Here is a 57,671-nt window from a genome sequence, read left to right on the forward strand (position 1 = left end):
TCACCAACGACCCAGAACCCAAACCGTTTCGGATCAATATGGAACTTGATCAAGCCCTGATCAGTTCGTACTCATCAATATCGCGCACACTGAACATCGACCGGGTAGGAGCGGAATGACACGTGTGGGTGTGGACCATGAAGGTTCGCATCTGCGCTCAGTGTGAGGCAGGGCCCTGGTGCCGGCGTTGCGGATCGACTCGGGTGCCGCGGGAATAGACTGCCGCAATCCGGTGCAGGGCGGAGGGGTCGCCGATCGGATCGGCCCGTACGACAACGACATCGGCGTCGTACCCCGGCTTCAGCCTGCCCTTGCGGTGGCCGAGACCGCAGACACCGGCGGCGACCGACGTCATACTCCGCAGGATGGCCATCCGGTCCATTCCGTATGCGGCCAGCCGATCCTGCGCGTACGGGAGCACATCGTGCGGTTTGTACGGGCCGATCCCCGCGTCCGTGCCCGCGACGATCACCGCTCCCGCCGCGTGCAGGGCCGCGAAGTTGGCTATGATTTCAGGCATTCTCCGGGATACGGCCGCGGGCACCACCGAGCCAGTTCCGGGTAGCGCTCCGGCGGTGGCGCCGAGCGCGACGCGCTGGGAGACGATCCGCTCGACGAGTTCAGGCCCCGGCGCGACGACTCCTTCGGCCGACCAGAAACCGGCGTGTTCCACACCATCCACCCCGGCCTCGATCGCGTCGAGTGCAGCGTCGTAACCGTGCGCGTGCGCGGTCACGGGGATCCCGTGCCGGTGCGCCTCCATGACAGCAGCACGCAGGGCTTCCCGGGCGAACTGTGATTGCTCCGGGAAGCTGGCCGACGTCATTGTGCCGCCGCTGGCCATGATCTTGACGATGTCGACACCACGTTCCACATGGGTACGCACCGCGACCCGGAGTTCGGCGGGGCTGGGCCCCACCTCACCGCCGAGGAAATGGCAGTGCCCGGCCACGGTGGTCAGCGGCGGCCCGGCCGCCACGATGGTCGGCAGGTCCGTCGCGCCTCGCAGGGCCAGTGACAGGAAGTTTCGGTCGCCGAGGTCACGCACGGTCGTGATGCCAGCGCGCAGTGCTGTCGTGGCCGCGACGCGCATCGCGGCCACGACAGCGTCGTCGTCGCGATCGGCGAGTGACTTCACCGGGTCGGGGCTCGCGTCGAAGGCGAGGTGCACGTGGGGATCGATCAGACCGGGAATGAGGGTGGCGCCCGGAAAGTCCACGACGGTCTCTCCAAGCCGCAGATCCGCCGTACGGCCGATTCCGACTATCGTCGTTCCTTCGAGGATCACGACGGGGTCGTCCCACGGCATGACCGTTTCGCCGTCGAACAGCCGTGACGCCCGCAGCACCGTGGTGCCGTGATGTGCGGTTTCGTTCACCATAGACATGCACTTGACCTTAAGTAACTGTTTCAGAATGCCGCCCGAGGCCGTCGAAGACAGATGATGCTGCGGGCACATTGGGGGAGACCTTGCTGGAGGTCGGCGCGTCGCTCGTAGCGGATGCGAAGTTGTTTGAACTTGTGCAGCCAGGCGAACGCGCGCCGAGCAGGACGACGGGCAGCTGAACACCCCGCGGAACGGCGACCGCCACGGTCAGTCCTGACGGAGTCTCGGCGCGGAGAGCACGGCCCAGTTCGTCGGACCACGCCTCAAGCTGTGCACACGTGAGCCGCTCGGTGCCGCACTCGACGGCGGACGGCCGTCGGCCTCATCCTGGACACTTCCCTGATCGGCCCGGGCACTCGGCAGGGAAGGAAAGGGACGTCCGTCGACCTGCTACCTCGGCTATGGCAGGGTCCAGTTGGCGCCGCACATGTGCTCCGCTTGCTCGTAGCTGATTTCAGGGCGAAACCTATAGAGGGTGCGAAGCACAACACAAGAGCCGCTAATGGCATGCTAACTCGTCTGTCGCGTTCGGAACGGGATGTGCAGGCCGTCACACGTCTCGGCCACGGCCTCGTGCTCGGTGATGGTCTCGCTCATCAGGCATCTCCTTGATCATCGGATCCGCCGCCTATTGGACACTCTCGTAGTCCGGGCCTGCTGGGTCATCGCGAGCGGGGTGGGGTCCGACCCGCGGGCCTGGTCACGTAGTCCCAGATCCCCTGCCCGCCTGCGCTGGTGATCCTGACCGGTGCGTGATCCGGTTGCCGCAACTCGGCGCCCGTTAGTTCTTCGTATGAATGCCGAAGCCGGGCTATCCCGTCGCGCACAGGTACTGCTGAACTTGGTGCCGGGACGGTCCACGCCGAGAAGAAACCGCGTCAGGTCGGCCTCCGACGCCACCGGGTCAGGCCGGTGAACCGGACCATCCCTCCCCCGATTCTCCAAGAGAACGCAATGACGACTGTCTATGATCTTGTGGCCGCTCAGGCCGAACGTGTTCCCACCGCCACAGCGGTCATCGCAGGCGAACGCCGGACCAGCTACCAGGAGCTGACGGCCATGGCCGCCCGATTCGCGCAGGGCCTGGCCGAGCCCGCGGCGAACCTGATCGGTGTCTGTCTCCCCCGCGATGAGCGGATGGTCGCGGGGATCCTCGCGGTGTGGCGGGCAGGGTGCGGTTACGTCCCGCTCGACCCGCTCATGCCGTTGTCCCGCCTGAAGGAAATGGTCCAGCTGGCGGCGATCCGGTACGTGCTGACCACCCGCGAGCTGGCCCCCACCTGCGCGGCGACTGGTGCCCAGCCCGTCATCGTCGAGGACCTGAACGACAGCGGCGGCGCCCCTGTCAAAGCGGACGGTCTCGCGTACGTCCTGTTCACGTCCGGCTCCACCGGCGCACCCAAGGGCGTGGCGGTCGAGCACTCCTCAGTGGTCGCCTTCCTGCGGTGGGTGGAACGCACGAGCGATCCCGCGCATCTGCGCGCGGGACTGGCCACTGCATCGCTCAGCTTCGACGCATCGGTCCACCAGATCTTCGGGCCGTTGAGCACCGGAGGCTCCGTAGTCCTGGCCGACGACATCCTCGCCCTGCCGACGCTACCGGCCCGCGACGAGGTCACGATGATCGGCGCGCCGCCTTCCGCGATCGCCGCCCTGCTGGAACAGCCACTGCCCAGCGGGGTGCGCCGGGTGAACCTCGGCGGCGAGGTGGCCACTCGCTCGCTGGTCGATCGCCTGTACGCACAGCCGGGAGTGGAGACCGTCGTCAACGTGTACGGGCCGACCGAGTGCACCGTCTTCTGCGCCACACACGTCATCGGCCGGGCGGAGAAGGGGAACCCGCCCATCGGACAGCCCGTCGCCGGCAGCGAGCTGACCGTCCGCGACGCCGATCAGCGGGTGGTCGACGACGGGACACCTGGCGAGCTGTGGGTGGCGGGACCACTCGTCGCCCGCGGCTATCTCGGCGCGCCGGAGCTGACCGCCGAGCGATTCGTCGAGGACCCCGCCTCCCTGGGTGCGCGGCGCTACCGCACCGGCGACCTCGTCCGCCGCGTCGATGGTGTCCTGCACTACCTCGGCCGCCTGGACGACCAGGTCAAGGTGCGCGGTTTCCGGGTAGAGTTCGGCGAGGTCGAGTCCGCACTGGCCGCGCACCCGGGCGTGCGCAACGCCGTGGCCACCGCCCCGGCGGACCCCCAGGGCGTCCGCACGCTGCACGCCTATGTGGAGGCGCCGGCGGGGACCGCGCCGGTCACCGAGGCCGAGCTTCACGATCACCTGCGCGACAGGCTGCCCGACTACATGGTCCCCGCTCGCATCATGGTGCTGGAGAACCTGCCCCTGAACTCGAGCGGCAAGGCGGACCGGGCAGCGCTGCCTCCCATCCCCGCCACCGGCACCGGTGGCGGCGACGGTGAGCAGCCGCACGGCGCGGTCGAGGAGCAGGTGGCCGCCATCATCGCGGACGTGCTGGGCCTGCTCCGGGTGGGCCGGTCGGACCGGTTCGACGTTCTGGGTGGCCATTCGCTGGCCGCCGCCCGGGTGGTCGCCCGCGTCCGTGCGGAACTGGGCACCGCGGTCCAGCCCGGAGCGTTCCTGGCCGAGCCGACCGTGGCGGGCCTGGCGCGCCGGCTGGCTGATGCCGGGACGGCTCTACCACCACCGATGCGGCATTTCGGCGCCACGAGTGTGCCGTTGACCGACATGCAGCGCCAGCTGTGGATGACTCGGCAGGTCAGCGGCTTCCCCGGCGCCACTGCAGAAGCGTTCGCGATCGGCATCACCGGCCGGGTCGACTCGGCCGCCCTGACCGCCGCCCTGAACGCTCTCGTCGTTCGACACGAGGCGCTGCGCACGGTGGTGCGGGTGAACGGGACGGAGGTGACGGGCGAGGTCCGCCCGCCGGCCGAGGTCCCGTTCACCGAGTACGACGCGCAGGCCATGGGCGACGAGGAGATCCACTCCGTCCTCGACGAGACAGCCCGGCAGCCTTTCGCGCTCGACGTCGACGTGCCGCATCTGCGCGCCACCTTGGTCCGGACCGCGGAGGACACGGCCACCCTGGTCATCGGGGTGGACCATGTGGCCTTCGACGGCTGGTCCGGCGGCATCCTTCTGCAGGAACTGGCCACGCACCTGGCCGAGGCCGAGCAGTCGATGGCGGAACCAGCCGTGCAGTTGAGTGACGTGGCCCGCTGGGAACAAACGTTGTTCGCCGCGAACGCCACCGCCGATCGGGAGTTCTGGACGAAGGAACTGGCCGGCGCGCGGCCACCGTACGACGTGTCCCGCCGCGCCCGCAACGGTGCCCTGAGCTGCCGGGGAAAGCGCCTGAGCCGTCCACTCGCACCGGAGACGGTCGACGCGGTGCGCAAGCTGGGTTCGCTCAGTGGGCTGAGCCCCTTCGCGGTGTACTTGGCGGCGTTGGACGTGCTGCTCGCCAGGTGGACCGGTACCCGTGACATTCTCGTCGGGGTGCCGGCGGCGCGACGCGATGTGGTGGAACTCGATCACGTGGTCGGTCCGTTGATCGCGACCCTTCCCGTCCGGGTACGGTGGGAACCCGAGCAGAGCTTCCGGACGGTGGTGGCAGAGGCGGCGCTGGCGCGCAACCGCTCACTGACGCACCGCGATCTGCCGTCCGCGACACTCTTGGAGGCAGCCGACGCCGCGGGCGTGGTGCGGCCACCGGGAGTACCGCTGACCCCGGTGGTCCTGTCGGTACGCCCGTCCGGGATGCCGGTACGCCTGCGGTCAGGTGCCGCGGAGCTCCATGTGCTCGGCGAGCGGGACTCCGGCGCGGCTCCCAACGAAGCCACCTTCCTCGTCAACGACACGGCCGCCGGGACCGAGGTGCAGCTCTGCTACGACGTGGAGCGCTTCGATCAGGCGACCGCCTCGGCGTTGCTCGATGGATTCTGCCAGGTCCTCACCGAGGGCAGCGCCCATCCCGACCGCGTCTGCTCGGCACTCGCGATGCCCGTTCCGCCGTCGCATGAGCCTGATGCGCTCCCCGGGGCGCAGCGCGAGCCGGCGGGGCGCAAGCGGGTGGAGCCCGCGACCGTGGTGGAGGAGTTTCTGGCGACAACGTGGGAACAGGTGCTCGGAGTGCAGGGGGTGGCCGCTTCCGACTCCTTCTTCGACTGCGGGGGCAACTCGCTGACCGCGATCCGGGTGGCCCGGGAGATCTTCGACGCGTTGGGCGTCGACGTCTCCGTCCGCACCGTGTTCGAGCTTCCTGTGCTGGCCGATCTGGCCACGCTGGTCGAGCAGCGGGCACTCGCCGCGCTGGCGACCGAGGAGGGCGTCGCGCCCTGAGCGCGGCCCCCGGCACATCCTCCGGCAACGACCAGCAGCGGCCGACAACACTCGGCAGTTGTCCGGTGGTCAACCGATGCGGCATCGCATGGCCGAGGACGCAGGCAACCCGGGCTTGCTGCGACCCGTCCTGAATGCCGTTCCACTGGTGTGGGCCGGTCGAATTCGCCGGACCGGAACCCGATCCAGATGCGCCCTGCTGCGCCTCGCGGCGGGCGCCGCCGTCATAGAATCAAGCTTTGGAGATACGTTGAATCACTCACGACTTCGGAACCGTGTGCGGGGGCTGCGGTCCGAGCTGGTCCCGGGCACTGCCGGTGTGGCCGACGCGTCGGGCGGCAGTGTGCTGGGGCGGATCATCTTCGCCGACAGACCGGCCGAACCCACCTTGGTCGATGGGATCCCCTGCCTGACCACCCACATGGCGAACGGGAGTGGCGCTCCGTTCGAGGAGGTCTGGCAGACCGACCGGCCCGGGCGCTCCGGCACGTCGGGGGACGCTGTCTATGCCGAGGACGGCGAGTACCTGTTCTACGCCGTACGTCTCGGACCGCAGCCGGTGTACCGGGAGCGTGTACGCGAATTGTACGAGGACGCCCTGCGGTTCGTGTGGGAAAGCGGCTATACCCGGCTGGTACGCATGTGGAACCTGATCGGCGACATCACCGGCCCGAACGCGGAAGGCGTTGAGATCTACCGCGACTTCTGCGTCGGCCGGGCCGAAGCATTCGCTGCTTGGGCCGAACAGTTCCCGCAGCTGCCGGCCGCCACCGGAATCGGCACGCTCAGTCCCGGCATCGACCTCTGTGTCCTTGCCGCGAAACAGGGCCGGACCGTCCACCTGGAAAATCCGCGGCAGACCCCGGCCTACCGGTACCCGGCACGGTATGGACCGAAGTCTCCGAGCTTCGCCCGCGCGACGTTCCTGCAGGGGCAGCAGACGGCGAGCGTGTTCGTGTCGGGCACGGCCAGCATCCTGGGTGAGGACACCGTGCACGCGGACGACGTCACACGGCAGACCCTCGAGACCCTCTGCAACATCGACGCACTCGTCGGTGGCGAGAATCTGCGCCGGCACGGCGTGGAAGGCCACGGTTACGCCGTGCGGGATCTCGACCAAGTCAAGGTCTACGTCCGCGATCCCGAGCACCTTGCCACCGTTCGCGACATCTGCGCGCAGGTGTTCCGCGCTGACTCCGAGATCGCCTACTTCAACGTCGACGTGTGCCGGCCCGACCTGCTCGTGGAGATCGAGGGGGTGTGCCGGCAACGCCCGGCCAGTTCGGACCCGGATGTGCGAGTCGCCGCTGAGCTGATGTCGGATGTCGATGGTGCCGGGGTATCGGGTCGGGAGCCGGGCAGCTCCGAATCGGGCGGGAATGCCGGCGAGTAGGCCGTGGCCGGAGCAGGGTGAGGCGGGCGGCGCGGTGACCGCGGCGGGCTCGACCACTGCGTCCGAGCTGAGCGGCTCGGACGCGTTCGACCCACGGTCACACCGCCGCGCTACTGGTGGGTTCTTCGATCACGGGAAGGTGTCGGCATGCCACAGATAACGGTCCAGTACCCGAAAGCGCTGGCGGCGGGTTTCGATAGGAGAGGGTTCGCCTTGGCCGCGCACGCTGCGGCCTCCGACCTGATCAGTAGCGCGCTGGGGGGATTCAAGACCCGGTTCCTCGCCCTCGACGAGACTGTTGTCGGCGACGGAAGCCCTAACCACCACATGGTTCACGCAATTGTCGACATCCTGCCAGGCCGTCCTGAGGAGCTGAAGGAACGCTTGGGAAAGCTGATACTGGGCCTGCTCAAGGAGCACCTCGCGATCCCCAGCGCATGCTCCATCCAAGTAACCACTGAGATTCGGGAACTGCAGGGGTATTATCAGCTCGTTCTCCCCTGATCTCGGCCATGGGCGGGAATGTGTGCGCCAGGGTCCCGAGGTCATCAGGCTTCAACGGCGGATAAGCGAGACAATCGTTTCCCCTCACTCCGAGGGGCGGGATTAGATATTATGGATACGATGCTGCACTGTACGGAATGTGATTACGAGTACGATCTGGCGTTGGCCGAGAAAGTGTCGGTGCTGACCCACCACTATGTCTCCGAATGCGTGGAACTGTTGCGCGCCGACCCTGTCGTACTCCGACGACGCGCCGCGCCCCAGGTCTGGAGTCCCCTCGAGTACGCCTGTCACATGCGCGATGTACTGCTCGTCCAGCGAGAACGGCTACTCGCCGCGCGACGCAGCGACTCGCCGGTCACCGAGCCGATGGGGCGGGACGAGCGGGTCGAACACGACGGATACATTCAGCAGGAACCAGCCGATGTCGCTCGTCAACTGCACGACGCCGCCCTGCTGTTCACCCACGGACTCGACCAGCTCGGACCCGCGGACTGGGAACGCACTCTGAGCGTCCCCTACCCCGAGACGGCCGTGCGATCCCTGCGTTGGTTCGCAGTGCACACGCTGCACGAGTTGCGGCATCACCGACTCGATATTCGCCGCCAGCTGGAACACGCGTAGGCGGCTCCATCCTGTCATCGCCGGAATCCGAGACGAACGAACTCGCCGATGAGGCGATCCACAAGTGGTTCCGGCGACCGAGTGAGGTTTTCTCAACGGAGATCGTTTCCAGAATGCCGGCCCGGGCCGTCCGTTGAGGACGAGTGCGGCCAGGGCGATTTCAAAGTCTGAGTGATCTTGTGAGTGTGCAGGTCACGGCGATGTGACGATGTCTGCCGAGTGCGCAACGCAACGAAGCTCCGTTGTGGAGGTGACCTTCCCAAGTCGCCTTCGTCCAAAGGAGCTTCGATGTGCCGCCAGTCTGCCACCGTCTGCCTGACCAAGTCGCCCAGCCGTCAGCATCGGTCGATCGGTCCGCTGGCGCTGCGGCTGCAGACGCTGGCTGATCCGCGCTCGCGACGCGGGAAGTGTCACCCGTTCGTGGCGGTGCTGCTGGTGGCCTGCTCGTCGGTGCCCAAAGCCCCGAGCATGGCCACCCGGCTGATCGACGACATCTCCACCGCCCTGGACGAGCAGACCATCGTGGTCCCAGGGAACCGGCACCCTCGACACAGTCGTGCGCGTCATCCACCTGCCCGGCGACGGACACGCGGTGATCGGCGAACCCCCCGGCATCCTCCGCGACGCCGGCATCGCGCCCCCGATCGCGGAACTCGGACGCGCTGCGGGCTGGGACCCGCTGCCGCTGTCCGTGCACGACGCCCGGCGCCGTGCGGCGCCGCTATGCACCAGCCTGGCCGGGTACGACCCGGGCCCCGTCCGCCCTGCTCCTGCCGCCGCCCCGCCGAAACTGCTCGCCGCCAGGGGATCTCGACGAGCCCGGTGACCAGCACCACGAGCACGAGGGCGACTGTCGCGCTGTGCTGGTGGGCGCGGGGTTGCAACGGCGGGGCCTTGACGCCGGGCCGGGCGAGCTTGACGAATTCCTGATGCCCCGTGGCGTGCGTCACCGATGTCGTCACCATGCCGTCAGCAGCGCGGCCCGCGGTACCAGGGTTGCGGAACGACACGGGAGAGCCGTGCGGTTCCGCCTTCGCGCGCGTGACGAAGACCACCGACTCCGCACCGTCGACGACCACCTACACCGACGACACCGCCATGGACCCCGCGGCCCGGAACCTCCCGCACCGACTCCGTCGCAGGCGCCTCCTTCGCGACCTACGACGCGGACAGCGACCTCGCCACCCAGAGCCTCAGCCATGGTGCTCCTCCTCCGCGCGGGCCGCCGTGTCGCGGGCCAGGCGCGGTACGGCGGACGAACCCCGCCCGCATGCCGACGCCGGGAAGCGGTGGCCGCCCGGACCTGTCGTCAGGGCGCCATCAAGAATGGGAGCGGCCTCAGATGACGGCCGCGGCGGCTCGCCGGCACCGGCCCGCGGGGTGCCCGGGCTCGGTCCTCCGGATTGGGCCCACCCGATTCCCCCTTCTTTCGAGGGGCACAGCCCAGGGCGGCCGGGGCGTGCGGCCCCGATCGCCCAGTCGGCCCTCATGGATCGATTGCCCCCCGTCGTTGCAACGGCTGTCTTCCTGACTCGCCACAGCTGCCGTCACGCCCGTCGCACTTCCCGGAACATTCAGGTGAAAACGGGCAAGAGGTCTGAAAGGCGCGATTGTTAAGGTCTCATCAGCACCTCTGTGGCGTTCGACCGGCTGTTCCTAGTGTGACTCGCGGCCCTGTCCGGGCGAGAGGAGCAGAGGACGTGCAACACAATTCGGGTGCCGGATCCGTGGAACTTGCGGGACCCAAGGTCATGAGGGGCTGTCCGACCGGCTTGCCAGGTCTGATCAGGGACGTGGCGGAGCGGCACCCTGACCGCCCGGCCGTCCGGTCCGGGGTGGACGTCCTCACCTATCGGCAGCTCGACGCGTGGTCGGACGCCATCGGCCGGACCCTGCGGGACCGGGCTCCGGAGGGTGTGCCGGTGGTGGTGGCCGTGCCCCGCAGCAACGGGCTTCTCGCGGCGCTGCTGGGCGTCCTGAAGGCCGGGTTGCCCTACCTGCCCGTCGACCCGAACGATCCGCCGGCCCGGCTGGCCGCCGTCCTGGAGACCGCGGGCAGCCGGGTGGCGCTCGTCGGCGGTCAGGCAGGACCGGTCCTGGCCCAGCACGGACTGCGCACGGTCGAGGTCGACGCATCACGTGTCGCGGTGGCATCCGGCGGCCCCGGGTTCGTGGCGGATCCGCTGCCGCAGGTGGCCGACGACCAGCCTGTGTACGTTCTGTTCACCTCCGGCTCCACGGGCGCGCCCAAGGGCGTCGTGCTGCCGAGCCTGGCGCTGTGCAACCGGCTGCTGTGGATGCGCGACACCTACGGCATCGTGCCGGAGGACCGGATCCTGCAGAAGACCCCGGTCACCTTCGACGTCTCCGGCTGGGAGCTGTGGCTCCCGCTGATTTCCGGGGCCACCTGCGTCTTCCTGCCGCCGGAGGAGCACCGCGACCCGGCTCTGGTGGCGCGCGCCGTCCAGGACCACCGGATCACCGTGTGCCACTTCGTGCCGTCGATGCTCCGCGAGTTCCTGCGCAGTCCCGGGGCGCAGGACTGCACCTCGCTGCGACATGTCTTCTGCAGCGGCGAGGCCCTGCCCGTCGCCGTGGCACGCGACTTCACCGCGAGCCTGCCCGCCCGGTTGCACAACCTGTACGGCCCCACTGAGGCGGCAATCGACGTCACGCACTGGACCTGTCCGCAAGAGGCCGCCGACGTCGACCGGGTCCTCATCGGGCTGCCTGTCGACAACTGTGTCCTCGGCATCTTCGGCGGCGACGGCAAGCCGGTGCCCACCGGGGAGGAAGGCGAACTGCGCATCGGCGGCATGCCATTGGCCCTGGGCTACCTCAACCGGCCGGACCTGACGGAGCGGGCCTTCGTCCCCGCGGACGCCAACGCGTCGGTGCCCGTCTGGTACCGCACCGGCGACCGGGTCCGGTGGGTGGACGGCGGCCTGGAGTACCTGGGCCGTGTCGACGACCAGGTGAAGATCCGCGGCCAGCGCATAGAGCCGCAGGAGGTCGAACACCACCTGAACGGTCACCCCGAGGTGGCCGAGGGCACCGTGGTGGCGGCCACGGTGGGTGAGGACGTGGAACTGGTGGCCTGGGTCCGTCCCACCGCCGACGGCGCCGGGACGCCGGCCGGGGACGGGCTGCCCCGCAGGCTCCGCGAGCACCTGGCCGACCGGGTACCGCCCGCCTACGTGCCGACCCGCTTCCTCATCGCCGCCGAACTCCCCCTCAGCGGCAGCGGCAAGCGGGACCGCAAACTCCTGCGGCAGCGAGCCGAGGAGCAGCTGAACGCGCAGCGGTCCGCGTCACGGCCCGGCCGGATGGACGGCGGACGGCCGCTGCTGGAGCGCCTGATACGCGAACGCTCCGGCCGGACGGGCGCCTCCGCCGAGGACGACCCGGACGCCGTGGCGTCGATCGGGCACGAGGTCCTCCCGCAGGCCTTTGAGGCAGGCGATCCGCAGGCCCGCTCCGTGGCGCTCGGCGGGCACAGCCTGCGGGGCGCACGCGTGGCCGCCGAGATCCACAACCGGCTCGGGGTCTTTCTGCCGCCCCTCGACGCGGAAGGCGGTGCCCGATGACGACGTCCCCCGTCCACTCGCCGGGCACCGACCAGGACCGGCTGCGCGCCCTGCTGGCCACTCGGGCCGCGGCCGCCCGGCAGGGTGCCCCCCGCGACGACGGCGCCCCCGAGCCGCTCAGCACGGCCCAGGAACGCCTATGGTTCCAGGCACAGTTGCAGCCCGACAGCCCGGCCTATCTGGTGCCCGTGCTGCTGCGGCTGCGCGGCCCCCTGGAGCGGGAGGCCCTGCTCGGAGCGGTGCGCGACCTCGCCGAGCGGCACCGGGTGCTGCGCGGCGTCGTGGACGCCTTCGGTCCCAGGCCCGTGCTGCGGACCCGCGCCGTCGCCGACGTTCCCGTGGAGGACGTCGACCTCACCGCCCACCCCGACCCCGACGAGGAACTGGACCGCCAGGTCGGCGAACGCGTCCGCCGGCCGATCGCGCCGGAGAAGGAGTGCCCCCTGCGCGCGGCCTGCTTCACCGTGGGCGAGCAGGACCATGCGCTGCTGCTGGTCGTCCATCACATCGCCACCGACGCGTGGTCCAACGGCCTGTTGATCGCCGACCTGGCCGCGCTGTACGCCGCCCGCCGCGGACTCGGTCCTGTACCGCAGGCGGCGCCGCAGTACGCGGATGTCGCCGACCGGCTGCCCGCGGAACTGGAGGACGCCCGCCTGGACTGGTGGGAGGAACGGCTGTCCGGCTGCGGTGCGGGACTCGACCTGCCCGCCGACCGTCCGCACCGCCCGGTCCCCTCCGACCTGGGCGGCGCGGTGCCGCTGGTCTTCTCCGCCGAGGTCCGCGCGCGGCTGCTCGCACTGGCCTCCTCGACCGGCTGCACACCCTTCATGGTGCTGCTCGCGGCCTGGCAGGCGCTGCTGGCCCGCGTCTCGGGGAGCACGGACATCCCCGTCGGAGTTCCCGACGGCGGTCGTCGCACCCCCGGCAGCGACCGGGCGGTGGGCTTGTTCGTCAACACCGTCGTGATGCGCACGGACCTGTCCGGCGACCCCTCCGGGCGGACGCTTCTCGACCGCGTGCGCAGCACCGTCCTCGACGCCATCGGCAACGGCGACGTGCCGTTCGAGCGCGTCGTGGAACGGGTGCGCCCGGAGCGCGCGGCAGGCGCCAACCCCCTGTTCGACACCATGGCCAACCTCTACCGCCGGCCCGACGTCAGCGAACGCTTCGCGGGCCTCACCACGGAGTTCCGCGAGGTGCCGACCGGTTCGGTCAAGGCCGACCTCGCCCTCCAGCTCTTCGAGCGGGAGTCCGATGGCACCCTCAGCGGCGTTCTGGAGTACCGGGCCGAGCGCTTCGAGCGCGACAGCGCCGAACGGCTCGCCGACTGGTACCTGCGGCTGCTCGACGCGCTGCTGGCCGACCCCGACGCCCCCGTGGGCTCCCTCGCGCTCGACGAGCCCGGCGCCGGCGTCGTCCACGGTCCGGTCCGGCACTTCCCGCTGGACCGCCCCGTGCACGCCGTGATCGAGGACTGGGCGGACCGCACTCCCGACAGCGTGGCGGTGGTGGCCGCGGAGGGATCGCTGACCTATGCCGAGCTGGACCGCCGGGCCAACCGCGTGGCCCACCGGCTGCTGGCGACCGGAGTCCGACCCCAGGACCCGGTCGCCGTCCTCGCCGAACGCGGTCTCGACCTGGCGGTCGCCGTCCTCGGAACCCTCAAGGCGGGAGCGGCCTTCGTACCGCTGGAGCCGTCCTACCCGGACCAGCGGCTGGCGGCCACGCTGGCGGCCTCCGGCAGCGAACACCTGCTCGTCCAGGACGAACTCACCGGACGCGCCGCCGCCACCCGGCTCACCGTGATCGGTGAGACCGTCGCCGACGCGACGCTTCCGGACACGCGGCCGGGCACCGGGACCTCCCCGGACGACCTCGCGTACGTCATCTTCACCTCGGGCTCTACGGGCACGCCCAAGGGCGTCGCCGTCGAGCACCGCAGCCTCGTGCACTACACGCACGGCGGCCTGGAACGCGTCGACGGCCACGGCCGCTCCTTCGCCCTACTGTCCACCGCCGCCGCCGACCTCGGCTACCTGTCGGTCTTCGGCGCCTTGATCAGCGGCGGAACCCTGCATCTTGTCGACCGCGAGACCGCGACCGACCCGCAACGGCTCGCCGCGTACTTCACCACGCACCCGGTGGACGTGGTCAAGATGGTGCCCAGCCACGTGGAACTCCTCGCCGCCCACGGCGACCTGACGGCCGTCCTGCCGCGCCGCACCCTGGTGCTGGCGGGCGAGCCCTGCCCGTGGGAACTGGCCGACCGCATCCGCGCCGCCCGCCCCGACCTGGTGCTGCACAACCACTACGGCCCGACCGAGACCACCGTTTCGGTCCTGGGCTGCGACCTCGGCCAGGTCGACCCGCACCGGCGCGGGGGACCGGTGGCCCCGCTCGGCACTCCCTTCCCCAACCACGTCTGCTACGTCGTGGACCCGGCGGGACGGCCACTGCCGCCCACCGTCCCCGGCGAACTCCTCATCGCGGGCCCCGGCGTGTCCCGCGGCTACCTCGCCAACGCGGAGGCCACGGAACGGGCCTTCGTCCCGGACCCCCTGGACGGCACCAGCCGCTGCTACCGCACCGGTGACCGCGTGCGCGTGCGCGCCGACGGACTCATCGAGTTCCTCGGCCGCCTCGACGACCAGGTCAAAATCCGTGGATACCGGGTCGAACTCGGCGAGGTCGCCGCCGCCTGCCGGGCCCTGCCGGGAGTGCGCGAGGCCGTAGTCCTGGCCGTCGGCTCGGGCAATCAGCGCCACCTCGCGGCCTGGCTCGTCCCCGCCGGTGACGAGCCGCTGGACATCAAGGCCGCCCGGACCGCGCTGCGCGCCGACCTGCCGAGCCACATGGTGCCCACAGCGCTGATTGCCATTCCCGCCGTCCCGCTGACCCCCAACGGGAAGGTGGACCGCGCCGCCCTGCCGGAGCCGACGGCCCAGGCCGCGGCGGAGCGGGTCACACCGCGCACGGGCACCGAGCGCCGCATCGCAGCCGCCTGGCAGGAGGTGCTGGAACTCCCCGACGCCGACCTGGACGTCGACGAGGACTTCTTCGCCCTCGGCGGCGACTCCTTCCGCGCCCTGCGGGCCGCCCGCGCCATCGACCCGGACCTGCGGGTCATCGACCTGTTCACCCGCCCCACCGTGCGCGACCTGGCGCTGTTCCTGGACGGGCCCGCCGAGCGCGACACCCGGCTGCTCCAGCGACTGGCCGGACCGGCGCAGGGGACCGCCGTGGGCCTGACCGTGCTCTGCGTCCCGTACGCGGGCGGCTCCGCCGCCTCGTACGGACCGCTCGCCGCCGAGCTGGCGGCGCGTCACCCCGACGCGGAGGTCCTCGCGCTGGAACCGCCGGGGCACGACCCGGCCCGTCCGGACGAGGTCATGCCGAGCCTCGCCGAGCTGATCGACGGCTGCCGGGACGAACTCGCCGGACGCGAGGGCCCCGTGCTGGTGTACGGGCACTGCGTGGGCACGGCCACAGCGGTCGGCCTCGCCCTGGAACTCGAGGCGCGCGGCACCGAACTCGCCGGCGTCGTCCTCGGCGCGTCCTTCCCCACGGCCCGGCTGCCCGGACGCCTCTCCTCTCTGGTGGACCGCTGGTTCCCCAGCGACCGCTGGACCTCCGACCGGGCCTACCGCGAGGTCCTGTCCGCCCTCGGCGGCCAACTGGAGGAGGCCACCGAGGAGGCCGTGATCCGCGGCGTTCGGCACGACGTGCGCCAGGCCGTGGACTGGTTCAGCGCCCGGCTCGGCACCCCCGAAGCGGCGCGCCTGCGCACGCCCGTGCTGTGCGTCATCGGCGACCGCGACCGGACCACGGAACTGTCCGAGGAGCGGTACGCCGAGTGGTACGCCTTCGCGGACCGGGTCGACCTGGCCCGGATCCCCGACGCCGGCCACTACTTCGTCAAGCACCAGGCGGGTGAGCTCGCGGACCTCATCTCCGGACGGCTCACGGAGCGTCCGGCCGCCGGCACCGCACCCGGAAGTACGCCGACCGCCGCCCCGGCCCGTCCCCGCCGGCCCGCCGGCCAGGACCTGCGCGACCTCCGGAGATTCGGCCTGCTGGCGCTGAGCCAGACGATCCTGCTGACGGGCGCGAGCCTGACCGCCTTCGGCCTCGGCGTCTGGGTCTACCAGCGCACCCACAACGTCGCCTACTACTCGATGATCACCATGCTGGCCCTGCTGCCCGCCGTGCTCGCCGCACCCCTCGGCGGCGCCGTGGCCGACCGGTACGACCGGCGCAAGGTCATGCTGGCCTGCACAGCCGTCTACGGCACCGCGCTGGCCGCGCTCACCACGGTCGCGGCGGCAGGCGCGCTCCAGGTCTGGCAGATCGCCCTCTTCGCCGGACTGACCTCGCTCACCGCGGCGTTCCAGCGCCCCGCCTACCTCGCGGCCGTCGCCCAGCTCGTGCCGAAGCCCTACCTGGCGCAGGCCAACGGCGTGGCCCAACTCGGCACCGCGCTGAGCACGCTCATCGCACCCGTCCTCGGCGGAGCACTGATCACCTTGGCCGGTCTCAGCGGCGTGATCGCCCTGGATCTCGTGGGTCTCGCGGGCGGCGCGGCGGTCCTGCTGGCCGTGCGCTTCCCGGACCGCCTCTTCCGCAAGCGACGGGAGACCTTCGGCTCCGCCATCACCGGCGGCTGGCGCTTCATCGCACGCCGCAAACCGATGGTGGCGATGGTGGTCTTCTTCGTGGTGGTCAACTACATCACCGCCACCACCACGGTGCTCACCGCCCCGCTGGTGCTCTCCTTCAGCACCCCGGCCGTCCTCGGCCTGGTGACCGCCGCCGGCGGCCTGGGCGCGGCGGTCGGCGGACTGGCCATGGCCTTCTGGGGCGGTACCCGCCGGCGCGCCGACGGCATGATCGCCACCACGGTCGGCATGGGCCTGGCCACCGCCCTGATCGGCCTGCGGCCGGCGCCCGTGCTGATGGGCATCGGCCTGTTCCTGTGGTGGGCACTGAACGCCGTGCTCAACGCGCACTGGCTGGCGATCATCCAGGCCAAGGTCGGCCTGGAGCTCCAGGGCCGGGTCGTGGCGACCAACCAGATGCTGGCCACTGCCATGATGCCGCTCGGCTTCCTGCTGACCCCGGTGCTCAACGAGCACGTCTTCGGCCCCCTGGTCAGCGGGAACCGCGTGTTCCAGGCGGTGCTGGGCGACGGACCGAACCGCGGCATGGGCCTGCTCATGATCACGGGCGGGCTCCTGCTGTCCTGCTGGGGCGTCATCGGGCTGCGCTACCGCCCGCTGAGGCGCATCGAGGACAGGCTGCCCGACATCCCCACCGGCAGCGTCATCTCCGAGGACCTCGACGTCCTGCAGAGCCAGGCGGACGCCCTGCAGGACGAGGCGGATTCGGCGCTGCTCAGCCCAGCAGGCGGGGGCGCAGCACGGCGGTGACGGCGTCGACGACCGGGGCCCACCCTTCACGGATGAAGAGGTGGGCCCCCGGTTCGTGGCGCAGCTCGAATCCCGCGGCGGTGCGGTCCGCCCAGGACGCCATGTCCGCGGCGGGAGCCACCTTATGATCCCCACCCTTCGAGGTGGATACTGGCGATCATGCGTATCGACTTCGATCCCGAGGCCATGGGCCGCAACCCCTTCTACAAGCTCCTGACCTCGGTGGTCGTCCCGCGCCCCATCGCGTGGGTCTCGACGCTCAGCGAGTCGGGGACGGCCAACCTCGCACCGCACTCCTTCTTCACCGTCGCCTGCGTCAGCCCGCCCGTCGTGCAGTTCACCTCGGTGGGGCGGAAGGACTCGCTGCGCAACATCGAGAAGACCCGGCAGTTCGTGGTCAACCTCGCGCCCGAGCACCTCTTCGAGCAGATCAACGCCACCGGCACGGACTTCCCCGGCGACGTCAGCGAGTTCGACGCGGTCGGCATCGCCCGCGAGCCCAGCCGCGCGGTCAAGCCGCCCCGCGTCGCCGCCTCGCCCGTCGCCCTTGAGTGCGAACTGCACAGCACCGTGACCCTCGGCGACTCGACCGTGGTCTTCGGCCGCGTCGTCCACGCCGCCGTATCCGAGGCCGCGCTGGTCGACGGGCACCCCGATGTCCGCAAGCTGCGCCCGTTGGCCCGCCTCGGCAAGGACGAATGGGGTACCACGGGCGAGGTCCTGGAGATCTCCCGTATCCGCTACGCCGACTGGCCGGGTGCGAGGGGGTAGCGCGCCGAGGGCGGCCGCGGTGTCGCGGAGCGCGCGGGCGTGTGGGCGCAGGCCGGCACCCTGACGTCGTCGCTGCCCGGGCCCCGCCGGTCGGCGGGCTGCGGGACCACCGCCCGGAGCCTGTGTCGCCCGTCATCGCCGGTCCGCCGGCCGAACACCGTCGCGCGGCGCCGAACGCGATCCGCAGCAGGACACCACCTCGGCGGCCGCCGCCAGCCGGGCCTGATCGCGCCGTGATCAGGTCCGGCTCCCGCTCGCCCATCCACCGCCCGCCCGGCCCGGCTCCTCCAGGACCCGCGCTCGTCCGGCCTTCAGCGGTAGCCGCATCGTCCTTCTCGGGCCGCAGCACCGCCGGCCGCCACTCCCGTGAGCCACGGTGCGCTCGGTGCCGCCCCACCCTCCGCCGACTGACGGCCGCGCCGCGCCGCACGCCGCCTTGGTCCCGACGTCTCGTCCGGGCCTCGTGCCGTCGACCGGGCACGGGCCTTGTCCCGCGATGTGTCGCCGAAACGGCATGAAGCTTCGCCGGAGCGTCCTGCCGCAGGACATCGTGGGCTCGCGCACCGAGGACCGCGGACGCTCTCGAGTCGGCCTCCGGCAGGACGGCGCCGCAACCGGCGTCGTCGCGCATCCGGCCCTGGCCCGGCCCGGGCTCCCTGCCAGGACCGGGCCGGTGGGTGTCAGACGCTGCGGCGACGCAGCGAAGGGTCGAGGAGGGCGGGCGGGGTGTCGAACTTCTCGTGCGGGGCGAGGTCGAGGCCGGGGGCGACGATCTCGTCGATCGCGTCGAGCACGTCCGCGGAGAGCACGGTGTCCGCGGCTGCGAGGTGGGCCCTCAGGTGCTCCGGGGTACGGGGGCCGATGATCGCGGCGGTGACGGCGGGGTGCGCCGTCACGAAGCCGAGGGCGAGCTGGACCATGGTCAGGCCCGCCTCGGCGGCGAGCGCCGCCAGCTTCTCCACCGCCTCGAGCCTGGCCCGGTTCGCGGGGAGCGCGGTGTCGAAGCGCTCGGGCATGAACGCCGAGCGGCTGGTGGTGATCTCCCGGCCCTCACGGATCGCGCCGGACAGCCAGCCCGAGGCCAGCGGGCTCCACGCCAGGACACCGAGGCCGTACTCCTGCGTCACCGGCAGCACATGGGACTCGGCGCCGCGCTGGAGGATGGAGTAGCCCGGCTGCTCGGTGGCGTAGCGGCCGAGGCGGTGCTCCCGGGCGGCCCACTGGGCCTGCACGATCCGGTACGCGGGGAAGGTGGAGGAGCCGAAGTAGCGGATCTTGCCCGCCCGTTGCAGATCGGTCAGGGCCGCCAGGGTCTCGTCGTCGCCGGTGGCCGGGTCCCACCGGTGGATCTGGTAGAGGTCGACGTGGTCGACGCCCAGTCGGCGAAGGCTGTCCTCCAGGGCCGTGACCAGCCAGCGGCGCGAACCGCCGCGGTGGTTGCGCTCGTCGCCCATCGGCAGGCCCGCCTTGGTGGCCAGCACGACGTCGTCGCGGCGGCCAGCGAGCGCCCTGCCGACCATCTCCTCCGACTCGCCGGCGCTGTACACGTCGGCGGTGTCGATGACGTTGATCCCGGCCTCGAGGGCCTGGTCGACGAGGGCGGTGGCCTCGTCCTGGGTGGTGCGCCCGATGCGGCCGAAGTTCATCGCGCCGAGCGCGAGGGAACTGACCCGCACACCGGTGCGGCCCAAAGTGCGGTACTGCACGGCTGTGTTCTCCCTGATGAGGGTGGGTGGTGTGGGACGGGCCTGCGTGGCGCAGGCGCGACGCGTTGGTTCCGCGTGGCGAGCCCTGGCATGATGGGTCAAACGGAACCTCGTTCCGGCAACGATACGGAACGAGGTTCCGTTTTGACAAGGGTGCGTCGCGGAGGGAGCGGCACAGTGGTGGAGCGGGCCAGGCGGGCGGACGCCCGGCGCAACGAGGAGAGCCTGCTCGAGGCGGCTGCCGCGGCCTTCGTCGCCTCGGGCGTGGAGGCCCCGGTGCGCGACATCGCCGCCCGGGCAGGTGTGGGGACGGGCACGATCTACCGCCACTTCCCGACCCGGGCCGATCTGATCATCGCCGTCTACCGGCACCAGGTCGAGGCCTGCGCCGAGGCCGGACCCGCGCTGCTGGCGGGCAGCGCGAGCCCGCACGCCGCGCTGGCGCGATGGGTGGAGCTCTTCGTCGACTTCCTGGTGACCAAGCACGGGCTCGCCGCCGTGCTGCGCTCCGACAACGCGGGCTTCGAGGCGCTGCACGCCTACTTCCTCGACCGCCTCCTGCCCGTCTGCGCCGAACTGCTGGCCGCCGCCGCGGCGTCGGGCGAGATCCGGTCGGACGTGGAGGCCTACGGGTTCATGCGCGGTGTCGGCAACCTCTGCATCGGTGCGGACAGCGATCCCCGCTACGACGCGCGCCGCCTGGTCGGGCTCCTCGTCGACGGCCTGCGCCTGGCGGACTGACCCAGCCGTCAGGCGAGGCCGGCCCGGTACACCACGAGGGCGATCTGCACTCGGTTGTTCAGCCCGAGCTTGGTGAGGATGTGGGACACGTGCGCCTTCACCGTCGGGACGCTCATGTACAACGACGCCGAGATCTCGGCGTTGGTGCTGCCCTGCGCCACCGCCAGCGCCACCTCCCGCTCCCGCGGCCCCAGGAGCCCGAGCAGCCGCTCCGCCTCACCGCGGTCGTCGGGCCGCCCAGCGGGGCTGTCATCGGCGGCGGTGCCGTCGGCCGCGGTGACGGCGCCGATCAGCTGTTTGACGGCGGCCGGCGAGAGGACCGGCTCGCCCGCCGCGATGTTGCGCACCGCGGCGACGATCTGGGCGGGGGGCGTGTGCTTGAGGACGTAGCCCGCCGCACCGGCCCGCAGCGCCTCCAGGACGTAGCCGTCCGTCGTGAAGGTGGTCAGGATCAGCACCTCGGGCGGGCGGGTCCCGCGCCGTAGTTCCGCTGTGGCGCGCAGGCCGTCCATCCGCGGCATCCGGATGTCCATCAGGACCAGGTCGGGCCGGTGCGCGTCGACCAGGGGCAGGACCTCCGTACCGTCCGCCGCCTCCGCGACCACCTCGATGTCCTCAGCGCCGGAGAGCATCATGCGCAGCCCGGAGCGCACCAGCGGGTCGTCGTCCACGATCAGGACGCGGGTCACCTGTTCCATGGCAGCCAGATCTCGAGGCCGAAGTCGGTCGCGGTACTGGTACGGCGCATACGGCCGCCGGCCAGCGTGGCCCTCTCGTCCATCCCGACGAGGCCCTGGCCGCCACCCCCGCGACGCGCGGTGCGTTCCGGCCGCACGTGGTTGCGGGCCGTGATGGTCAGTCCGTCACGGGGCCCGCCGGTCAGCGACAGCCGCAGCGGGCCGTCCGCCGGTGCGTGCTTGCGGTGGTTGGTGAGGGCTTCCTGCAGGATGCGGTACGCGGCGCGGCCCGTGGCCGGGTCCATGGTGGTCAGGTCCGCCGTCTCTCGCCGCAGCTCGACGGTGGCGCCGGCCGCGCGCGACTCCTCGACCAGCCGGTCCAGGTCGGCCACGGAGGGCTGCGGCGGCTCGGCGTGCGGGGCGACGGTGGGGGTGCGCAGGACGCGCAGCACGTCCTGGAGGTCCTCCAGGGCCTGCCCGGCGCTCTGCCGGATCACCCCCGCGGCCTCGGCGACCTGGGCCGGTGACGCGCCCGGATGGAACTCCAGCGCCCCCGCGTGGACGCTGAGCAGGGTCAGCCGGTGGGCCAGCACGTCGTGCATCTCCCGGGCGATCTCCTCCCGGGTGTGCCGGCGGACCTGTTCGGCCCGCAGGTCCGCGTCCCGCTCCGCCCGCACGGCGCGATCCCGTACGTACAGGCCCCAGCCGACGGTGGTGCCCACGAGCGCCACGGCGGCGACGGTCGCGCTGAAGGTGAGGGCGCCTGCGTATCTGGGGACCAGGAACTGCGCCGCCACCGGCAGCAGCGCCAGGCCGGCGACCCGGAGCGTCGTCCGCAGGGGCCGGTGGGCGGCCACGGTGAACAGGGCCACCTGCAGCGGTGCGGCCACGGGCCAGACCACCGCCAGCGCCGCGAGGACCAGGGTCAGCACGACCGGATGGCGTCGGCGCCAGAACAGGGCCACGCAGGCCAGCAGGGGGATCGGGGAGATCTGGAGCAGCCGGCCGGCCGGCAGCAGGCTGAGGAAGGCCCGGCTGGACGCCTGCGGGTACACATACAGGCCCAGCCCCTCGAGCTGTGTGACGAAGAACGTCACCGCGGCGGCGCCTGCCACCACACCCGCGTCCACCAGCCGGGGATGCCCCCGCAAGGCCCGTCTCACGTCGATCACGCCCGCAACCGTAAACGCGGGGCCCGGCACGCGACAAAAAACAGGGACCGCCCCGGCGGACTTCTATACCAAAGTATGCGGAGGCCCGGCGCGTGCCGTTGAAGGACCGGGGAAGCCACACCCCGTGGACGGATTTCGGGATTCCCCGCCGCGGAATCCATTGCCTTCCACGGTGGTGTCGCCGGGAACGCGCCGTGCATTGACCCGGGCCCGATTCCCGCGCCTGTGCGGGGAATGCGCCGCTGCCCTCGGGCGGCTCTCCGCGCGACGAACACGTCGCGCCACGTTTCCGTCCCGCCGCGGAGAGCGGCGGGACAGGGCGGACGGGAAGAAGGGGCGGGCGGCGGTGGCGCGGTCAGCGCCTGCGGCGGGAGCGCGCTGTGGCGACGACGGCGGCGAGCCCGGTGACCGCGATGAAACCCATCGCGAGGAGGAAGACCGGGGACGTCGGCGTCGTGGCGCGGCTGCCGGCGAGGACGTAGGCCCCCGTGTTGGGCACGCTGCCCAGCGCCGTGGCCAGCAGGAAAGGCGCCAGCCGCATCCGTGAGAGCGCCGCGCTGTAATTGGCCGCAGCGAAGGGCACACCCGGGAAGAGACGCATCGCCAGCATCGTGCGGAAGCCGTGCTCGCTGAGCTGGCGATCGGCGGCGAGCAGCACCCGTCCGCGGAGCAGCGGGCGCAGCGCGTCCCGCCCGAGGAGCCGGCCGAGGACGAAGGCGAGTCCGGCGCCGAGCACCGTGCCGGCGAGAGCCGAGGGCAGACCCGCCTGGGCGCCGAAGAGCGCTCCGGCCCCCACGTTGAGCAGCGGGCGCGGTACGAAGGCGAGGGCGCAGAGCCCGTAGCCCGCGGCGAAGAGCACCACGGCCGCGGCACCCGTGAGCTGCGCGGGCCAGCCGTGGGCGAGCAGCCGCTGCGGCTCCCAGACCAGCACCGCGGCGGCGGCTCCGAACAGGAGGGCGACCAGCAGAGCCAGTCGGGCCCACGACGCCGCTCGTGGACGAGGGCGGGAGAGGATGGCTGCCTCGGACATGACCTCGGACATTCCGCGAGCCTAGCGGAGGAGGACGGCGCTCCGGTGCCGCCGCCTACCGTGGGGCCATGGCCGCCGCTGCCCCGGTCGTGCCGGGCAGCGCTCTCGCCGACCTCGTGCTGCCTCGGCTGACCACGGCGTACGGCTTCGCCGCCGACCCGGAGCGGGCCCGCCCCGGCGGCCGCGTACATGCGGGACGCGTTCCCCTTCCTCGGCATCGCCGCGCCCGCCCGCCGTGCCCTGTCCCGCACCGTGCTCGCGGGCACGCCGCGCCCGGACGACGCCGACCGCGCGGCCGTCGCACTGCGCTGCTGGGCCTCCCGGGCTCGGTTTCGCGATCCGCGAGGGCGGCCGCACGTGGGCGCGGGCACGGTGACGGCGCTCGCCGACTGAGCCCCGCCGACTGAGCCCCGCCGGGTCAGGACGGCCGATGGGCCCCGCCCAGTGAGCCCGCCGGGTGAGCACGGGCGGGGTGAGCGCGGGGGTCCGGGGGTTCGCCCCTCAGGCCTCCGCGTGTGCTGGGAGAATCGCCGTGTGGAGGACGACGGACGCATACCCGTGGCGCAGGACGTGGACTTCGGCGCGGCCCGGCTCATGCCGGACGTGGACCGGCCCGCGGGCTGGCTGCTCACGGTCGACGGGGCACCGCAGTCGTATGTGGACCTCGACGACCCGACCCACCTGGAGTTCGAGTACGCGCGCCGCCTCGCCTACGTGCTGGACGAGGCCGCGCCCGGGGGCGCGCCGCTGGACGTCGTCCACCTGGGCGGCGGCGCCCTGACCCTGCCCCGCTACACCGCCGCGACCCGGCCCGGCTCGCGGCAGCGCGTCGTGGAGGCCGACCGGGCGCTGGCCGCACTCGTCGCCGCACGGCTGCCGCTCGGCCGAGGCGGCGAGTCCGTGGCGATCACCACGGACGACGCCCGCGCCTGGCTCGAGGGCGCCCCGGACGCGTCGGCGGACGTCGTCGTCGCCGACGTGTTCGGCGGTTCGCGGGTGCCGGCGCACCTGGCCTCGTACGAGTTCGTCTCCGAGGCGGCCCGGGTCCTGCGCCCCGGTGGGCTGTACCTGGCGAACCTCGCGGACTCGGCGCCCTTCGACTTCCTGCGGCCGCAGATCGCGGGCCTGCGCGCGCTGTTCGGCCACGTGTGCCTGATCGCCGAACCCGCGGTCCTGCGGGGCCGCCGCTTCGGGAACACCGTGCTCGCCGCGAGCCGTGCCCCGCTGCCGGTGGACCGCCTCGCGCGGCGCACCGCGTCCGACGCCTTCCCCGCACGGGTGGTGGACGGCGACGCGCTGGAGGTGTTCGGACGGGGCGCGCGGCCGGTCTACGACACCGACGCGGTGCCCTCGCCGATCCCGCCCGAGGGCTCCTTCGGCGTCGGCTGACCGCCCCGCGCGACCGTCCGGCCGCCCTCGGGCTCGTCCACCCGGCGCAGCCGGCGTACCTCGGGCAGGGTGAGCACCCCGCCGGTGAGCAGCACCGTCAGTCCCGCGCAGCCCCACAGCGCCCCGTACAGGCCGAAGGTGTCCGCGGCAGGTCCGGCCAGGGCCGCGCCGATCGGGATCATGGAGACGGAGCCGAACCAGTCGTAGGCCGCGACGCGGGAGAGCTTGTCCTCGGGGATCTCCTGGTGCAGCGCCATCATCCAGGCCACGCCGAACACCTCGATCGACATGCCGGCGACCAGCATCGCCCCTGCCAGCAGCGGCACCGGGAGCGCCAGGGCGAGCGCGGCGGCGGGCAGCGAGAACGGGAAGACGCAGAGCACACCGGCGAGCAGCATGCGGCGCGGCCGCCAGCGCAGCATCAGCAGCCCGCCCAGCAGGTTCCCGGCGCCGAACGCGGCCAGTGCGGCGCCCCACGGCCCGGCGCCGCCGAGGTGCTCCCGGGCGACAAGCGGCCCGTACACCGATTCGGCGGCTGTGATCACGGCGTTGACGACGGAGAACTGCACGACGATGCCCCACAGCCAGCGCCGTGAGGCGACCTCCCGCCAGCCGTCGCGCAGATCGCCCAGCAGGCTGCCGCGCCGCTCCGCGGGGTCGCGCAGCGCCGCGGGGGACACTCGGAGCAGGGCGCGCAGCCCGGCCGCGACCGCGAAGCACGTGGCGTCCACCGCCAGCACCCAGCCCGGCCCCGCGAAGGCGACCAGCGCTCCGGCGAGCGCGGCGCCGCCGACGTTCGCGCCGTTGACGCCCAGCCGGAACACGGCGAAGGCACGGCTCGCGTGGGCGGATTCGACGGTCGACAGCAGCATGCCCTCGTTGGCGGGGGCGAAGAAGGCCTGCCCGGTGCCGCCCAGCGCGGAGAGCACGGCCATGTGCCAGATCTCGGCCCGGCCGGTCAGCACCAGTACGGCGAACAGGCCCTGTGAGACGGCGTTGAGGCAGTTGGCCGCGACCATCACCCGGTGTCTCGGCAGCCGGTCGGCGACGGCGCCGCCTATGAGGAGGAAGACGACCAGCGGCACCGTGCGCGCGGCGGCCACCAGCCCGATGTCCGTACCGCCGCCGCCGGCCTGCAGCACGGCGAAGGCCGAGGCGACCATGGCGCCCGAGGCGCCGAGCCCGGTCACGAAGGCGGAGGCGGCGAGGAGCCGGAAGTTGCGGCCGGCCCAGTCGGGGAAGCGCGGCCGCAGGGAGATGTCGGGTTTCACCCGGGGACTATCGTCACCGCGCCGCTGTTTGGCAAACCGTTTTCGGCTGGTGTCGGGGCCGGCGGCGGGCCGGTGTCGCCGCCGGCGGCCGTGGTGCGCCGCGGTGAGCCGCGGTGAGCCGAGTCGAGCCCGTCGGCCCTGCCGGGCCGGGCCGGACGGAGTGCTGCCGGCCCGCCCCGATCGCCGGCCTCAGCCGACCAGCCGGACGCTGTCGCGGATCTTCGCCACCGTCCCGGCGTCGAGCGCGCCCTCGTAGCCGCTGTCCACGACCAGGAGCCAGGAGCGGACCTCCTTGTCCTTGCCGAGGAAGGTGAAGCTGTACGAGGTGCCGTCGGCCGCGCACTCGCCCTTCATCCCGGTCGCGCGCGTGGAGCCCACCCAGCCGTGCACGCCCTGCGCGTTGGTGTAGGCGCGGGGGGCGGCCTCGGTGAGTTCGCTGCCGCCGGCCTTGTTGTACTTGCCGTACGCCCAGTTGTACGCCACGTTGGCGGCCTCGGACTTCAGGCTCTCGGCGCCCTTGCCGCCCTTCACGCCCGCCAGCGCGCGCTCCTCGCGGCCGCACCACTTCTCGTCGAGGACGGACGCGCCGCCGGTGACGAGGCGGTTGTCGTCCCACTCGTAGCCGATGAGCAGGTCTCGCGGCTTGACCGTCCAGCCCTTCGGGACGTCGTAGGCGACGCCCATGTCCCCGCGCACGACGGTCTGCCAGCCGGGCACCACCGGGGTGACGGCGGCCTCGCCGGGGTTGCCGCGGGCGTCGTCCGGGCCGGGGCGGTCGTCCTCGCTCGCCGTGGGGGAGGGCGAGGGGGCGGGCGAGTCCGGGGAGCTCGCGGAGGCGGTCGGCGAGCCGCCGGCGGTCGGCGCCGTCCGCGGGAGCCTGCCGTCGTCGGTGAGCTTGACCGCGACCATCACCCCCGCGGCGACGACCGCGGCCGCGGCCACCGCCGCGACCGCTGTCACCGCACCCCGCGGCCCGCGGGGCGGTGTCGGTCCGCCCGGGCCCGGCGGCGGTCCCCACGCCTGCGTCGGCTGCTGGTGGTAGGCGGGGTGCTGCTGCGGCTGGTACGGCGAAGCCTGCGGCCGGTACGGGGAGGGCTGCTGCTGGCGCCCCCACGGGGGCTGGTTCTGCGGGGGCTGCTGCGGATGCTGCGGTCCCCCCGGCTGCTGCTGTCCTGGCCACATGCCTCGAAACCCTAGGGGTTGAGCGGACACGATTCCATGGCCATGGTGATTACCAGCTGGTAACCTCCGGCCCATGGCCACGAACCAGTCCCAGATAGGCGCGCTCATGGCGGCCACCGTGCCGATGGCCGCCACCCTCGGCATCGAGTTTCTGGAGACCACCGCGGAGCATGCCGTGGTCCGTCTTCCGGACCAGCCCGCGTACCACAACCACATCGGCGGCCCCCACGCCGGCGCGATGTTCACCCTGGCGGAGACCGCGAGCGGCGCCGTCGTCCTCGCCGCCTTCGCCGACCGGCTCTCCCATGCCGTACCCCTCGCCGTCCGTGCCGAGATCGGCTACCGGAAGCTCGCCATGGGCCCGGTCACCGCCACCGCCCGGCTCGGGCGTACCGCCGCCGACGTCCTCGCCGAACTCGAGGCGGGCCAACGCCCGGAGTTCCCCGTCACCGTCGCCATCCAGCGCGAGGACGGCGCGGTCACGGGCGAGATGTCCATCGTCTGGACCCTCCGCCCCCGCGCCTGAGCGAGATCCCCCCGTGGCGCCGGGAAGCGGCCGCGGACCGGGCGGGAACCGCTGGGAACGGGGGCGCGGTTGGGCTCCGAGACGGTCGAATCCTCCTGAACCCGAGTGAATCCTCCCGAACCTGCCCGAAAACGCCCGTCTCGGCGCCGACTCGGCGGCAGGCGCGACGAGGACCGCGCGCCTCGGCGCGAGCAGTGCGGCCGCAGCCGCCGTCTGTGACCTCCGCCAGGCGGCCCCGGCCGCTGTCGCGTTGCCCGGGGCGGAGCCGCATGCGGTGGAACGAAGGGCGGGCCGGGTCGGCTACGCTGCAACGACGTGCGCGCACGTGCGCGACGACCCATCCGACCGCCTAGGGGAGGAAGCGGCCTTGCACGTCCAGGAGTGGCTCGGCACGATCCCGCCGATCAGCGTCTACCTGCTGGTGGGCCTGGTGATCGGTTTGGAGAGCCTGGGCATCCCGCTGCCGGGCGAGATCATCCTCGTCAGTTCGGCCCTGCTGGCCTCCCAAGGGCACGTGGAACCCTGGGTGGTCGGCGTCTGCGCCTCGGCCGGGGCGATCGTGGGCGACTCCATCGGCTACGCCATCGGCCGCCGCGGCGGGCGGCCGCTGCTGGACCGGCTGGGGCGGCGCTTCCCCAAGCACTTCTCGCCGGCGCACATCGCGACCGCCGAGGCGTCGTTCACCCGCTGGGGCATGTGGGCGGTGTTCTTCGGGCGCTTCGTCGCGCTGCTGCGGATCTTCGCCGGCCCGCTCTCCGGGGTGCTGAAGATGCCGTACTGGAAGTTCCTCACCGCCAATGTGCTCGGCGGCGTCGTGTGGGCGGGCGGCACCACGGCCGTCATCTACTACGTGGGCATCGTCGCGGAGCCATGGCTCAAGCGCTTCTCCTGGCTCGGTCTGGTCGCCGCCGTGCTGGTCGGAGTCGGCTCGTTCGTCGTCGTGCGCCGCCGGGCGGCGGCAGCGGCCAAGGCCCACGAGGCCGCCCCGGAGGCGGAGGCCGTGGCGGCGGCCGCCGACTGAGCCCGGTCCGGCCGCGAGGCCCGCTCCGCGGCCGCGGGGGCCGGTCCGGCGTTCCGGGCCGGTCGGTCCCACCCGTCCCGCGGGTGTTCCCGCGGATTCAGTCCCGGGCGAAGGCGGCTCGGTGGGAGCCCGCGAGCCGGACGTAGTGCGCGGCGTTGGCCCGCACCGTCTCGCGCTCCTCGGCGGTCAGCTCACGGCGTACCCTCGCCGGTGCACCCGCCACCAGCGACCCCGGAGGCACCCGCATCCCCTGCGGGACGAGGGCGCCCGCCGCGACGAGCGAGCCGCTGCCGATGTGCGCGCCGTTGAGGACGGTCGCGCCCATGCCGACCAGCACGTCGTCCTCCACGACGCAGCCGTGCAGCACCGCGTTGTGGCCCACCGTGACGCCCGCGCCGATCACGGCCGGGAACCCCGGGTCGGCGTGCACCGTGCAGTTGTCCTGGACGTTGCTGCCCTCGCCGACGCTGATCGCCTCGCAGTCGCCGCGCAGCACGGCGTGGTACCAGACGCTCGCGCCGGCCGCCATCGTCACGTCGCCCAGCACCACCGAGGTCGGCGCGGTGAAGGCGGCGGGGTCGACCCGAGGGGTGCGTCCGGCGACGTCAGCGATCAGAGCTCTCTCCGGCATGGGGATCACGGTAGCCGTGATTGCGCCGATCACGGGGCGGGTAGCGCGTACTGCGTGCTGACGTTCTCCGACGAAGTGATCCTCGCGCTGGAAACCGGTGCCCCGGTCGTCGCACTGGAGTCGACGATCATCTCCCATGGCCTGCCGCGCCCCCGCAACCACGAGGTGGCGCTGGAGCTCGAGGCCCTCGTGCGCGAGGCGGGCGCCGTCCCCGCGACGATCGCGGTGCTGGACGGAGCGCCCTGCATCGGGCTCACCGCGAAGGGGCTGGAGCGGATCGCAGGTGACGAGGGGATGCGCAAGCTCGGCCACCGCGACCTGCCCGTCGCGGTCGCCACCGGCGCGAGCGGCGCCACCACCGTCTCCGCCACGGCCTTCCTCGCGGCCCGCGCCGGACTGCGGGTGTTCGCGACCGGCGGCCTGGGCGGAGTGCACCGCGGCTGGACGGAGGAGCAGGACGAATCCGCCGACCTGCGGCTGCTCGCCGGCACCCGGATCACCGTGGTGTGCGCCGGCGTGAAGTCCATCCTCGACGTGCCCGCCACCCTGCAGCGCCTGGAGACCCTCGGCGTCACCGTGATCGGCTACGACACCACGCGGTTCCCGGGCTTCTACCTCAGCCGCTCCGGGCAGCCGGTCGACTGGACGGTCCGGACGCCCGACGAGGCCGCCTGCGTCATGGCCGCCCAGGACGACCTCGGCGGCCCGCCCTCCGCGGTGATCCTCGCCAACCCCGTGCCGGAGCACGAGCAGCTCGACCCGGCCCTGCACGACCGGGTGCTGACGGAGGCACTGGCCGCCGCCGCACGCGAAGGCGTCACCGGCCAGGCGGTCACCCCGTACCTCCTCGGGCACCTGGTCCGGCACACCGGCGGGGCGAGTCTGGAGGCGAACCTCGCCGCCGTGCGCGGCAACGTCCGTCTCGCCGCGCAGGTGGCCGTCGCCTGGGCGGAACGCGGCGCACGTCACATCTGATCCTCGCGCCGCGCTCCGGCGCCCTCGGTACGGTGAGCGGGTGCCGAAGAACGAGAACGTGTTCTCCTCCGTGGCGGCCTGCCGCCGCCGCGCCGTCTCACACCTGGTGCACCGCGGCTGGCGCTGGGTCCAGGACGCGGGAGCCGTCTCGGCCGACCGTCCCGGCCCGCTGCGCTTCGGCCGGATCGGCGCGGGGACCCGGCTCGCGTTCCCGCAGGGGACGATCTTCGGCGAGGAATGGATCCACCTCGGCGAGTGCTGCATCATCGGCGAACAGGTCACCCTGACAGCCGGGATGATGCCCGGCCTCGACCTCGGCCCCGACCCCGTCGTCCGGCTCGGCAACGGCGTCGTCCTCGGCCGCGGCAGCCACGTCATCGCCTCCCGGCCCGTCGTGTTCGGCGACGACGTCTACTGCGGGCCGTATGTGTACGTCACCAGCGACAACCACTCCTACGACGACCCGCACGAGCCCATCGGCCGCCAGTGGCCGCGTTCGGCGCCCGTCGAGATCGGCTCCGGGAGCTGGCTCGGCGCGGGAGCGGTGATCCTGCCGGGGGCGCGGATCGGGCGGAACGCGGTGGTCGCGGCGGGGGCCATCGTGCGGGGAGAGGTCCCCGCCCACTCGGTGGTGGCCGGCGCGCCCGCGCGGGTCGTCCGCCGCTGGACGGCGGAGCGGGGTTGGGAGCCGCCCCTGCGGACGCCGGCGCCGCGGCCCGTGCCCTCCGGCGCGACGCATCAGCAACTGGCCGCGCTCGCGGGACTCGACCCGGAACTCCGCGCGGGGCTGGAGGACAAACTCGGCTCCGAGGCCTGAGCGTTCCGGGCCCCGCGTGGGCGCTTGCCGAAACGGCATGGAACCTTGCCACCCGCCCGCGGCCGGGGCGATCGTGCCGCCATGGACGAGGACATCGGCGGCGCCCGCGCGGGCAACGGAAGCAACGACAGCAACGGCCGCGTCCGGCACGGCGACGGGCGGCCACGCCCGCATGACGGAACGGCAGGTGACCACTCGAGGGCCTCGCCTCCGCACGCCGCGGACGGCAACGCACGTGGCCGCGACGGCGGGCCGAGCCGCCCTGCCGCCGCCGGACCACGGTGCCTCACCGCCCAGCGCAGGCGGCGCCCTGCACGGCGCGGACGAGCCGCCCGGGCCGCCCCGCCACCTGGGACGGTCCGTCGCCGACACCCGGGGTTTGTTAGCGTTCCGGACATGCACGCACCCATCGGCACCTTCACCGACGTCCACGCCGCAGTGGACCGGCTCGACCTGTTGCCGGCCCCGGTCGCCGCCGCACTGACCGCCTGGAGCGGGCAGGTGCCGGTGGAGGATCTGCTGCTGGTCGACACCGACCCCGAGAAGGCCGACACCGCCGTTTTCACCGAGACGTACGGGGTCGCGCTGGAGCAGTCCGCCAACTGCGTGGTCGTCGCGGGCAAGCGAGGCGAGCAGGTGACGCTCGCCGCCTGTGTCGTGCTCGCCACGACGCGGACCGACGTGAACGGCCTCGTGCGGCGCCACCTCGGCGTCCGCAAGGCCTCCTTCGCGCCGATGGACACCGCCGTGGGCGAGAGCGGCATGGAGTACGGCGGCATCACCCCGATCGGGCTGCCCGCCGACTGGCCGCTGCTCGTGGACGCGTCGGTCGCGGACGCCCCGTACGTGATCGTCGGCAGTGGCCGGCGGCGCGGGAAACTGCTCGTGCCCGGCAAGGCGCTGGCGTCGCTGCCCGGCGCCGAAGTGCTCGAAGGTCTGGGGCTGCCGGCGTGAAGGAACTCCTCGACCGTCTGGAGCGCTACTACGACGCCGTGCCGCGGGCGGGCGCCCGCGCCGAGGAGCACGGCCCGCTCACCCTCTTCGTGCGCGAGGGCATCGGCTGGCCCTTCTACGCGCGCCCGGGGCTGGACGCGGACGGCGGCAGCGTCAGCCGGGCCGACGTGGACCGGGTGCGGGCCCGCCAGCGGGAACTGGGCGTGCCCGAGTGCTTCGAGTGGATCGCGGAGACCAGCCCCGCACTGCGGGCGGCGGCGCAGGAGTCCGGCCTCGCCGTACACGAGCATCCGCTGATGGTGCTCGATCCGCTCGCCCCGGCCCCGCAGGAGGCGGAGCTCCCCGAGGGCGTCAGCGTGCGGCTGCTCGGGCCCGGCGATCCGGCGCTGCCGAGCGCGCTCACCGTCCCGCACCTGGCATTCGCGCAGCCCGGCACGGCGATCGGCGCCGCGGGGCGGGCCGAACTCGACGCCGTGCTCCCGCTGCACGCCGCACCGGCCCTCGTGGCCGCCGCCGAGGACCGCGTGCGGGCCGGGCTCACCGTCCACGCCGCGGCCGTCGAGGACGGCCTGGCGCTGTGCGCGGGCCAGTACAACCCTGTGGGCGGGGTGTGCGAGATCGTCGGAGTGGGCACCCTGCCCGGCGCCCGCCGCCGCGGCCTGGCCCTCGCCGTCACCGGCGCGCTCGTCGCGGACGCCCGTGAACGCGGGCTGACCACGGTGTTCCTTGCGGCCGGTGACGAGGACGTCGCCCGGATCTACGCCCGGCTCGGCTTCCGGCGGATCGGCACCGCCCTCATCGCGGAGCTTCCCGTCCCCTGACCTCGTGACGTCCCCGACCGGCTCGTCCTCGACCTGGCCTTGGAAAAGGACGACTTCGCCGCCGTGTGCTGGACCGCCGTGCGCGTCGGAGACCTCCTGCGGGAGCTTGGGCCGGGCTCCGCCGTGATGACCACCGGCTCGCGCGGTCTGCACGTCGTCGCGCCGCTGATCCGCGGCCCGGACTTCGATGTCGCACGGGACTTCGCCCGGCGGGTGTCCGCCGTGCCGGCCGCCGCCACCCGGACCGGCTCACCACCGCGGTCCGCAAGGCAGCCCGCCGCGGCCGGCTCTACCCGGACGTCCAGCGCAATGCGTACGCCCAGACCTCCGTCGCCCCCTGCGCCGTGCGCGCGCCCCCACGCCCCGGTCGCCACGCCCCTGCACTGGGCCGAACCCGACGACCCCGCCCTCCGCCCCGCCGCTGGACCCTGCGCACCATCCCCGACCGCCTCGACGAGGACGGCGACCCCTGGAAGGAGCTCGGCGTGTGCCGCCGCGCCCTCGGCCCCACGCTGCGGCGGCTGGCGGAACTGGAGGAGCTGGAGGAGCCCGGAAGCTAGCCCAGGCGCGGGATCTCGATCGCCGGGCAGCGGTCCATGACCATGTCGACGCCGGCGGCGCGAGTGCGCTCGTAGGCGGCTTCGTCGATGACGCCGAGCTGGAACCAGACCGCGTTGGCGCCGACGGCGACCGCCTCGTCGGCGATGTGCCCGGCGAGATCGTTGTTGACGAATACGTCGACGACGTCAACCTTGAACGGAATGGATGCCAGGGACGGGTAGCCCCTTTCCCCGTGCACCGTCTCGGCCTTGGGATGAACTGGAACGATCCTCTTGCCGTAGCGCTGCAGGACGGCCGCGACTCCATGGGCGGCTCGTCGCTGGTTCGAGGACAAGCCGACGACAGCCCAGGTGTCGCCGCTTTGAGTGAGGATCTTGCGGATCGTCTCTGGGGTGCCGTACACGCTCTGCCTCCTGAGGCCGTGACTCGTCTGCCAGAGCTTCCAACCGGTACTGCCGTGGTGGGATTCCCTCTTCCGCCGCCGGCGTCCCGGACCCGCCCTCGCGGGGCCCCGGCCAGGCGGGAACGCCGTTCCTGCGGCGCGGGCGCGAAGGGGCAGCGCGAGTACGACCGCGCTGCCGTCCAGTTGCGCCCGGTGGCCGAGTACGACCACCACGACGGCGTGTTGATGCGTCGGCGGTGGGCGCCGCCACGGCGCAGCCTGAGCCGGCCGCACGGGATCGCCGTTCAGCGCTGGGCTCGATGCGGCGCCTTGGAGGCGGCCTTGGAGTACAGCCTGTGGGTGCGGGGCAAGAACGGCCGGCTCCAGCATCGATCGGACATGCCGGCCGACCGCTTCTTTGACCATGACGAGTACCGCCGCAGATGACGGTGTGAGGCGATGTGAGGCTGCCGGTCGTCGCGGCTGTTGCCGGGGTTCCCGTGGGCTCGGGAGAGCAGTTGCTGCAGTCCGTCGGGGTGGCGTGGCCGACGTGTGCGGCAAGGTGCCGGCTGTTCTTGCGGGCCACCGGGGCGAACAGTCCGCGTACGTGGTCCCGCATGCGGCGGCGTGATTCGACGCGGCTGAAGTGGTGCCCGATGGGATGGTGGTGAAGAGGTGGTCCAGGTCGCGGTCCCAGGTCTCGGCCGCCTGGTCGGTGATCACGACGCGAGGCTTCCCCGGCCGGGACGACTTCGCCGTCGTGGGCACTCCTGCGAGGGGCGAGCGGGCAGAAGCCGTCCGTGACGGCATCCTGCCCGCTACACTCCCACCACTCGACGTTTCCCCAGGTCAAGCCGCGAATACCGCTGGAGTACTAAGTCATGGCCGACAATTCCGATACCCAGGGTGGTGCAGGGAACTCGTCGTCATGTGAAAGGCCCGCCACTATTTCTGCTCCGCAGTCAGGACGTGTCGGGTCCGGTCCCCGATCCAGGCCGCTTCGAGGATCGCGGTCAGACTGGCGGGGTCGGTCGGGCCTGGATGGTTCTGGATCAAGCGGGTGACGCCACTGGCCATCTCCGCGAAGCGCGGGAGGTCGGCGCGCGCCACGCCGATGTCCGCCAAGGTGGCCGGGATGCCGATGCCGGCAAGGAGCCCGTCGAGCCAGGTGAGGAACGTATCTGCGGCCTCGGCATCCGAGGCGTCGGTCACGTCGAGCCCGCACACCCCGGCGAGGATGGCCAACCGGTCGCCGATGGCATCCCTGGCCGCGTCCAGCGCGTAGGGCAGCAGCAGCCCGACCCCCAGGCCGTGCGGTGTGTGGGTGGCTGCGCCGATGGGGTACTGGAGGGCGTGCGGAGCCGCGTTGCCTGCGTGGGAGAACGCGAGCCCGGCCAGCATGGACCCATAGGACATGTCCGCGCGCGCGTCCTTGTCGCCTCCGTCCCTGACGACACGGGGCAAGCTGCGGGCGATCCGCTTCGCGGCCAGGAGCGCGTAGTGATCGGTGATCGGGTTGCGGCCGAGGAAGACCTGCTCCACCGGGTCGAGCGGTCCGTGGGCCCGGGGTCGCGCGGTGTAGCTCTCCACCGCGTGACACAACGCGTCGATGCCGGAGTGGGCAGTGACGGTCGCAGGGCAGGTATAGGTGAGCTCGGGGTCGACGATGGCGAAGTCGGGCACGATGTGGACGCTGGAGACCCCCACCTTCAGCTCGCGGTCCGGGTCGGTCAACACCGAGACGGGCGTGAGCTCGGAGCCGGTGCCTGACGTCGTCGGGACCGCGACGAGAGGAATCGTCGGCCCCGGCACCCTCGACTCGCCGTAGAAGTCGCGCGGCGTCCCACCATGGCGCCGGATGACGCCGACGATTTTGGCGAGGTCGATCACCGTGCCACCCCCGATGGCGAGGATCACGTCGGCGTCCACCTCTGCGGCGACCGAGACGGCCAGGGCGACATCGGTGAGTGGCACGTCCGGAGTCGCGTCGGCGAACACCCCGACGACGTCGACCTTCTCCCGCACGGCGGCCACGATCTCGGCCACGCCCGGCTGCCCCAGAAGAACCCGGTCGGTCACGACGAGGACTCGCGAGCCACACTCGGCCACCACTCGTGGGATGTTCTGCGCGACCCCTTCGCCCACGATCAGCTGGCGTGGTCCGCGGACGGTCTCAAGCATGTCAGTGCCTCTCTGGAACGTCGGCGGTGATGTGCGGGGCGGGCGTCCAGGTCACCCGCGAGACCGGGACGGCGTCGGCTGCCGGGGGGCGCAGGCACGCGCCGGGCTCCCGGATAAGGTGACCGGGCGCCCTCGGGTCCATCGCGATGAAGACGTCGCCCCTGCTGGGCGGGTCAGTCGGGTCGAGGGTCCCGCGGACATCGTTGCCAAGGGCGGTACGAGTCAAGGTCGCGACCAGCACCTCGATCATGAGCGCGAGGGCGTGGCCTCTGGGACCGCCGAAAGGGCTGATCGCCCCCTCCACCGCCGCGGCCGCGTCTGTGGCGCGCACACCGGCGGAGTCGACGACGTCCCCCGGTGCCGGCGGATTCGTGCCGACCATGGCCCGGGTCCCGCCCCACGGGTGGAGGCCGGTCAGGTCGTGTGCGCACAGGGCGCGGTGATCCCCGGCGGGCACCCGGAGCAGCAAACCGGTCACGGCAGGTCGATCGCCGCGTAGGTGACGTCGAGGTACTCAAGGATGCCCTCGTGCGACCCCTCTTTGCCGATCCCGGACTGCTTCACGCCTCCGAACGGAGCTGACGGGTCCGAGATCAGACCACGGTTGATGCCGACCATCCCCGTCTCCAACCCCTCGGTGAACCGGAGCGCCCGCTGGAGGTCACGGGTGAAGACGTATCCGGCCAGGCCGTGCTCGGTGTTGTTGGCCTTCGCCATCACCTCGTCGTCGGACGTGAACGAGATGATCGGCGCCACCGGTCCGAAGATCTCCGTCTGCAGGATCCGCGCGTCTTCGGGCACGTCGACCAGGACCGTAGGCGGGTAGAAGTGGCCCGGCCCATCCGGACGCTCGCCGCCCACCACGACACGGGCGCCGCGATCGACCGCGTCGGCGACGAGCTCGTCGATCTTGGTGACCGAGGCCTCGTCGATCAACGGCCCGACGTCCACGCCGTCGTCGAGACCATGGCCCACCGAGAGCGCGCCCATCCGCTCGGCGAGGCGCGCCGTGAACTCCTCGCGCACCGGCTCCTCGACGTAGATCCGGTTGGCCGCGATGCAGGACTCCCCGATGTTGCGCATCTTGGCCACCATGGCACCGTCGAGCGCGACGTCCATGTCCGCGTCGGCACACACGATCAAGGCCGCGTTGCCGCCCAGTTCCATGGAGGTGCGCAGCACGTTGTCCGCCGCCTGTCGCAGCAGCACGCGCCCGACCTCGGTCGACCCGGTGAACGAGAGCTTGCGGGTCCGACGGTCGGCCAGCAGTGCTGAGACCACCTCGCCGGCACGCTTGGTCGTCACGACGTTGACGACGCCCGGGGGAACGCCGACCTCCTCCATGATGCGGGCCAGGAACAGCATGGTGAGTGGCGTCTGGGCTGCCGGCTTGGTGATCGTCGTGCAACCCGCCGCCAGCGCAGGAGCGATCTTGCGTGCACCCATGGCCAACGGAAAGTTCCAGGGCGTCACGAAGACGCACGGTCCGACCGGCTTCGGCACGGTGAGGATGCGGTATCCACCAGTGGGAGCGGTGTTGTAGCGCCCCTCGACGCGCACCGCCTCCTCGGCGAACCAACGGAAGAACTCGGCGCCGTAGGCCACCTCTCCCCGAGCCTCGGCGAGCGGCTTGCCCATCTCGAGCGTTATCAGCCGGGCGATCTCCTCGGATCGCTCGGTCAGTGCCCGGTACGTCGCGGTCAACAACTCCGACCGTTTTCGCGGCGGTGTCGCCGCCCAACCCGCCATTGCCTTGCTCGCCGCGTCCAGAGCGGCGAGCCCGTCGACGACGTCGGCGTCCGACACCTCGGCGATGGTCTTGCCGGTGGCCGGATCCTCGACGACAAAGGTGGCTCCGCCGGCGGCGTCGCGCCAGGCGTCGCCCATCCGGAGCCGCCGGTGCTCGGGGGCCAGGACGTTCATCGGATCACTCATAGCGTCGCCTCCTGTGATGTTCTCGGTGGTGTCCTGCGTGACCTCGGCGATCGCGCCACGCGCGTGGACGAACGGGTCGCACGACCTCGTCGGGGCCGAGGTCGCCGAGCGGGTCGAACGTGCCTCGGCCCCGGCTGCAGGGCGGCGCCCCCCGCCACCGACCGCCTTCTCGGGCCATGCTTCAGCGTCGTCAGGCCGTGCTCACCGGTGACGGTCCGCCGAAACTCGATTGCCACGTGCGGGCGCATGATGACGTCGCCGCCCTGCGCGGTCACCCCCCGGCCTGGGACAGCGCCAGCCCGGTGCCCGCATCGAACAGGTGCGCACGGTCCAGGTCGACCGTGACCAGCAGCCGCTCGCCCGGCGTACCCGTGACGGTGGGTCGTGCCTTGACCTTGAGGATCTCCGTCCCCACTCGGACGTCGACGACCGTTCGGTCACCGAGCGGCTCAAGGCCGTAGAGCTCACCCGACAACGACGCGTCCCCACGCTGCTCGATGGACAGGTCCTCTGCCCGCAGGCCCAGCAGCAGCGGACGACCGTCCTCAGCCGTGGTCCAGCGGGGCCGCGGCAGCGTCCAGCCTTCCGCCCCGACCAGACGATCCCCCTCGGCGTGGCAGGGGAGGAGGCTGATCGGCGGGCTCCCGACGAAGCCCGCGACCCACTGGTTGGCCGGTCGCTCGTACACCTCGGTCGGCGTTCCGACCTGTTGCACCTTCCCCTCCTTGAGGACCGCGACCTGGTCGGCCATGGACAGGGCCTCGACCTGGTCGTTGGTCACGTAGACGAAGGTTCCCCCGAGACTCCGGTGGATGCGGGTGAGCTCGGTGCGCATCTCGACGCGGAGCTTGAGGTCGAGGTTCGTCAGCGGCTCGTCCATGAGAAACGCGCGCGGGCGACGGACCAGCGCCCGGGCCAGGGCGACGCGCTGCATCTCACCGCCCGACATCTGCGCGGGACGACGCTGCAGCAGACGTTCGATGTGCAGCAGGCTCGACATCTGCTCGACGGCGGCGGCGATCTCGCTCGAAGAACAACGACGTGCCCGCAGCGGCGAAGCGATGTTCTCGTACGCCGTGAGGCGCGGGTAGAGGGCGTAGCTCTGGAAGACCATGGCCAGGTCGCGTGCCGCCGGGGAGTCACCGGTCGCGTCCCTCCCGTCCAGATGCACCGACCCGGCGTCAAGCTGCTCGAGGCCGGCGATCGCTCGCAGGGTGGTCGTCTTGCCTGCCCCGGAGGGCCCGAGCACGACGAAGAACGAGCCGTCCGGCACGTCCAGCGTCACCCCGTCCAGGGCCTGGACTCTGCCGAAGGACTTGCACAGCCCCTGCACTGCCACAGTTCCCATCAGGCCACCAGCTCTTCCGTGCTCACGTCGTACACCGGCGGGGGCCCGCCGGTGTGCCGCAGCCCGACCGGCGCGTCAGCGGCGAAACGGACAGTCGGTGGCATCCGAACCCGTACGTCGCGCCGGCCGCCGAGGTCGACCACGTAGATGATCTCGTCTCCCAGCCACTCCGCCGAGACCACGCGGGCCGGGGCCGAACGCTCCGCCCCTGGTGCTGTGACTTCCAGCGCCTCCGGCCGGACGCCTGCGACCAGGCGACGGTCGCGCGGCAGGCGTGGCGGTGGCGGGAGGACCAGTCCGCCCTGACTGCGCAGCTTCCCGTCGGCCACCTCCACCTCCACCAGGTTCATCGGCGGGGAGCCGATGAACGCGGCACAGAAAAGACTCGCCGGACGGTCGTAGACCTCCAGCGGCGTGCCGATCTGCTCGACGCGGCCCTTGTTGAGGATGGCGATTCTGTGGCCGAGCGACATCGCCTCGACTTGGTCGTGGGTGACGTAGACCATCGTCGTCCCCAGTTCCCCCTGCAGGTGCTTGATCTCCGTGCGCATGTCCGCCCTCAGCTCCGCGTCCAGATTGGTGAGGGGTTCGTCCATGAGGAATGCGCGCGGTCGCCGCACCAGGGCGCGCGCAAGCGCGACGCGCTGCTGCTCCCCGCCGGACAGCCGGTGCGGTCGCCGGTCCAGGAGCGGACCGAGCCGCATCAGCCGGGCGGCCTCGTCGACCCGCTCGCGCACCTCCGCTTTGGGCAGTCCCTCGGCCCGCAGTGGGAACGCCAGGTTGTCGCGGGTCCTCAGATGCGGGTAGAGAGCGTAGAACTGGAACACCATGGCGATGTCGCGCTCGGCGGGCGGCAGGTCGTTGACGAGCGTGTCGCCGATGCGGATGTCGCCCGTCGTCTGCCTCTCCAGCCCGGCTATGGCTCGCAGCGTGGTCGTCTTGCCGCAGCCCGATGGGCCGAGCATCACGAACAGCTCGCCGTCGCCGATGGACAGGTCCACGTGATCGACTGCGACCGTCCCGTCCGGGTAGCGCTTGTGCAGGGTGGTCACCTCGATGCCCGCCATCAGCGTCGCACCGCCCCGAGCGTCACACCGGCGATGAGGTGCTTGCGCACCAGGTAGGCGAAGACGAGCACCGGTAGGGCGAACACCACGGAGGCGGCGGCGACGAGACCCCAGTCCACAGTGGTTCCACCGATGAGGCCGGCGATGGCGGGTGGGGCCGTCCGCACGCTGTCGCTGGAGGTGAGGAAGATGGCGAACACGAACTCGTTCCACGAGAAGATGAGTGCGAAGACCGCCGTCGCGGCGATGCCGGGCAGGAGCAGGGGAAGGGTGAATCGCCAGAACGCCTGCAAGCGGGTGTAGCCGTCGAGCATGGCGGCATCCTCGTACTCCGCGGGCACCTCGTCGACGAACCCCTTCATCATCCAGATCGTGAACGGGACGTTGAACGCGGCGTAGATGAGGATCAGGCCGAGCTTGCTGTCGATGAGTCCGACTTGGCGGTACATGAGGAAGATCGGGACCACGACCACCACGGGCGGCATGAAGCGGGTGGACAGGATGAAGAACAGCTGGTCCTTCTTGGCCTTCACGGCGAAGCGTGAGTAGGCCCAGGCCGCCGGGACCCCCAGCACGGTGGCCAGCGCCGTGGAGACCCCGGCGACCACGACGGAGTTGAGGAACGAGACGGACAGGGCCGAGCGACCGCCGCCGGAGGCGACGAACACGTCCTTGAAATGGTCCAGGGTGACCTTGAAGTCGAAGAACTTGGCCGGGACCGCGTAGACGTCCCGGTTCTCCTTGATGGACGTCTCGAGCATCCACAGCACCGGAAAGAGCATCACGACGGCCAGCACGGTCAGCAGCGCGACCTCCAGCGCGGAGCGGCCCCGGCCGCCGAAGCGGCGCGCGGGGGGAGTGCGATCCCGGTCTGGACCCGTGGACACGGCCTTGTCGACGGAGACGGCCATCAGTCCTCCTTGAGCTTGTTCAAGTAGCGCAGGTAGAGCTGCGTAAGGACGATGACGACGAGGACCATGAGGATCCCGTACGCCGAGGCGGTTCCGGTGTTGAAGCCCAGGAACGCGACCTTGTAGACGTGGAACGACAACGTCTCGGTGGAGACCCCCGGACCTCCGCTGGTGAGGATGTAGACGAGGTCGAACAGCCGGAAGGCCTCGATGGCCCTGAACAACACCGCGATGAGGAGCAGCGGCCACACCAGCGGAAGAGTGATGGTGCGGAACCGGAACCACTCGGACGCCCGATCGATCGAGGCGGCCTCGTACAAGTACGTGGGAACCGCGGTGAGGCCCGCGAGGGCGATGAGCATGATGAACGGCGTCCATTGCCAGGTGTCGACCATGATCAGGGACAGCAGTGCCGTTCGCTGCTGGGTGAGCCACTCCACCTGCCCCAGGCCGAGCGAGCCGAGCATGCTGTTGATCACGCCGAATTGCGCGTCGAGCATGAATCGCCAGAACAACCCGACCACGACCGGCGACAGCATCATCGGAACCAGGAACGCAGTGGTCAGCACTCCTCGCCCGTGCGTGCGCCGTGAGATCAGGTAGGCGATGGCGAATCCGAGCACGGTCTGCAGGGTGACCGCGCCCACCACGTAGATCAACGTCGTCAAGGCCCTCAGGTGGACCTGCGCCGACGTCAGGACGGCGATGTAGTTCTCGAACCAGATGAAATGGGCCGGCCCCCCGCGGGTGGCCGAGTAGTCGGTGAACGACAGGTACAATGCCCACAGCAGCGGGAACACCGACATCGCGAGCAACAGCAGCAGCGCGGGGGAGATGAAGGCCACGGCGAGCCCGCGGTCGCTCAAGCGGCGGGACCGACCCGGTGCAGGTGGCGTCGCGGACGCCACCTGCCCGGGGTGGTCGGTCGTCAGAGAGGTGGGGTCACTCACAGTCCGCCGCCGCCCTTGCGGCCGCCGGAGTCGAGCACGCCCTGCTGCTCCTTGGCGATGTCGTCGAGCGCTTCCTTCGGCTTTTTCGCGCCGTTGAGAGCCGCGTTCACGTTGGTGTTCTCGATGTCGACCAGGCGCGCGTACTCGGGCACGTTCCACATGTCCCGCATCCGCGGAACCGAGTCGGCGTACACCTGGTTGAACGGCCCGGCATTGAGGAACTCGGGCGACTCCAGGGCGTCCGTACGCGATGGCACGCCACCAGCCGCGGCCCACTTCTTCTGGATGTCAGCCCGCTCGAACCACTTCATGAAGTTCAGGGCCTCCGCCTGGTTCGCCTCGGGGGAGTAGGCCGACACGTGCATCCCCATGCCGCCGAGAGGCACCAGGTTCGTCTTCTGGCTCGGCAGGGTGGCAAAACCCAGCTTGTCGAGAATCTGCTCCCGTGTGGTGCCGAGCGTCGACTGCTTCGGGTCGAGCAGGCCGCCGCTCGCGGCGATCCAGTTGAACGCGATGCATGCCTTGCCCTGGGCGACCGCCGCGTTCACCTCGTCGATGAACCAGTTGCCGGAGCCCGCGGCGGTCAGCGGCTTCATCTTGTTGACCAGGACGTCCATCGCCTCCTGGCCCGCAGCGTCGTTGATGACGCCGTCGATCTTGCGGGTCTTGGAGTCCCAGAGGTTGCCGCCGTAGACGCTGTTGACCGTGTTGTAGGTTACGGCCGCGGCGTCCGAACCGTTGGCCTGGTGGAAAGCCAGGCCGCTGACGCCAGGGTGGTCCGCCTGGCACTTCTCGGCGACTGAGATCATCTCGTCCCACGTCTGCGGCGGCTTGTCGCCGATCAAGTCCTTGCGGTAGATCATCGTCCAGGTGTCGCCGAGCAGCGGCAGTCCGTACATGCTGGCGTTCTCGTCGCGCTTGCCGGTCTCCGCCTGGGGGTACTGGCCGTAGGCCGCCAGGAGGTACGGGTTGTAGGCCTTGACGTCGATGTTCTTCTTGACGAAGTCGGTGATGTCGAGGATGTTGCCGTTCGTCACGGCCTCGCCGATGTGTTGCGAGTCCAGGATCGGGATGTCGAAGTCGGTCTTGTGCGCTGCGAACTGGGTGAACATCGCGTCGTGCCAGTTCGCGTTCGGCACGGTGTTGACCTTGACGGTCACGTTCGGCCGCTCCTTGGTGTACTCCGCGTTCGCGAAGTCTTCCAGCGCGTGGGCGGGGGGCCAGTCGAACCAGATGAACTTGAGGGTCAGCGGGTTCTTGGTGAGCTCCGGGATGGTCGCCGGCGCCTTGGGGGCGTTATTCGCATTCGCGCCGTCGTCCTGCCCGCAAGCCGTCAGGGCCGTGGCCACCACTATGGCCGCCGTCGCCAACTGCGCCGTCCGACGGGGAACGGACAGTCGTCTTATGCGCTTCGGATGCCGCATCTTCTCGCCTGCTTTCCGGGTGGGGAGCTCTGGAGCCTTGCTGCGTGCTTCGCCGAGCAGTTGCTGCGGGGCTTTCAGGCGGGTTGCCGGCTGCCGCAAGGGCTGACCCGCAGACCGGCGTCACGAGTACGCCGCGACGTGATGGGCTTCAAGCAGTCGAGAGGTCCTCCGGCCCTTGCGCGGCCCGGCGGCGAACCGAGTAGGACGTCGAGCATGCTCATTGGAGCTTCAGCTGATCGAGGCGGAGCTATGGCGGGCGGCTCCGCGACGGGTGAAGGATGACTGGCGTCCGTCACTTTTCCTATACGATCCAAGCGGGGGGCATCAACATCCCGCAGTATGCGACCGATGTCAACGGTTCCCGTAGACGTAAGAAAGGACCTCACAGTCACGATGGACGACGAAGCGATGATCGCGAGGGGCCGTGGGGCCATGACGGGCGGAACGCCGCCGGGAAGATCTCGTGGCCGGCTCGCCGACGAGGTGTACGACACGCTGCTCGGACAGCTGATGTCGCTACGGATAGAGCCCGGCTCCCGTGTCACGATCGACGTCCTGGCGCGAGAGCTGGGGGTCTCGCAGACGCCGATCCGAGACGCTCTGAACCGGATGGAGGCCGAGGGCCTGGTGGTGCGTGTGCCCCATGCCGGCTATCACATTCCCCCCCAGATCACCCGTCAGCGATTCGAGGACATGCTTGAGCTCCGCCTGCTCCTCGAGCCGGCGGCGGCGCGCAGATCCGCCGAACGCGCATCCGTGCAGCAGGTGGCCGGTCTGCGACGCATGCTGGAGGAGATGGCGGAGTTGGAGGGGGGCGGCGGGCCCGTGGCCTATGGCGCCTTCGGGCTGCGCGACGCCGCTTTTCACGATCTCGTCGCCCTGAGCGCGGAGAACCAGGTCATCCGTGAAGCGCTCGCTCGCCTGCACACGCACGTGCACCTGTTCCGGCTTCTCCACGACACCCAGGTCACTCACTTGGCCATGGCCGAGCACGAAGACGTCGTGGCCGCGATCGCCGCCCGTGACCCCGACGCCGCCGCCTACGCCATGCGTCGGCACATCCTGCTGTCCGGCGAGCGGTTCCGACGTTTGTTCGACGAGGCCAAGGGCTCGGACGGAACGGTCTAAAGGCTTGACGGGCGGGCCGGGCCGGGGAATGCTAACGGATCGGATCGGATCGGATCGACCTCACCCGCCTCAGATGCGAGGAGAAGTAGGTGCCCAGAGCGCTGCTTCTGACCGGCGACGCCGCCGAGGAGCTCGACACCATGTATCCCTACTATCGCGTGCAGGAGGGCGGCTGGGACGTTGACGTCTCGTCACGGACGATGCGCGACGTTCAGCTGGTCATCCACGAGTTCGACCCCCACTCCGACGCCTATGTGGAGAAGAACGGCCGGAAGCTGCCGGTCGACGTGCCCTGGGCCGAGGTCGACGTCGAGCGCTATGACGCCCTGATCATCCCTGGGGGACGTGCCCCCGAGTGGATCCGGGTCGACGCCGACGTCAGGCGCATCACCGAGCATTTCTTCGCGCGCAACCTCCCGATCGCGCTGGTGTGCCACGGCGCGCAGGTGCCGGCGGTGTACGGGCTGCTGAAGGGCCGGAAGACGGCGTGCTTCCCCCCCATCACCGGTGACATGGAGAACGCGGGCGCGACGGTCATCGACGCTCCCGACGTCGTGGACGGCAACCTCGTCTCCTGCCGCGGATGGCCTGACATGCCGCAATTCGGCAGGGCGATGATGGAGGTCTTCTCTAAGTCCATCACCTCCGCATCGGCATGACCACACCTGGCCAGTCCCGGTGAGGCCCGAGCCGCTCGCCGACCTGTGCCACCCCCATCGTCATGCGCCGGTCGCCAGAGGCCAGGCCTCTGGCGCTGCCGGCCAACCGGCGGCTCGGTCCTGGCCGACCTGTTCAACCCGCCAGTGATCGTCATCGGACGCTGTTTCGCCTCGCCGGCCACGTGGCTGCTGCCACACGCACAAGATCAGCTGCAACGGCTCATGGTGGCAGCTCCAGCCGCCCAGTGCCGATTCGTCGCCTGCACGCCCAGCTTCGGCACCGCCTTCCGCGGCGCGGCGAGCACAGTGATCGACCACATCATCGACGACCCGACCGCGATCACGGATTCACCCAGGCCGACACCTTACTGACGGCCCCACAGACCTGGAGACGGCACCCTCCAGCAACCGCACTGTCCGCTACCACCACGTGGCAACAAGCGCGGCGGTTCGCGCCGTGCCTGACATCCCCCAGGCAGGAAGGGTTTTTCATGTCACCACGTCATCGAACGTGGGCCAGGCTGCTCGACGCAGCCCTGCCAGAAAACGGACGACGACGCCCGAGGCGTCGCACCGCGACCACGATGGCCTTAGCCCTCATCGCCCCTTTCCTCACGCTCCTCGCGACGCCGGTGAGCGCCGCGGACCCCACGGCGGCTGAGTCCTCTCCCGTCGCTGCACCCGCGCTGCCGCAGCCGTCCGCGTCTGCCGCCAAGCCCGCACCACCAGACGCCCGCTACAAGGTGCTCGTGGTGCGCAGCACCCAGGACGCGGTGTCGTCGGCCGGCCTGGCCGCGATCCGGGATGCGGCCAGACCCGGTCAGTTCACGGTCGTGGCGCCCGGGCCCGCTGACGTGGGCGACCATTTCACGGAGAAGAAGCTGAAGCAGTACCGCGCGGTCGTGTTCTTGGACACGGGTCTCGCGAGCCCGCTCACGGACGCGCAACGCTCGAACTTCGAGGACTACTTCCGTGACGGCGGCGGCTTCGTCGGCGTCGGCTCGGCGGTGGAGACCGACGAGTCCTGGTCGTTCCTGACCGACATCCTGGGGACGCGTGCGTCCGGCAAAACCGACGTGCAGTCGGGTGACGTGAAGGTCGCCGACCGCGTCCACGACGCGACCAAGGATCTGCCGCAGATCTGGTCGCGGACCGACGAGTGGTACAACTTCACGAAGAACGTGCGCGGTGTGTCACACGTCCTCGACACCGTCGTCGAGGACCCGTTCGGGCCGCAGCCGCAGGGCGCCGACCTCGACGGGATCGCCGGGGGCACGATGGGCGCCGATCACCCGGTCTCGTGGTGCAAGGACTTCCAGGGCGGCCGCTCGTTCTACACCGGCCTGGGCAACACGGCCGCGAGCTTCGACGCCGGCCTCACCAAGCACCTCAAGGGCGCGATCGGCTGGGCCGCGGGCCAGGCCGACCCGGACTACAGCGATTGCGGCGCCACCGTGCTGGCCAACTACCAGCAGACGAAGATCGGCTCGCCGCCGAACCTGCAGGAGCCGATCGGCTTCGACCAGCTGCCGGACGGCCGCGTTCTGCAGACGGACCGCCTCGGCTCGCTGCGCATGCACGACTCGACCACGGGCGTCACCACGGTCGTCGCCAACTTCGCCGACCCGAGCCTGCCGATGACGCAGCAGATCTACACCGCGGGCGAGGACGGGCTCTACGGCCCGGCGGTCGACGCCGACTTCGCGACCAACAAGTGGGTCTACCTCTACTACTCGCCGAAGGAGGTCACCGACGTCAAGCTGAGCGACGGATCAGTCGTCACCCAGGTCACGCCGAACACCACCCCACCGAACGTGGCGGCGTCCAAGACCGCGTGGGATCCGTATGTGGGCTATTTCCAGCTCAGCCGCTTCAAGTTCGTCGACGCCACCGACAGCACGCCGGCGCACCTCGACATGGGCTCCGAGCAGCAGATCATGCGCGTGCCGGTCAACCGCCAGGAGTGCTGCCACGTCGGGGGCGACATCGACTTCGACAAGCACGGCAACCTCTGGATGGTCACCGGCGACGACACGCCCGCGGGCGGCATCAACGCCGGCGGCTACGGGCCGTACAACTCGCAGAAGACCGACGAGCAGCAGACCGTGCGCGTCACCAACGCGACGGGCGGCACGTTCACGCTGACCTTCGAGGGCCAGACGACGGAGCCGATCGCGTGGAACGCGGATCGCAACGCGATCGACGCGGCGCTCGAGGCGCTCTCGAACATCGAGGCGGACGAGATCCAGACCAGCGGCGGTCCGGTCAACACGTCGAACGTCAACGTGTTCTTCCGCCGCGGCAAGCAGCAGTCCGATCAGCCGCAGATCACCGCCGACGGCTCCGGCCTGACCGGCACCGCCACGCCGGCGATCGCCACCAGCACGGCGCAGGCGGGCGGCTGGTACCAGCGGCTCACCGGTGACTCGCGCCGCACCGCGCTGAACACCAACGACCTGCGCGGCAAGGTGCTGCGGATCAAGGTCAAGAGCGGCGACATCTCCGCCGCCGACGCCAACAAGGTCGCCCTCGGCCCCGGCACGGGCGCCTACTCGATCCCGCCGGGCAACCTGTTCCCGCTGGTCGCGGGCAAGCCGCGGGACAAGACGCGGCCGGAGGTCTACGCGATGGGCTTCCGCAACCCGTTCCGGATCCAGGTCGACGAGAACGACGTGGCCTACGTCGGCGACTACTCGCCCGACGCCCAGACACCGCAGCGCTCGCACGGCCCGTCGGGCACCGGTCGCTACGAGATCGTGCGCAAGCCGTCGAACTACGGCTGGCCGACGTGCTACAAGCGCGACCTCGCGCACTACCAGTGGAACTTCCACGAGTTCGCGCCCGGCACCACCACCGCGGGCACGCCGCTGAACAACCCGCCTCAGAAGTTCGAGTGCGACGGGCCGACGCAGCGCAACGACTCGCTGTGGAACATCGAGGGCGGTCCGACGGTCGAGCCGGGCCTGAGGGACGTCCCACCGGTCACCGACCCCGACATCTGGTACTCCTACCGCGACAACAACCCGACCGCGCCGCTCGGCACCCCGTGCGAGGCCTCCTACGCGCCGACCCCGGGCCCGATCGCGCCCGGCTCGACGACCGAATGCCCGCGGCTGTTCCCCGAGCTCTTCACCGGCGGCGTCGGTCCGCACGGGGTCGCGAAGTACCATTACGACCCGAAGAACCCGAACCCTCACAAGTTCCCGGCGTACTACGACGACTCGGTGATCATCAGCGAGTGGACGCAGGACACGCTGCGCGAGGTCAAGCTCGACAAGAAGACCAACCACGTCCAGAAGATCAACAACTTCCTGGACTGCGGCAGCCGTGCGAGCGCCGGGGCAGGCACGTTCCGGTTCGAGTGCGACAACCCGATGGACCTGCAGTTCGGTTCCGACGGCGCGTTCTACCTGCTGACCTACGGAAACGGGTTCAACGTCATCAGCCCCGACGCGGGCATGTACAAGTGGGAGTACGTCAAGGGCAAGCGCGCGCCGAAGGCCGTGCTCACCACGGACCGCACCGACGGCGCAACGCCGCTGACCGTGAACTTCTCCAGCGCCGGCTCGCTGGATGAGGATCCCGGCGACTCGATCCGCTACGAGTGGAACTTCGGCGACGGCTCGGCGATCGAGACCGACCCGAACCCGGCACACACGTACACGCAGTCCGGCCGCTACACGGCCGTGCTGACCGTGCTCGACTCGTCCGGAAAGCAGACCTCGACCAGCACCGTGATCACCGTGGGCAACACGAGCCCGACGGTGGTCGTCAACACGCCGGTGGAGGGCGGGACGTTCGTGTTCGGCGACGACATCCCGTTCTCGGTCACGGTCACCGACCCCGAGGACGGGACGGTGGACTGCTCCGAGGTGGAGGTCACGTTCGTGCTCGGCCACGACTCGCACGGCCACGCCGAGGAGTCCGTCAACGGCTGCTCGGGCGTGCTCCACACGGAGGCCGACGACGTCTCACACGGCGGCAACGTCTCCGGCGTGGTCCAGGCGCGCTACACCGACCACGGCGGTCCGGGCGGCGTCCCGCAGCTGACCACGACCGGCCAGCACCAGATCCGCCAGAAGCACCAGGAGGTGGAGTTCGTCGTCAACCAGTCCGGCACCAACACGGCGAACAACTCCGACGGCGGCGCCGGCGTGCACCGCGGCAGCCTGGGCTCGGGCGACTGGCTCCAGCTCAACGGCCCGTTCAACCTGACCAACATCGATTCGATCACTTTCCGCGCGGCGGACGCGGCGAACGGCCGCACGCCCGGGTCGCCGCTGGCGGCCATCGAGGTCCGTCAGGACTCGGTCACCGGGCCGATCCTGACCACGGCCAACCTCGTGTCCACCGGCGGGACGGGAACCTGGACGAGCCAGACGTTCCCGGTCTCGATGTCCGGGACGCATGAGCTGTTCCTGGTGTTCCGCTCGGTCACGGGTGGCGCCACGGGCGGCAACCTGTTCAACCTCAACTGGGCCGAGTTCGTCGGCGCAGGCATCGGCACCTAGCGAACCCGCCCGTGCCGACGGACCTGGGTCCGTCGGCACGGGCATCCGCACCCAGCGAACCCGCCGGCACAGCGGCAAGAGAGAAGACACTCATGCGGAGAAAATTTCGCACATCGGCAGTGGCCGCCTTCATGACGGCTGCCGCACTCATCACCGCGACACCGTCGTGGGCAGAGGAAACGACATCGCCGACGATCAACGTGGCGACGCTGTCGCCCTCTGCGCCGACCGGCCAGAACAACTGGTACACCGGCCCGGTGACGCTGAACGTGTCGGCGACCGACGACGTCGGCATCGCCAAGTTCCAGTACTCGCTCAACGGCGGCGCCGCCTATATCGACGTGCCCGTCGAGGGGGCGCCGACGTCGGCCACGGCGTCGGCGGTGATCACGCAGGAGGGCAACACCAGCGTCCGGTACCGCGCGGTCGACACGTCCGGAAACGTCGCGGCGTTCCGCTCGATCTCGGTCCGTATCGACACACGCGCGCCGGCCGCATCGTACCCGGCGATCACCGATGGTCACGTCGGTCACGTCGCCACGCTCATCCCGACGCGCACGGACCCCACCCCCGGCTCGGGCGGAGTGGCCGTGCTGAACATGTACCTCGACGGCGAGCTGGTCCCGCCGTTGCCGGTGCAGACCTCCGACCTGTCGCTCGGCGTGCACAAGCTCGCGGTGCACCTCTCCGACGCTGCTTCCAACAGCGCGAAGTACACGCAGACGTTCATCGTGACGACCTCGTTCGCGGACGTCGGCACGCTGATCACCCGGTTCGTGACCGCCGGCAGCGTCCCGGCTGAGGTCGGTGAGGCGCTCCAGGCCAAGCTCGACGAGGCGAAGGCGCTCGCCGACACCGGTTCGGCCAAGAGCGCGAGCCAGGTCCTGAACGAGTTCGTCTCGATCGCCAACCGGATCGCGCCCGGCTCGGCCCGCAAGACTCTCGTGGACGATGCCCGTCACCTGATCGACCAGCTCAAGGGCAGGCCCGCGCCGGAGCCCGCGACGGGCCTTGAGTCCGAGCCCGCGGAGGGCCCGAAGTTCATCCCGGACCCGGTGCTCGCCCCTCTCCCGCACAAACCGGACGCCAAATACAACGTCCTGGTCTTCTCCAAGACGACGGGCTTCCGGCACGACCACATCCCGCACACCGTGGCCGCGATCCAGAAGCTCGGCATCGCGCACAAGTTCAACGTCGACGTCTACGACCCGCAACTCCCGACGGTCACGCTGCCCACGAGCCCGTTCCTGAGCCTCGACACGCTCAAGCAGTACGACACGATCGTCTTCGAGTCCAACGTCGGGCACCCGGGTCCGCTCAACGCGACCACCGAGCAGCCGAACTTCGAGGCCTACATGAAGCAGGGCGGCGGCTATGTCGGCATCCACGGCGCCGCCGACTCGTTCGAGATCGGCACCTGGCCGTGGTACGGCGACCTCGTCGGTGGGTTCTTCACCAGCCATCCGAGCGGCCAGAACGGGTTCGGCCAGTGCGGCAGCTGCATCCACGCCGAGGTGGTGACCGAGGACAAGACGCACCCGGCGACCGCGCATCTCCCTGCCCGGTGGCTGACGGTCGACGAGCTCTACAACTTCGACCGCAACATGCGGGGCGACGTGCACACGCTGCTGAGCCTCAACGAGGACAGCTACCAGCGCAGCCTCAACAGCGGCAACGCGGCCACCAACCCGCTGCGGCTGATGAACGGCGACCACCCGATCGCGTGGTGCCAGAACTGGGGCGGTGGCAAGGCGTTCTCGACCATCCTCGGCCACTTCCGGACGCACTACTACGACGACTCGTTCATGCGGATCATCCTCGGCGGGATCGAGACGACCGCCGGCCGCAAGGGCGCCAACTGCTCGTCGTACCGCGAGACCAACCTGCTGATCGAGGCTGACCGAGCGGCTGGGCTGCTGACCCCGGACGCCGCGGACGCCGCCGGTGCCGCCCTGGACATCGCGCGGGACAGCTACCTGGCACGCGAGTACACCACCGCCATCCCGGCGCTGAACTCGATCGTCGCCCTGGCGAACCACAAGGCCTCCGGCGACGCCGCGGCGCGTTCCGAGCTCGCGCGGCAGGCGCGCGAGCTGCGGGAGTGGATGCAGAACCTCAAGCGCTGACCCGTTCACGCGGCGGGGGCGGCGATTCGCCGCCCCCGCCGCGCTGACGCTGGAGCGCGTACCACTATCGCGGATTGATGCACGACCTTCTCGTGATCATCGACGAGACATCGGTAGGTGCCGCACGTGACCCATCCTCCCAAGGGAGCGGTGTTGCGGTCGGGTCGACGCCCTGCGGGCGGCATTCGGACACGAGGTCCCGGCCGACGGCGTTGCGCCGGAAGGGGTGCTCACGGAGGCCGATCGCGAGGTCGTGATGAGCCGGCCGAATGAACTGGAAGAACGCGTTCCGCGACGCGGAGAACGGATGCGTCCGCGATCGGAGGGGACGACGACGGTGACCCTTGGGCGCATTGCCGGGCTGTCGCCGCGCCCTACGGGTCTTCCGTCAGTCGAGAAGTCCTTCGGTCCTCGTGTGACCCTGTGGCGAACCGGGCAGGACGTCGAGCATGCTCATAGGAGCTCCAACTGATCGACGTAGGGCGATGGCGGGCGGTTCCGCGACGGGTGAAGGATGGCTGACGTCCGTCACCCTTCCTATATGATCCGAGTGGTCCTCGCCGTGCACTTCTCCACGACACCCAGGTCACTCACGTGGCCATGGCCGAGCACGAAGTCGTCGTGGCCGCGATCGCCGCCCGTGACCCCGACGCCGCCGCCTACGCCATGCGTCGGCACATCCTGCTGTCCGGCGAGCGGTTCCGACGTTGTTCGGCGAGGCCAAGGGTTCGGCCGGAACGGTCCAAAGGCTTGACGGGCGGGCCGGGCCGGGGAATGCTGACTCCGTCGGATCAGATCGGATCCGATCCGCCTCACCCGCCTCAGATGCGAGGAGAAGCAGGTGCCCAGAGCGCTGCTCCTGACCGGCGACGCCGCCGAGGAGCTCGACACCATGTATCCCTACTATCGCGTGCAGGAGGGCGGCTGGGACGTTGACGTCTCGTCACGGACGATGCGCGACGTTCAGCTGGTCATCCACGAGTTCGACCCCAACTCCGACGCCTATGTGGAGAAGAACGGCCGGAAGCTGCCGGTCGACGTGCCCTGGGCCGAGGTCGACGTCGAGCGCTATGACGCCCTGATCATCCCTGGGGGACGTGCCCCCGAGTGGATCCGGGTCGACGCCGACGTCAGGCGCATCACCGAGCACTTCTTCGCGCGCAACCTCCCGATCGCGCTGGTGTGCCACGGCGCGCAGGTGCCGGCGGTGTACGGGCTGCTGAAGGGCCGGAAGACGGCGTGCTTCCCCCCCATCACCGGTGACATGGAGAACGCGGGCGCGACGGTCATCGACGCTCCCGACGTCGTGGACGGCAACCTCGTCTCCTGCCGCGGATGGCCCGACATGCCGCAATTCGGCAGGGCGATGATGGAGGTCTTCTCTAAGTCCATCACCTCCGCATCGGCATGAGCACGCCTGGCCAGTCCCGGTGACGGCACTTCGGACCATCACAGTCGACGGCTCCCCCGTCCACGTCATGGAGAGCGGCACCGGACCCGCGGTGCTGATGCTGCACGGCTCCGGACCCGGTACGACCGGATCCGGAGCCTGGGCGACGACGGCACAGGCGCTGGGCACGTCCTGGCACCTGGTGGCTCCTGACCAGGCGGGGTTCGGCCGTACACCAGTCCCGGCGGGCTCCAGGGGTGGGCTCCGGCTGTGGACGGAGCAGGCCGCGGGCCTGATGGATGCTCTCGGTGTCGAGAACTACGCCGTGGTGGGCCACTCCATGGGCGGTGCAGTGGCGCTGGCGTTGGCGGCGGCGCGTCCCCGGCAGGTCACCCGTGTCGTGGCGGTCTCGACGATGGGCGCCCCCGGGGCGCCGCTCTCCGCCGATCTCGACGCGGTCTGGGCCGCCCCCGCCGGCCCGCTCGGGGCACGAGACATGCTGAGTCGCCTCGTCTTCGACCAATCGCTCGTGACCGAGTCGGCCGTCGCTGCCCGTGCAACTGCGATGCGAGCGGGGGCGGCCGCATTCGCGTCGTTGTTCCCTCCGCCCAGGGAACGTTGGGCCGACGAGCTCACCCTCTCGGCGCAAACACTGGCAGGGGTGCGCGCGCCCGTGCTGCTCGTCCACGGCGCCGAGGACCGAGTCACCCCGCTCGGGGCGGCAGCCCTGCCCCTGCTCGAACACCTGGCCGATGTCCGTCTGCACGTGTTCGGCCGATGCGGGCACGTGCCGGCGCTCGAGCACCCGCACGACTTCAGGCGGCTCCTGTCGTGCTTCCTCGGCCGGGAACGAGGTGACTGATCGCCGCGACAGGTCCGCAGCCAGCAGCTGGGGATCCTCATGGGCATGGCGCATCACAGGGCCGATCCTGCTCTGCTGGTGCGCAACGAGGCCACCTGCGGCCCATGTGTCCCCCAGGCCCGTCAGGATCTCCCGAACCGCCGCGCCGTCTCCGTGCACGTCGTCCTCCCGCGATTCCGATCCTGGGCAGCGAACCAGAGGAGGCCTCCCGCTGTTCCCGTAGGGTGGCGGGGTGCTGGAGCGCTACCTGACGATCGGACGTGAGCACGTCCACGAGAGCGAGATCAAACGCTCGCGGTTCCTGTGCGCGCTGGCGCCGGTGTCCGGTGAGGAGGAAGCGCAGGAATTCATCGCCCGCGTCCGCAGGGAGCACGCCGGGGCGACGCACAACTGCTACGCGTTTGTGATCGGCGCCGAGGGCAGGATCCACAAGGCGAGCGACGACGGCGAGCCGGGCGGCACCGCCGGCACGCCCATGCTGCAGGTGCTGCTGCGCCGCGAGGTCCGGGACGTCGTCGCGGTCGTCACGCGGTATTACGGCGGCATCCAACTCGGCGCGGGCGGCCTGGCGCGCGCCTACGGGGGCGCCGTCTCGGCGGCCCTGGACGAGCTCGGCACAGTGGAGCGGCGCAAGCTCGCGCTGGTCACCGTCGTCGCCGGCCACCAGCGGGCCGGGCGACTCGAGAACGACCTGCGCGCGGCGGGCCGCGCCGTGCGCGGCGTCTCCTATGATGCGGCGGAGGTACGCATCGACCTGGGCGTGCCGGAGGAGGAACTGGCCGCATTCCGGACCTGGCTCGCCGACGCCTCCGCGGGGACCGCGGGCGTCGAGGTGTCGGGCAGCGCCTATGTGGAGGTCTGAGGAGGTTCCCCGCCGGGTGCGGCGCCGGGACGGGCAGGCCGCCGGCGGCGAACTCACGGACGCAACGGTCGGAGCGGCCATTCCCGCCGTCGGCGGTGTGCCGCGCAAGGACCCGCGGGCGGCACCGGCCGCCGTCAGCGGCCAGACGGCGACCGCGGCCCATAGCAGCGCGTGCCCCAGGTCCGCGAGGACGGGGAGGGCGGCGGCGTCCGCCACGACCAGGCTCGCCGCCGCCGTCATCCCCAGCGGGAACACCGTGGCCCAGCGCCGGACGTCGTAGTGGGTGCGCGGCCACCGCGCCTCGGCGGCGTACATCAGCGCCACGAACCACAGCAGGCAGGCCGCGAGCAGGACCAGCGCCACAGTGCGCAGGGTGCAGGCCGGGCGCCCAGCGCAGAAGGCCGTGCGGATCGGCGGCAGCCGTCAGCTTGGCCGCGGCGAGCGCGCTGATCGACAGAGCTCCGCCCGCGATCCGGTGGTCGCCGGCGCCCACCCGGACCTCCCGCAGGTCGAAGCGGGCGAGCGCCATGGCGTACAGGGCCAGGCCGACCAGGAAGAGCAGCAGGCCCGTCCCGCACAGCCACGGCAGGTGCAGCGGCCCCGCGAGGGTCGCCGCGCCGACGGCCAAGCCCTCCGTGGCCACGCACACCAGGAAGACGGCGCCCGGCAGCCGGGATCCCCAGCGCCGGACCACCGTCACGAGAAGCAGCGGCCACAGCACCGCCGACAGCGCCAGGGCGGCCGCCGCGGCCTCCTGCCACCCCCGCAGCGACAAAAACGTGCCGAGCACGCAGGTCGCCGCCACGGCCGTCAGCCCGGCGGGTGTCGCGGCCTCCCGCCACCAGCGCTCCGCGCTCCGGGCCAGGCGTGCGGCGAATGCGCCCGCGCACCCGGCCCACACCGCCGAGGCCAGCGCGAGCGCCGTCAGCGCGGCGCCCTCGTACCCGGCCAGCCGCAGACCGGCGGAGAAAATGCCGGCCGCCATGACGGCCGCCCCGGCCGCCGGTGTCAGTGCGCCCACCGTACACACGGGGGATCTCGGGCGGCGCCGGCCACCCTACACGCCGGGGTTCGCCCGTCCGGAGAGGTCAGTCTCCTGTTTGGACCTCTTGGACCTCGCCCTCGAGGGTGGCGTAGATCTCGCAGGCGCGGTCGTTGTCGCTTCGGGCGTAGCTCATCTCCGGTCCCTGCACGACCACATAGCTGTGCGTCGGGTGCTCTATGGTGCATTCCCTGTCCAAACGGCTCATCAGGGCCGGAAGCGCATCCCAGTCGACTTTCGAGAGGTCGACGGTCGTGGGGTCGTTGAGGTAACCCTCCTCGGCCGACTTCTGGAGCTTGCCGCCGCGGTACAGGTAGGTGTCGAAGTGGGCCTCGTCCGTCTTCTTCGGTACCTGCAACTCCGCGTGGTCCTCGTAGAGGAGCAGCGCCAGCACCTCGGTGCCGCCAGTGCCCGACTTCGCGGCGTCCGTCATGAAGCGTCCCCCTGCCGCAGAGAGCAGCTTCACCGGCACAGCCGCCGTCGGGGAGCCGACGGAGCCCTTGCGCGCGCTGGGGCTTTTGCCCGCGGTGCTGCCCATGCCCGCGGCGTCGGCGTCCCCGTCGCCATGGAGCTGCGGGAGAAGGGTCAACAGCAAGGCGCCCACGACGCCCACCGCCGCCACCGCGCCGACCGCCGCCCCGGCCTGGCGGGCACGACGTCCGCGACGGGCCGCGGAGGGCGGTTCGGACGGCTGGGGCGTGGTCGGCAGGTACGTCGTGGGGGCGGTTCCGAAGCCGGGGGGTGTCTCGCCGCCAGGCGCGGGCAAGGACACGGGCGGCGGTGCCGCGGGCAGGGACGCGGGCGGTGCGCCCCGTTCCACGTCGGCGAGCATCCGGTCGAGCGTGTCCGCGTCGGGGCGTGCGGCGGCGTCGCGTACGAGCAAGGCGGTGAGGACGGGGCTGAGCGGTCCCGAGCGCACCGGGGGCGGTACGGGTTCCTCGAGGACGGCGACGAGGGTGGCGATGGTGGTCTCGCGGCGCAGCGGGTGGACACCTTCTGTCGCGACGTACAGCACCATGCCGAGAGACCACAGGTCGGAGGCGGGGTTGCCCTCCTGGCCGCGGATGCGTTCGGGGGCGATGTACTCCGGGGAGCCGATGAGGCCGCCCGTGGCCGTCAGGCGGGTCGCGTCGCGGAGGGAGGCGATGCCGAAGTCGGTGAGGACGGGTGTCGTGTCAGGCCGCAGCGCGATGTTCGCGGGTTTGACGTCGCGGTGGTGGACGCCGACGGCGTGCGCGGCGCGCAGCCCGGCCAGCAGGCCGCGGCCGATGCCGGCGGCCTCCACCGGGGTGAGCGTTCCCCGGGTCAGCCGGTCCTGCAGGGAGCCGCCGGTCACCAGCTCCATCACGAGCCAGGGGTGCGGAAGATCCCCCCTGTCTACGATGTGATGAATTGTGACGACGT

The 57,671-nt window shown here is 71.2% G+C and carries 44 protein-coding genes and 4 pseudogenes (1 of these 48 running past the window's edge); 28 read left to right on the forward strand and 20 right to left on the reverse strand.

Annotation, left to right across the window (positions count from 1 at the left end; translation table 11 throughout):
- Window positions 1-157 precede the first annotated feature (157 nt).
- Window positions 158-1,387, reverse strand: a complete 1,230-nt coding sequence (locus ACRWND_RS09300; RefSeq protein ID WP_431947922.1) for an amidohydrolase family protein — start codon at window positions 1,385-1,387, stop codon at window positions 158-160.
- 954 nt (window positions 1,388-2,341) lie between these two features.
- Between ACRWND_RS09300 and ACRWND_RS09305 the strand changes: the two genes are divergently transcribed.
- From ACRWND_RS09305 to ACRWND_RS09335, 7 genes and pseudogenes are all read left to right on the forward strand, one after another.
- Window positions 2,342-5,707: an amino acid adenylation domain-containing protein gene (locus ACRWND_RS09305; RefSeq protein ID WP_431947924.1), complete on the forward strand. Its 3,366-nt coding sequence runs from the start codon at window positions 2,342-2,344 to the stop codon at window positions 5,705-5,707.
- Window positions 5,708-6,026: 319 nt separating this feature from the next.
- Window positions 6,027-7,100 (forward strand): FkbO/Hyg5 family chorismatase, encoded by a 1,074-nt coding sequence (locus tag ACRWND_RS09310; RefSeq protein ID WP_431947926.1) that lies wholly within the window; start codon window positions 6,027-6,029, stop codon window positions 7,098-7,100.
- Window positions 7,101-7,247: 147 nt separating this feature from the next.
- The gene (locus tag ACRWND_RS09315) at window positions 7,248-7,604 is read left to right on the forward strand and encodes a 5-carboxymethyl-2-hydroxymuconate Delta-isomerase (protein ID WP_431947928.1); all 357 of its coding nucleotides are present in this window, start codon (window positions 7,248-7,250) and stop codon (window positions 7,602-7,604) included.
- A gap of 120 nt (window positions 7,605-7,724) precedes the next feature.
- Window positions 7,725-8,228, forward strand: coding sequence for a DinB family protein (locus ACRWND_RS09320; protein WP_431947930.1), 504 nt, complete (start codon window positions 7,725-7,727; stop codon window positions 8,226-8,228).
- Between the two features lie 559 nt (window positions 8,229-8,787).
- Window positions 8,788-9,036 (forward strand): annotated as a pseudogene (locus ACRWND_RS09325) (cobalt ABC transporter ATP-binding protein); the annotation flags it as partial.
- 985 nt (window positions 9,037-10,021) lie between these two features.
- Window positions 10,022-11,815 carry an amino acid adenylation domain-containing protein gene (locus tag ACRWND_RS09330; RefSeq protein WP_431947932.1) on the forward strand — a complete coding sequence of 598 codons (1,794 nt, stop codon included), beginning with the start codon at window positions 10,022-10,024 and terminating at the stop codon, window positions 11,813-11,815.
- A complete protein-coding gene (locus ACRWND_RS09335; RefSeq protein WP_431947933.1) occupies window positions 11,812-17,244 on the forward strand; it encodes a non-ribosomal peptide synthetase/MFS transporter in 5,433 nt (1,810 codons plus the stop codon). The genes ACRWND_RS09330 and ACRWND_RS09335 overlap by 4 nt, the downstream gene beginning before the upstream one ends.
- On the opposite strand, the gene ACRWND_RS09340 is transcribed toward ACRWND_RS09335, so the two are convergent.
- A complete protein-coding gene (locus ACRWND_RS09340) occupies window positions 17,210-17,365 on the reverse strand; it encodes a hypothetical protein (RefSeq protein ID WP_431947935.1) in 156 nt (51 codons plus the stop codon). The two genes, ACRWND_RS09335 and ACRWND_RS09340, sit on opposite strands and share 35 nt — an antisense overlap.
- Window positions 17,366-17,403: 38 nt before the next feature.
- Here ACRWND_RS09340 and ACRWND_RS09345 point away from each other — a divergent pair, with 38 nt between their 5' ends.
- Window positions 17,404-18,015: a flavin reductase family protein gene (locus ACRWND_RS09345; protein ID WP_431947937.1), complete on the forward strand. Its 612-nt coding sequence runs from the start codon at window positions 17,404-17,406 to the stop codon at window positions 18,013-18,015.
- A 680-nt stretch (window positions 18,016-18,695) separates the two neighbouring features.
- Here ACRWND_RS09345 and ACRWND_RS09350 read toward each other — a convergent pair.
- Entirely contained in the window at window positions 18,696-19,721 is a 1,026-nt protein-coding gene (locus ACRWND_RS09350) for an aldo/keto reductase (protein WP_431947939.1), read from the reverse strand.
- 177 nt (window positions 19,722-19,898) lie between these two features.
- Between ACRWND_RS09350 and ACRWND_RS09355 the strand changes: the two genes are divergently transcribed.
- Window positions 19,899-20,462 (forward strand): TetR/AcrR family transcriptional regulator, encoded by a 564-nt coding sequence (locus ACRWND_RS09355; protein WP_431947941.1) that lies wholly within the window; start codon window positions 19,899-19,901, stop codon window positions 20,460-20,462.
- Between the two features lie 8 nt (window positions 20,463-20,470).
- Here ACRWND_RS09355 and ACRWND_RS09360 read toward each other — a convergent pair whose 3' ends face one another.
- The 3 genes from ACRWND_RS09360 to ACRWND_RS09370 form a co-directional block, all read right to left on the reverse strand.
- Entirely contained in the window at window positions 20,471-21,160 is a 690-nt protein-coding gene (locus ACRWND_RS09360) for a response regulator (protein WP_431947943.1), read from the reverse strand.
- Window positions 21,148-22,311, reverse strand: a complete 1,164-nt coding sequence (locus tag ACRWND_RS09365; protein WP_431947945.1) for a sensor histidine kinase — start codon at window positions 22,309-22,311, stop codon at window positions 21,148-21,150. The genes ACRWND_RS09360 and ACRWND_RS09365 overlap by 13 nt, the downstream gene beginning before the upstream one ends.
- Before the next feature lie 355 nt (window positions 22,312-22,666).
- Window positions 22,667-23,353 (reverse strand): TVP38/TMEM64 family protein, encoded by a 687-nt coding sequence (locus tag ACRWND_RS09370; RefSeq protein WP_431947947.1) that lies wholly within the window; start codon window positions 23,351-23,353, stop codon window positions 22,667-22,669.
- A gap of 56 nt (window positions 23,354-23,409) precedes the next feature.
- Between ACRWND_RS09370 and ACRWND_RS09375 the strand changes: the two are divergent.
- Window positions 23,410-23,656: pseudogene (locus ACRWND_RS09375) on the forward strand (DNA alkylation repair protein); the annotation flags it as partial.
- Between the two features lie 279 nt (window positions 23,657-23,935).
- Window positions 23,936-24,730: a spermidine synthase gene (locus tag ACRWND_RS09380; RefSeq protein ID WP_431948073.1), complete on the forward strand. Its 795-nt coding sequence runs from the start codon at window positions 23,936-23,938 to the stop codon at window positions 24,728-24,730.
- On the opposite strand, the gene ACRWND_RS09385 is transcribed toward ACRWND_RS09380, so the two are convergent.
- Together ACRWND_RS09385 and ACRWND_RS09390 are read right to left on the reverse strand one after the other, a co-directional pair.
- The gene (locus ACRWND_RS09385) at window positions 24,670-26,001 is read right to left on the reverse strand and encodes an MFS transporter (RefSeq protein ID WP_431947949.1); all 1,332 of its coding nucleotides are present in this window, start codon (window positions 25,999-26,001) and stop codon (window positions 24,670-24,672) included. The genes ACRWND_RS09380 and ACRWND_RS09385 overlap by 61 nt on opposite strands.
- Before the next feature lie 189 nt (window positions 26,002-26,190).
- Entirely contained in the window at window positions 26,191-27,183 is a 993-nt protein-coding gene (locus ACRWND_RS09390) for a hypothetical protein (RefSeq protein WP_431947951.1), read from the reverse strand.
- A 73-nt stretch (window positions 27,184-27,256) separates the two neighbouring features.
- Here ACRWND_RS09390 and ACRWND_RS09395 point away from each other — a divergent pair, with 73 nt between their 5' ends.
- Together ACRWND_RS09395 and ACRWND_RS09400 are read left to right on the forward strand one after the other, a co-directional pair.
- Window positions 27,257-27,709 carry a DUF4442 domain-containing protein gene (locus tag ACRWND_RS09395; protein ID WP_431947953.1) on the forward strand — a complete coding sequence of 151 codons (453 nt, stop codon included), beginning with the start codon at window positions 27,257-27,259 and terminating at the stop codon, window positions 27,707-27,709.
- A 367-nt stretch (window positions 27,710-28,076) separates the two neighbouring features.
- Window positions 28,077-28,730, forward strand: coding sequence for a DedA family protein (locus ACRWND_RS09400; protein ID WP_431947955.1), 654 nt, complete (start codon window positions 28,077-28,079; stop codon window positions 28,728-28,730).
- 97 nt (window positions 28,731-28,827) lie between these two features.
- Here the strand turns inward: ACRWND_RS09400 and ACRWND_RS09405 are convergent, their stop codons facing one another.
- Window positions 28,828-29,361, reverse strand: coding sequence for a gamma carbonic anhydrase family protein (locus tag ACRWND_RS09405; RefSeq protein WP_431947957.1), 534 nt, complete (start codon window positions 29,359-29,361; stop codon window positions 28,828-28,830).
- 54 nt (window positions 29,362-29,415) lie between these two features.
- Here ACRWND_RS09405 and ACRWND_RS09410 point away from each other — a divergent pair, with 54 nt between their 5' ends.
- The 5 genes and pseudogenes from ACRWND_RS09410 to ACRWND_RS09430 all read left to right on the forward strand — a co-directional run bounded on the left by ACRWND_RS09410 (window position 29,416) and on the right by ACRWND_RS09430 (window position 33,488).
- Window positions 29,416-30,336 carry a pseudouridine-5'-phosphate glycosidase gene (locus ACRWND_RS09410; RefSeq protein ID WP_431947959.1) on the forward strand — a complete coding sequence of 307 codons (921 nt, stop codon included), beginning with the start codon at window positions 29,416-29,418 and terminating at the stop codon, window positions 30,334-30,336.
- A 40-nt stretch (window positions 30,337-30,376) separates the two neighbouring features.
- Window positions 30,377-31,153, forward strand: coding sequence for an acyltransferase (locus ACRWND_RS09415; RefSeq protein ID WP_431947961.1), 777 nt, complete (start codon window positions 30,377-30,379; stop codon window positions 31,151-31,153).
- A 396-nt stretch (window positions 31,154-31,549) separates the two neighbouring features.
- A complete protein-coding gene (locus ACRWND_RS09420) occupies window positions 31,550-32,107 on the forward strand; it encodes a YbaK/EbsC family protein (protein WP_431947963.1) in 558 nt (185 codons plus the stop codon).
- Window positions 32,104-32,928 (forward strand): GNAT family N-acetyltransferase, encoded by an 825-nt coding sequence (locus tag ACRWND_RS09425; protein WP_431947965.1) that lies wholly within the window; start codon window positions 32,104-32,106, stop codon window positions 32,926-32,928. Before ACRWND_RS09420 ends, ACRWND_RS09425 begins: the two co-directional genes overlap by 4 nt.
- A gap of 63 nt (window positions 32,929-32,991) precedes the next feature.
- Window positions 32,992-33,488 (forward strand): annotated as a pseudogene (locus tag ACRWND_RS09430) (hypothetical protein).
- Here ACRWND_RS09430 and ACRWND_RS09435 read toward each other — a convergent pair.
- The gene (locus tag ACRWND_RS09435; RefSeq protein ID WP_431947967.1) at window positions 33,485-33,892 is read right to left on the reverse strand and encodes a CoA-binding protein; all 408 of its coding nucleotides are present in this window, start codon (window positions 33,890-33,892) and stop codon (window positions 33,485-33,487) included. The pseudogene ACRWND_RS09430 and the gene ACRWND_RS09435 sit on opposite strands and share 4 nt — an antisense overlap.
- Window positions 33,893-34,084: 192 nt before the next feature.
- Here ACRWND_RS09435 and ACRWND_RS09440 point away from each other — a divergent pair, with 192 nt between their 5' ends.
- On the forward strand, window positions 34,085-34,318 hold the full coding sequence (locus ACRWND_RS09440) for a hypothetical protein (RefSeq protein WP_431947969.1): 234 nt from the start codon (window positions 34,085-34,087) through the stop codon (window positions 34,316-34,318).
- 498 nt (window positions 34,319-34,816) lie between these two features.
- On the opposite strand, the gene ACRWND_RS09445 is transcribed toward ACRWND_RS09440, so the two are convergent.
- The 8 genes from ACRWND_RS09445 to ACRWND_RS09480 all read right to left on the reverse strand — a co-directional run bounded on the left by ACRWND_RS09445 (window position 34,817) and on the right by ACRWND_RS09480 (window position 43,687).
- Entirely contained in the window at window positions 34,817-36,052 is a 1,236-nt protein-coding gene (locus tag ACRWND_RS09445; protein ID WP_431947970.1) for an iron-containing alcohol dehydrogenase, read from the reverse strand.
- 1 nt (window position 36,053) lies between these two features.
- Window positions 36,054-36,530, reverse strand: a complete 477-nt coding sequence (locus ACRWND_RS09450) for an Ldh family oxidoreductase (protein WP_431947972.1) — start codon at window positions 36,528-36,530, stop codon at window positions 36,054-36,056.
- A complete protein-coding gene (locus ACRWND_RS09455; RefSeq protein WP_431947974.1) occupies window positions 36,527-37,987 on the reverse strand; it encodes an NAD-dependent succinate-semialdehyde dehydrogenase in 1,461 nt (486 codons plus the stop codon). The genes ACRWND_RS09450 and ACRWND_RS09455 overlap by 4 nt, the downstream gene beginning before the upstream one ends.
- A gap of 271 nt (window positions 37,988-38,258) precedes the next feature.
- The gene (locus ACRWND_RS09460; RefSeq protein WP_431947976.1) at window positions 38,259-39,335 is read right to left on the reverse strand and encodes an ABC transporter ATP-binding protein; all 1,077 of its coding nucleotides are present in this window, start codon (window positions 39,333-39,335) and stop codon (window positions 38,259-38,261) included.
- Window positions 39,335-40,402: an ABC transporter ATP-binding protein gene (locus tag ACRWND_RS09465; protein ID WP_431947977.1), complete on the reverse strand. Its 1,068-nt coding sequence runs from the start codon at window positions 40,400-40,402 to the stop codon at window positions 39,335-39,337. The genes ACRWND_RS09460 and ACRWND_RS09465 overlap by 1 nt, the downstream gene beginning before the upstream one ends.
- Entirely contained in the window at window positions 40,402-41,313 is a 912-nt protein-coding gene (locus ACRWND_RS09470; protein WP_431947979.1) for a carbohydrate ABC transporter permease, read from the reverse strand. Before ACRWND_RS09470 ends, ACRWND_RS09465 begins: the two co-directional genes overlap by 1 nt.
- Window positions 41,313-42,179, reverse strand: a complete 867-nt coding sequence (locus ACRWND_RS09475) for a carbohydrate ABC transporter permease (RefSeq protein ID WP_431947981.1) — start codon at window positions 42,177-42,179, stop codon at window positions 41,313-41,315. Before ACRWND_RS09475 ends, ACRWND_RS09470 begins: the two co-directional genes overlap by 1 nt.
- 80 nt (window positions 42,180-42,259) lie before the next feature.
- Entirely contained in the window at window positions 42,260-43,687 is a 1,428-nt protein-coding gene (locus ACRWND_RS09480) for an extracellular solute-binding protein (protein WP_431947983.1), read from the reverse strand.
- Window positions 43,688-44,080: 393 nt separating this feature from the next.
- Between ACRWND_RS09480 and ACRWND_RS09485 the strand changes: the two genes are divergently transcribed.
- The 9 genes from ACRWND_RS09485 (at window position 44,081) to ACRWND_RS09525 (ending at window position 55,225) form a co-directional block, all read left to right on the forward strand.
- Window positions 44,081-44,815 (forward strand): GntR family transcriptional regulator, encoded by a 735-nt coding sequence (locus ACRWND_RS09485; RefSeq protein WP_431947985.1) that lies wholly within the window; start codon window positions 44,081-44,083, stop codon window positions 44,813-44,815.
- 89 nt (window positions 44,816-44,904) lie between these two features.
- A complete protein-coding gene (locus tag ACRWND_RS09490) occupies window positions 44,905-45,474 on the forward strand; it encodes a DJ-1/PfpI family protein (protein WP_431947987.1) in 570 nt (189 codons plus the stop codon).
- A 144-nt stretch (window positions 45,475-45,618) separates the two neighbouring features.
- Entirely contained in the window at window positions 45,619-45,846 is a 228-nt protein-coding gene (locus tag ACRWND_RS09495; RefSeq protein WP_431947989.1) for a hypothetical protein, read from the forward strand.
- Between the two features lie 212 nt (window positions 45,847-46,058).
- On the forward strand, window positions 46,059-49,985 hold the full coding sequence (locus ACRWND_RS09500; RefSeq protein WP_431947991.1) for a ThuA domain-containing protein: 3,927 nt from the start codon (window positions 46,059-46,061) through the stop codon (window positions 49,983-49,985).
- 92 nt (window positions 49,986-50,077) lie between these two features.
- Complete coding sequence (locus ACRWND_RS09505; protein WP_431947993.1) at window positions 50,078-52,111, forward strand: ThuA domain-containing protein; 2,034 nt, start codon at window positions 50,078-50,080, stop codon at window positions 52,109-52,111.
- A 600-nt stretch (window positions 52,112-52,711) separates the two neighbouring features.
- Entirely contained in the window at window positions 52,712-53,047 is a 336-nt protein-coding gene (locus ACRWND_RS09510; RefSeq protein ID WP_431947995.1) for an FCD domain-containing protein, read from the forward strand.
- Window positions 52,953-53,522 carry a DJ-1/PfpI family protein gene (locus ACRWND_RS09515; protein ID WP_375118237.1) on the forward strand — a complete coding sequence of 190 codons (570 nt, stop codon included), beginning with the start codon at window positions 52,953-52,955 and terminating at the stop codon, window positions 53,520-53,522. The genes ACRWND_RS09510 and ACRWND_RS09515 overlap by 95 nt, the downstream gene beginning before the upstream one ends.
- Window positions 53,523-53,541: 19 nt before the next feature.
- Window positions 53,542-54,363, forward strand: coding sequence for an alpha/beta fold hydrolase (locus ACRWND_RS09520; protein ID WP_431947997.1), 822 nt, complete (start codon window positions 53,542-53,544; stop codon window positions 54,361-54,363).
- 232 nt (window positions 54,364-54,595) lie between these two features.
- A complete protein-coding gene (locus tag ACRWND_RS09525; protein WP_431947999.1) occupies window positions 54,596-55,225 on the forward strand; it encodes a YigZ family protein in 630 nt (209 codons plus the stop codon).
- A gap of 183 nt (window positions 55,226-55,408) precedes the next feature.
- Here ACRWND_RS09525 and ACRWND_RS09530 read toward each other — a convergent pair.
- Window positions 55,409-55,540, reverse strand: a pseudogene (locus tag ACRWND_RS09530) (hypothetical protein); the annotation flags it as partial.
- A 773-nt stretch (window positions 55,541-56,313) separates the two neighbouring features.
- Window positions 56,314-57,671, reverse strand: the 3' portion of a protein-coding gene (locus ACRWND_RS09535) for a serine/threonine-protein kinase (protein ID WP_431948001.1). Its footprint extends 244 nt past the window's final position; 1,358 of the gene's 1,602 nt are visible here — the last part of the coding sequence; its start codon lies beyond the right edge, outside the window; its stop codon occupies window positions 56,314-56,316.

The sequence above is a fragment of the Actinacidiphila sp. bgisy167 genome (genome assembly GCF_965342175.1).
In the GTDB taxonomy this organism is placed as follows: domain Bacteria; phylum Actinomycetota; class Actinomycetes; order Streptomycetales; family Streptomycetaceae; genus Actinacidiphila.

Coding starts and splice junctions, on each gene's coding strand:
- ACRWND_RS09380 (WP_431948073.1), top strand. CDS start 23,936: ATGCCGGACGTGGACCGGCCCGCGGGCTGGCTGCTCACGGTCGACGGG.
- ACRWND_RS09390 (WP_431947951.1), bottom strand. CDS start 27,183: ATGTGGCCAGGACAGCAGCAGCCGGGGGGACCGCAGCATCCGCAGCAG.
- ACRWND_RS09345 (WP_431947937.1), top strand. CDS start 17,404: ATGCGTATCGACTTCGATCCCGAGGCCATGGGCCGCAACCCCTTCTAC.
- ACRWND_RS09335 (WP_431947933.1), top strand. CDS start 11,812: ATGACGACGTCCCCCGTCCACTCGCCGGGCACCGACCAGGACCGGCTG.
- ACRWND_RS09460 (WP_431947976.1), bottom strand. CDS start 39,335: ATGGGAACTGTGGCAGTGCAGGGGCTGTGCAAGTCCTTCGGCAGAGTC.
- ACRWND_RS09505 (WP_431947993.1), top strand. CDS start 50,078: ATGCGGAGAAAATTTCGCACATCGGCAGTGGCCGCCTTCATGACGGCT.
- ACRWND_RS09500 (WP_431947991.1), top strand. CDS start 46,059: ATGGCCTTAGCCCTCATCGCCCCTTTCCTCACGCTCCTCGCGACGCCG.
- ACRWND_RS09370 (WP_431947947.1), bottom strand. CDS start 23,353: ATGTCCGAGGTCATGTCCGAGGCAGCCATCCTCTCCCGCCCTCGTCCA.
- ACRWND_RS09300 (WP_431947922.1), bottom strand. CDS start 1,387: ATGTCTATGGTGAACGAAACCGCACATCACGGCACCACGGTGCTGCGG.
- ACRWND_RS09470 (WP_431947979.1), bottom strand. CDS start 41,313: ATGGCCGTCTCCGTCGACAAGGCCGTGTCCACGGGTCCAGACCGGGAT.
- ACRWND_RS09480 (WP_431947983.1), bottom strand. CDS start 43,687: ATGCGGCATCCGAAGCGCATAAGACGACTGTCCGTTCCCCGTCGGACG.
- ACRWND_RS09455 (WP_431947974.1), bottom strand. CDS start 37,987: ATGAGTGATCCGATGAACGTCCTGGCCCCCGAGCACCGGCGGCTCCGG.
- ACRWND_RS09315 (WP_431947928.1), top strand. CDS start 7,248: ATGCCACAGATAACGGTCCAGTACCCGAAAGCGCTGGCGGCGGGTTTC.
- ACRWND_RS09420 (WP_431947963.1), top strand. CDS start 31,550: ATGCACGCACCCATCGGCACCTTCACCGACGTCCACGCCGCAGTGGAC.
- ACRWND_RS09320 (WP_431947930.1), top strand. CDS start 7,725: ATGCTGCACTGTACGGAATGTGATTACGAGTACGATCTGGCGTTGGCC.
- ACRWND_RS09465 (WP_431947977.1), bottom strand. CDS start 40,402: ATGGCGGGCATCGAGGTGACCACCCTGCACAAGCGCTACCCGGACGGG.
- ACRWND_RS09510 (WP_431947995.1), top strand. CDS start 52,712: ATGGCCGAGCACGAAGTCGTCGTGGCCGCGATCGCCGCCCGTGACCCC.
- ACRWND_RS09485 (WP_431947985.1), top strand. CDS start 44,081: ATGGACGACGAAGCGATGATCGCGAGGGGCCGTGGGGCCATGACGGGC.
- ACRWND_RS09360 (WP_431947943.1), bottom strand. CDS start 21,160: ATGGAACAGGTGACCCGCGTCCTGATCGTGGACGACGACCCGCTGGTG.
- ACRWND_RS09405 (WP_431947957.1), bottom strand. CDS start 29,361: ATGCCGGAGAGAGCTCTGATCGCTGACGTCGCCGGACGCACCCCTCGG.
- ACRWND_RS09395 (WP_431947953.1), top strand. CDS start 27,257: ATGGCCACGAACCAGTCCCAGATAGGCGCGCTCATGGCGGCCACCGTG.
- ACRWND_RS09445 (WP_431947970.1), bottom strand. CDS start 36,052: ATGCTTGAGACCGTCCGCGGACCACGCCAGCTGATCGTGGGCGAAGGG.
- ACRWND_RS09305 (WP_431947924.1), top strand. CDS start 2,342: ATGACGACTGTCTATGATCTTGTGGCCGCTCAGGCCGAACGTGTTCCC.